36 protein-coding genes are annotated in these 42,649 nt (G+C 65.3%); 27 read left to right on the plus strand and 9 right to left on the minus strand.

Going from position 1 to position 42,649, the window contains the following annotated elements:
• The 7 genes from VM054_06275 to VM054_06305 all read left to right on the plus strand — a co-directional run.
• Positions 1–1,296 (plus strand): tetratricopeptide repeat protein (locus VM054_06275; protein HUT98664.1); only part of this gene is annotated, 1,296 nt, incomplete at its 5' end.
• Positions 1,297–1,489: 193 nt separating this feature from the next.
• Positions 1,490–2,053: a bifunctional pyr operon transcriptional regulator/uracil phosphoribosyltransferase PyrR gene (gene pyrR, locus VM054_06280; GenBank protein ID HUT98665.1), complete on the plus strand. Its 564-nt coding sequence runs from the start codon at positions 1,490–1,492 to the stop codon at positions 2,051–2,053.
• Position 2,054: 1 nt separating this feature from the next.
• Entirely contained in the window at positions 2,055–2,975 is a 921-nt protein-coding gene (locus tag VM054_06285; protein ID HUT98666.1) for an aspartate carbamoyltransferase catalytic subunit, read from the plus strand.
• Positions 2,972–4,264 (plus strand): dihydroorotase, encoded by a 1,293-nt coding sequence (locus VM054_06290; protein HUT98667.1) that lies wholly within the window; start codon positions 2,972–2,974, stop codon positions 4,262–4,264. Before VM054_06285 ends, VM054_06290 begins: the two co-directional genes overlap by 4 nt.
• Positions 4,265–4,365: 101 nt before the next feature.
• Positions 4,366–6,600, plus strand: coding sequence for a M1 family aminopeptidase (locus VM054_06295; GenBank protein HUT98668.1), 2,235 nt, complete (start codon positions 4,366–4,368; stop codon positions 6,598–6,600).
• Between the two features lie 259 nt (positions 6,601–6,859).
• Positions 6,860–9,451, plus strand: coding sequence for a TIGR03960 family B12-binding radical SAM protein (locus VM054_06300; protein HUT98669.1), 2,592 nt, complete (start codon positions 6,860–6,862; stop codon positions 9,449–9,451).
• 46 nt (positions 9,452–9,497) lie between these two features.
• Positions 9,498–10,361 carry an aminopeptidase gene (locus VM054_06305; protein HUT98670.1) on the plus strand — a complete coding sequence of 288 codons (864 nt, stop codon included), beginning with the start codon at positions 9,498–9,500 and terminating at the stop codon, positions 10,359–10,361.
• 410 nt (positions 10,362–10,771) lie between these two features.
• Here the strand turns inward: VM054_06305 and VM054_06310 are convergent, their stop codons facing one another.
• Positions 10,772–11,722 (minus strand): hypothetical protein, encoded by a 951-nt coding sequence (locus VM054_06310; GenBank protein ID HUT98671.1) that lies wholly within the window; start codon positions 11,720–11,722, stop codon positions 10,772–10,774.
• A 302-nt stretch (positions 11,723–12,024) separates the two neighbouring features.
• Between VM054_06310 and VM054_06315 the strand changes: the two genes are divergently transcribed.
• The 4 genes from VM054_06315 (at position 12,025) to VM054_06330 (ending at position 16,737) form a co-directional block, all read left to right on the plus strand.
• Positions 12,025–12,432, plus strand: a complete 408-nt coding sequence (locus VM054_06315; GenBank protein HUT98672.1) for a C4-type zinc ribbon domain-containing protein — start codon at positions 12,025–12,027, stop codon at positions 12,430–12,432.
• Positions 12,433–12,731: 299 nt separating this feature from the next.
• Complete coding sequence (gene leuS, locus VM054_06320) at positions 12,732–15,215, plus strand: leucine--tRNA ligase (GenBank protein ID HUT98673.1); 2,484 nt, start codon at positions 12,732–12,734, stop codon at positions 15,213–15,215.
• A gap of 139 nt (positions 15,216–15,354) precedes the next feature.
• Entirely contained in the window at positions 15,355–16,128 is a 774-nt protein-coding gene (locus VM054_06325) for a hypothetical protein (protein ID HUT98674.1), read from the plus strand.
• A 93-nt stretch (positions 16,129–16,221) separates the two neighbouring features.
• Positions 16,222–16,737, plus strand: coding sequence for a flavodoxin domain-containing protein (locus VM054_06330; protein ID HUT98675.1), 516 nt, complete (start codon positions 16,222–16,224; stop codon positions 16,735–16,737).
• Between the two features lie 180 nt (positions 16,738–16,917).
• Here VM054_06330 and VM054_06335 read toward each other — a convergent pair whose 3' ends face one another.
• Both VM054_06335 and VM054_06340 read right to left on the minus strand, forming a co-directional pair.
• The gene (locus VM054_06335) at positions 16,918–17,367 is read right to left on the minus strand and encodes a transcriptional repressor (GenBank protein ID HUT98676.1); all 450 of its coding nucleotides are present in this window, start codon (positions 17,365–17,367) and stop codon (positions 16,918–16,920) included.
• A 165-nt stretch (positions 17,368–17,532) separates the two neighbouring features.
• Positions 17,533–17,802, minus strand: coding sequence for a helix-turn-helix transcriptional regulator (locus VM054_06340; protein HUT98677.1), 270 nt, complete (start codon positions 17,800–17,802; stop codon positions 17,533–17,535).
• 175 nt (positions 17,803–17,977) lie between these two features.
• Here VM054_06340 and VM054_06345 point away from each other — a divergent pair, with 175 nt between their 5' ends.
• The 4 genes from VM054_06345 to VM054_06360 are packed head-to-tail and all read left to right on the plus strand — an operon-like array spanning position 17,978 to position 22,050.
• Positions 17,978–19,510: a YifB family Mg chelatase-like AAA ATPase gene (locus VM054_06345; GenBank protein ID HUT98678.1), complete on the plus strand. Its 1,533-nt coding sequence runs from the start codon at positions 17,978–17,980 to the stop codon at positions 19,508–19,510.
• 45 nt (positions 19,511–19,555) lie between these two features.
• Positions 19,556–20,578 (plus strand): discoidin domain-containing protein, encoded by a 1,023-nt coding sequence (locus VM054_06350; GenBank protein HUT98679.1) that lies wholly within the window; start codon positions 19,556–19,558, stop codon positions 20,576–20,578.
• Between the two features lie 39 nt (positions 20,579–20,617).
• Positions 20,618–20,941, plus strand: coding sequence for a (2Fe-2S)-binding protein (locus VM054_06355; GenBank protein ID HUT98680.1), 324 nt, complete (start codon positions 20,618–20,620; stop codon positions 20,939–20,941).
• Entirely contained in the window at positions 20,938–22,050 is a 1,113-nt protein-coding gene (locus VM054_06360; protein ID HUT98681.1) for an NAD(P)/FAD-dependent oxidoreductase, read from the plus strand. Before VM054_06355 ends, VM054_06360 begins: the two co-directional genes overlap by 4 nt.
• Before the next feature lie 425 nt (positions 22,051–22,475).
• On the opposite strand, the gene VM054_06365 is transcribed toward VM054_06360, so the two are convergent.
• Positions 22,476–23,390 carry a DMT family transporter gene (locus VM054_06365; GenBank protein HUT98682.1) on the minus strand — a complete coding sequence of 305 codons (915 nt, stop codon included), beginning with the start codon at positions 23,388–23,390 and terminating at the stop codon, positions 22,476–22,478.
• A gap of 26 nt (positions 23,391–23,416) precedes the next feature.
• Here VM054_06365 and VM054_06370 point away from each other — a divergent pair, with 26 nt between their 5' ends.
• Positions 23,417–24,367 (plus strand): DMT family transporter, encoded by a 951-nt coding sequence (locus VM054_06370; protein HUT98683.1) that lies wholly within the window; start codon positions 23,417–23,419, stop codon positions 24,365–24,367.
• Here the strand turns inward: VM054_06370 and VM054_06375 are convergent.
• The 5 genes from VM054_06375 to VM054_06395 form a co-directional block, all read right to left on the minus strand.
• Positions 24,348–25,493: a saccharopine dehydrogenase C-terminal domain-containing protein gene (locus VM054_06375; GenBank protein ID HUT98684.1), complete on the minus strand. Its 1,146-nt coding sequence runs from the start codon at positions 25,491–25,493 to the stop codon at positions 24,348–24,350. The genes VM054_06370 and VM054_06375 overlap by 20 nt on opposite strands.
• A gap of 114 nt (positions 25,494–25,607) precedes the next feature.
• A complete protein-coding gene (locus tag VM054_06380; GenBank protein HUT98685.1) occupies positions 25,608–26,057 on the minus strand; it encodes a hypothetical protein in 450 nt (149 codons plus the stop codon).
• A gap of 39 nt (positions 26,058–26,096) precedes the next feature.
• On the minus strand, positions 26,097–26,882 hold the full coding sequence (locus tag VM054_06385; protein ID HUT98686.1) for an ABC transporter ATP-binding protein: 786 nt from the start codon (positions 26,880–26,882) through the stop codon (positions 26,097–26,099).
• Positions 26,883–27,007: 125 nt separating this feature from the next.
• The gene (locus VM054_06390; GenBank protein ID HUT98687.1) at positions 27,008–28,834 is read right to left on the minus strand and encodes a BamA/TamA family outer membrane protein; all 1,827 of its coding nucleotides are present in this window, start codon (positions 28,832–28,834) and stop codon (positions 27,008–27,010) included.
• 3 nt (positions 28,835–28,837) lie between these two features.
• Positions 28,838–31,357: a hypothetical protein gene (locus VM054_06395; GenBank protein HUT98688.1), complete on the minus strand. Its 2,520-nt coding sequence runs from the start codon at positions 31,355–31,357 to the stop codon at positions 28,838–28,840.
• A gap of 109 nt (positions 31,358–31,466) precedes the next feature.
• On the opposite strand from VM054_06395, the gene VM054_06400 reads away from it, so the two are divergent.
• From VM054_06400 to thiE, 11 genes are all read left to right on the plus strand, one after another.
• On the plus strand, positions 31,467–31,628 hold the full coding sequence (locus VM054_06400) for a hypothetical protein (GenBank protein ID HUT98689.1): 162 nt from the start codon (positions 31,467–31,469) through the stop codon (positions 31,626–31,628).
• A 129-nt stretch (positions 31,629–31,757) separates the two neighbouring features.
• Positions 31,758–33,713 carry a threonine--tRNA ligase gene (thrS, locus tag VM054_06405; protein ID HUT98690.1) on the plus strand — a complete coding sequence of 652 codons (1,956 nt, stop codon included), beginning with the start codon at positions 31,758–31,760 and terminating at the stop codon, positions 33,711–33,713.
• Positions 33,714–33,780: 67 nt separating this feature from the next.
• Positions 33,781–34,074: a His/Gly/Thr/Pro-type tRNA ligase C-terminal domain-containing protein gene (locus tag VM054_06410; protein HUT98691.1), complete on the plus strand. Its 294-nt coding sequence runs from the start codon at positions 33,781–33,783 to the stop codon at positions 34,072–34,074.
• Between the two features lie 159 nt (positions 34,075–34,233).
• A complete protein-coding gene (gene infC / locus VM054_06415) occupies positions 34,234–34,770 on the plus strand; it encodes a translation initiation factor IF-3 (GenBank protein ID HUT98692.1) in 537 nt (178 codons plus the stop codon).
• 78 nt (positions 34,771–34,848) lie between these two features.
• Positions 34,849–35,046 (plus strand): 50S ribosomal protein L35, encoded by a 198-nt coding sequence (gene rpmI / locus VM054_06420; GenBank protein HUT98693.1) that lies wholly within the window; start codon positions 34,849–34,851, stop codon positions 35,044–35,046.
• 10 nt (positions 35,047–35,056) lie between these two features.
• The gene (gene rplT / locus VM054_06425; protein HUT98694.1) at positions 35,057–35,404 is read left to right on the plus strand and encodes a 50S ribosomal protein L20; all 348 of its coding nucleotides are present in this window, start codon (positions 35,057–35,059) and stop codon (positions 35,402–35,404) included.
• Between the two features lie 90 nt (positions 35,405–35,494).
• The gene (pheS, locus tag VM054_06430; protein ID HUT98695.1) at positions 35,495–36,505 is read left to right on the plus strand and encodes a phenylalanine--tRNA ligase subunit alpha; all 1,011 of its coding nucleotides are present in this window, start codon (positions 35,495–35,497) and stop codon (positions 36,503–36,505) included.
• A 10-nt stretch (positions 36,506–36,515) separates the two neighbouring features.
• On the plus strand, positions 36,516–38,888 hold the full coding sequence (gene pheT / locus VM054_06435) for a phenylalanine--tRNA ligase subunit beta (GenBank protein ID HUT98696.1): 2,373 nt from the start codon (positions 36,516–36,518) through the stop codon (positions 38,886–38,888).
• A 169-nt stretch (positions 38,889–39,057) separates the two neighbouring features.
• Entirely contained in the window at positions 39,058–39,678 is a 621-nt protein-coding gene (locus tag VM054_06440) for a cell division protein ZapB (protein HUT98697.1), read from the plus strand.
• Positions 39,665–41,698, plus strand: coding sequence for a TonB-dependent receptor plug domain-containing protein (locus tag VM054_06445; protein ID HUT98698.1), 2,034 nt, complete (start codon positions 39,665–39,667; stop codon positions 41,696–41,698). Before VM054_06440 ends, VM054_06445 begins: the two co-directional genes overlap by 14 nt.
• A gap of 14 nt (positions 41,699–41,712) precedes the next feature.
• The gene (thiE, locus tag VM054_06450) at positions 41,713–42,342 is read left to right on the plus strand and encodes a thiamine phosphate synthase (GenBank protein ID HUT98699.1); all 630 of its coding nucleotides are present in this window, start codon (positions 41,713–41,715) and stop codon (positions 42,340–42,342) included.
• The last annotated feature ends 307 nt before the right edge of the window (positions 42,343–42,649 follow it).

Here is a 42,649-nt window from a genome sequence, read left to right on the forward strand (position 1 = left end):
GAGCTGCTCTACCGCGTCGGGGAGGACGACCGGGCAGAGGAGTTTTTTGGCCGCTTCCTCACCGAGTACCACCCGGAGCTGGACGCCCAAGCGCGCCGCGTCAGCCAGGCGTCGCTCCTGGCGCGGCTGGGGGACCAGACCTTCGACGCCGGTCTCTACGACAAGGCCCGGCAGATGTACCTGCGCGCCTGCGACATGGTGGACCCGAAGAAGGAGCCGGAGCTGGCCGAACGGTGGTCCTCCAACTCCAAGGTTGCGCAGTACCACCGGGTTCTGGCCTTGGAGGGCGAGGTGCCGCAGATCCCCGCCGTTTTCCTCGACACCGTGTCGCGGGAAAAGCTGGACCGGGTGCTGGAATCCTACGCCGACCTGATCGAGAGGTATCCGGAGCACGAGGTTGCAGTGGCGGCCCTCTACCGGCGGGGGCTCATCTTCCAGCTCTGGCTGAAAGACCCCGCGGCGGCCGAGGCGGAATACGCCCGGTTGGCTGCGGATTACCCCGACGACGACCTGGCTCCCGCCGCCCTGTTCCGCGCCGGGCTGATGGCCGAGACGGCGGTCGGCTGGCCCCGGGCACGGGAATATTTTCGCGAGTTGGAGAATCGGTACGATAACAACCCCGAGGCGGAGCTCGTCCCCCTGCGCGAGGCGATTAACGCCGACGATGCCGACGGCCTGGACCGGTTCATCGCGCGCCACACCGACGACCCGGCGTTCTACATCTGGGTCGGCGAGGCCTACGCCGCCCTGGGCCTTATGGCCGAGGGCGGGGGTGACTCCGAGGGGGCCCTCGAGCTCTACACCCGGGCCGTCCAGGAGCACTCCCGGAAGGCGGTCAACCGCTACGGCAGCCCCGTCATCGCCCACGCCTACTACGTTTATGGGGAGAACGGTTTTCACGATTACATGGGCGTGACCGTGGGCGGCGACCTGACCGAGGTCAGGGCGCAGTTGGAGCGTAAAACGGCGCTGATGGACCGGGCCGCCCGCGGCTTCTCGGGCGCGGCGTCCTTCGGTGAGCCGGCCCTGGTGGCCGAGGCCCAGCTCAAGGCCGCCCGGGTTTTCGAGGAATTCGGAGAAATGCTCCAGGACGTCGTCATCACCGGCGGCGCGTCCGACGAGGAGATAAAACAGGCCTACTTCGCCATCAACGACCGGACCTACTTCTACCTCGTCGCGGCGCGGGAGGCCTATAAAACCGCCCTCGCCAGCGCCAGCCTGGAGCCCGAGAGTGAAACCTTCCGCCTCGCGGGCGAGGGTTACCGGCGGCTGGTGGAGATAACCGGCGAGGAATGACGGCGGGGTGCCGACGGCCGCGAAGAGGGCTGGTGAGGTCCCTAACCGCGGACTGAACCGACACGAGAGCGCCGACGGCCGCGAAGAGGGCTGGTGATTCCTTAACCGCAGACTGAACCGACACGAGAGCGCCGACGGCCGCGAGGGGGCAGCGAGGTATTATCCGCGTACCGACTCGCCACGAAGGGTGTACATGGCCGAGAAGAGCCAGGAACTGATTCAGACCGCGGTCGTCGCCGACGGCGCCCGGTTGGAAAAACTCCTCGACGACCTGGTGGAGCGGGTGGCGCGGGAGTTCGCTAAAGAGCCGGACCTCGCCGTGGTAGGGGTGCGCGCCGGCGGCGAGAGGATCGCCCACCTCCTGGCCGAAAGGCTCACCGAGCTGAAGGGGGCACCGGTCCCCCTCGGGTTCGTGGACATCACACTCTACCGGGACGACATCCACCGGTTGGGCTACCTGCCAGAGGTCGGCGCCACGGAGATTGACTTCCCCCTCGACGACGTTGTGGTGCTCCTGGCCGACGACGTCCTCTACACGGGCCGGACCGTCCGGGCCGCCATTGACGAGCTCATAGACTTCGGCCGTCCCAAGGCGATACGCCTCGTCGTCGTCGCCGAGCGGCCGGGGAGGGAGCTTCCCCTCCAGCCGGACTACGTGGGCCTCCGCGTGACGCCCGCCCCGGGAGAGCTGGTCCTGGTGCGGCTGGACGACCCCGAGCCGGGCGTATTCCTCTACCGGCGCAGACGGGTGACGTAAAATGCTCAAGAGCAAAGACCTGTTGGGTATCCGCGAGCTCGATGTCGGCGAGATCGAGCTGATTCTCGACCAGACGGCCAAGCTGGAGGAGGTCTCCACCCGGGCGGTGAAGAAGCTGCCCGCCCTGCGGGGCAAGATAGTCGCTAACCTCTTCTACACCCCCTCCACCCGGACGCGCATATCCTTCGAGAGGGCCTGCAAAGCCCTTTCCGCCGATTTGATCAACATCGGCCAGCTCCCCAGCGCCCTGGGCGAGACCTTGACCGACACCGCCCTGACCCTCCAGGCCATGGGGGTGGACATCATCGTGGTGCGGCACCATCTGGCCGGTGCGCCGGTGCAGCTCGCGCGCAACGTCGAGGCCAGCGTCATCAACGCCGGCGACGGGGCCCACGAGCACCCGACCCAGGCCCTGGTGGACGCCTACACCATCCGCCGGGCCCGGGGGCGGATCGAGGGGCTGAAGGTCGCCCTGCTGGGTGACATCCGCCACGCCTCGGCCATCAAGAGCGACCTTTTTTGCCTGGTCAAGCTGGGGGCCCAGGTCGCCGTGGGCGCCCCCAGCACCATGATTCCCGAGGGGCTCTCCGAGTTCGGCTGCCAGGTCTTCCACACCGTCGAGGAGGCGGTGGACGCGGCCGACGTCATCATCACCACCCGCGTCAGCCTGGACTACGGAAACGACAAGCTCCTGCCCAGCCTCCGGGAGTACTCCCGCTTCTACAGCCTGAACACCGAGCGGCTCGCGCTGGCCAAGCCCGACGTGATGATCCTGCACTCCGGGGCCATCAACCGCGGGGTGGAGGTCACCGCCACCGTGGCCGAGCGTGCCCGTCCCCACCTCCAGCGGCAGATAGCCGCCGGGGTCACCGTCCGCATGGCGGTGCTCTACCTCCTTGCGATGGGGAAGGGGGTGGCGTGAAGGCGCTGCTCTTGAAAGGCGGGCGGGTTCTGGACCCGGCCAACGACCTGGACTCACCTGCCGACATCTTGATCGAGAAGGGCCTCGTCGCCCTGGTGGGGCGGGACGTCGCCGCCGAGGGCGCGGAGGTCCTCGACTGCTCGGGTCTTCTGGTTACGCCGGGGCTCCTGGATACCAAGGTCCACTTGAACGAGCCCGGCCGCGAGGACCGGGAGACCATCGCCACCGGCACCCGGGCCGCCGCCCTGGGGGGCTACACCGCCGTCGCCTGCCGCAGCACGCGGGAAATGGTGATGGACAACCAGACGGTGGTGCAGTTCATCCGCCGTCGGGCCGCCCGGGACGGCGTGGTGCGGGTCTTTCCCATCGGCGCGGTGACCAAGGGCATGGCGGGGAAGGAACTGGCCGAGCTGGGCGAGCTGGCCGTCGCCGGAGCCCTGGCCGTTTCCGACGATGACCACCCCGTGGCCGACGCCGCCGTCATGCGCCGCGCGCTCATCTACGCGCGGATGTTCGAGCTCCCCGTTCTCAGCTTCCCCCTGGACCCGGAACTCGCCGCCGACGGGGTGATGCACGAGGGGCGGACGAGCACCGAGCTCGGTCTGCCCGGCGTCCCCTCGGTGGCCGAGGAGGTGATCGCCGCCCGCGAGGTCATCTTAGCCGATTCCCTGGGATGCCCCGTCCACCTGAGCCCCGTATCCAGCGCCGACACCGTGGACATCATCCGGTACGCCCGCGAGCGCGGCGTTCCCCTGAGCGCCGAGGTGACGCCCCACAACCTGCTCCTGACCGGCGCCGCCTGCGAGGGATACGACACGAACGCCAAGGTCTCCCCTCCCCTGAGAACCGACGCCGACCGGAGGGTCCTGGTTGGCGCGGTGGCGGACGGGACCATTTCCGTCATCGCCAGCGACCACTCACCCTGCACCGTGGCCGAGAAGCAGACCGAGTTCGCCCGGGCCGCCGACGGCATCGCCGGCCTCGAGACGGCCTTCGCCGCCCTCTACACCGGATTGGTCCTCACCGGCGAGCTCCCCCTGGAACGCCTCGTCCGGGCCATGACCACCGCGCCGGCCAAGGTCCTGGGGCTCGCCCTCGGCTCCCTGACCCCGGGCTACCCCGCCGACGTGACCGTCTGGGATCTGGCGCGTGAGTGGACGGTGGACGTGGAGGCTTTCGCCAGCAAGGGGCGCAACAACCCCTTCCACGGAGCGCGGCTGAAAGGCAGACCCGCGGCGGTCCTAGTGGGCGGTCGCTTCGTCGTACGGGAAGGTAAACTGGTCGGTTGACGGTCGGGCATCCCCCCGCCCCACCCCATCCCTTGCGGCGGGGCGTTTTTTATGCGAACATGGGTATGTAGAAGTGCGGCAGTTAAAAATCGGAGTTCACGATGCGCATTTTCCTGATGGTCTTCGTTCTCTCGGCCTTCGGGGTTTCGGCCCACGTTCCACCGACGCTGGACCCCTATTTCGATGCCGCGGCCCTGGAGGCGGCGGCCAAGGCCACCGCCGCGGCGAAGGCCGTCCAGCGCGGCGAACCGGAACGGGCGGGCGCGGATTTCGACCAGGAAAACCTGGACCTGAGCCTGACCCTGAAGTATTTCGGCGACATCGAGCCCGTGTGGTGCACCCTGGACGGCACCGCCGCCTGGACCCTGAAATCCACCGAAAACGGCCTCCACTTCGTCGAGATGGAGCTGGCCGAGGAGCTCACCGTCGGTGCAGTCCTCCGCGACCAGTTGTACCTCGATTTTGAGCGCTCCGGGGACATCCTCACCATAACCCTCGACCGGACCTTCGACATCGGGGATAGGTTCACGATCGTCATCGAGTACTCCGGCATCCCCCCCTACGGCATGTACGCCGACACGGCCAACGGCGGCATCATCCACACCTTCACCGAGCCCTACGACTCGAGCGGCTGGTTCCCCTGCTACGACTCACCCGACGACCGGTTCTCCTGCAACCAGAGCTACACCGTCCGCGACGACTGGCTGGTGGCCTCCAACGGCGAGCTGATGTCCACCGTGGATAACGGCGACGGCACGAAGACCTTCAACTGGGAGGCCGACTTCGACATGCCGACCTACCTGGTGGCCATGGCCGCCAGCGACTACTACTTCTTCTACGATACCTTCGACATCGGTCAGGGTCCCCAGCACGTGGACAACTGGGTCTATTGGGAACACGCACCCGAGGCCGAGGAGGACCTCTCCATCGCCCCGGAGATGGTCGAGTTCAACTCGGGGCTTTTCACCGACTACAAGTACCCCCGCTTCGGTCACATGATAACCGAGATCGGCGGGGCAATGGAGCACACCACCACGACCACCTACTCCTCCGGTTTCATCATCGGCGACCATACCTGGGATTGGGTGGTCGTCCACGAGCTGGGGCACCAGTGGTTCGGCGACTGGATCACCTGCGAAACCTGGGCGAACATCTGGCTCAACGAGGGGTTCGCCAGCTACGTGGAGGCGTTCTGGGCCGAGCACATCGGTGGAGCGGAGGGGCTTCGCAACTACATGGCGGGGTTCAAGGTCCAGTACTTCAACGAGGATTCCTATTACCGCTACCCGGTCTACGACCCCGACTTCCTCTTCGGCACCACCGTCTACAAGAAGGGGGCGTGGGTGCTGCACATGCTCCGGCACCGGGGCGACGACAATACTTTTCTGAACATGCTCCGGGAGTACGTCTCCGACGACGACTCGGGCACCGTCACCACCGAGGAGCTCATCGCCGTGGCCGAGGACTACTACGGCGGTCCCGGCTCCCTGGATACTTTCTTCGACCAGTGGGTCTACAAGGCCGGTTACCCCGAGTACGACGTTGTCGTCTGGAGCGAACAGACCCCGAACGGCTGGATGTGCCATATCCGGCTCTCCCAGATGCAGGACTCCTCCGACGGAATAACCCCCGAAGTCTTCGTCACCCCGGTGGACCTCCAGCTCGTCACCGTGGATGGCACGGTGGACGTGGTTTTCGACGATGACCAGCGGGTGGACGAACAGGCCTTCTCCGTGCCCGCCGCCATCTCACGGGTCGTCTTCGACCCGAACGGCTGGCTCCTGTACAAGCTCGGGAACTCCGACGCGCCGGTGGTCGAGCTCACCGCCGTTCCCGACGGGGACGGGGTGCTCGTCACCTGGTCCGTCGAGGGCGACGTGCTGGGTATCGAGCTCTACCGCGATGACGGTCTCGGCGAGGTGAAGCTGCACTCGAACGAGCTCGAACCCCGGGGACGGTTCCTCGACCGGCCCGCCTCCCCCGGCAGCTACCGCTACCGCATGGAGACCCTTTCCTCCGACGGTTCCAGGCAGAGCTACCTCTCGTCCTGGGTGGACTGGCGGGAGAGCGCCGCCCCCCTGGCCCTGTCCGCGCCCTGGCCCTGCCCGGCGACGGGAGGGTTCAGCGTGGCCTTTAGTTTGCCCCGGACCGCTCAAGTGGCTCTGAATCTTTACGATCTCGCCGGCCGTCGGGTGGCCGTTGCGGCCGGGGGCGAGTACACCGCGGGGCGCCACGAGGTCGCTTTCGATTCGACCGGGCTGCCGAGCGGCGTGTACCTCTTGAAGTTGGATACCGACTGCGGCGTCCGGACGAGCCGGATCGTCATCGCCCGCTAGGCCGCCGGACAAGTTCCCTGGTTCAGACGTTTAGAGCCGGTGGAAGGCGCATGCGAACCGGGCGGGCTGCTCGAAGAGCACGTCGGGGGACGGTCGGGTGGGCCGTTCCCGCCGGTCCCACGTAACCCCGTCCGCGGCACCCTTCGCCGGTGACGGTCCGCCGATTCGCCCAACCGAGGCGATTCCGGTCAGTCAGGAAACGACGATCCCGTGAGACAAGGGCGTGGGTCCATCCCCCGCCCTTTCCAGAAAGGCGCCCTTGCTCAAGGACGAGGATTTTTCCCGGATGCTCCTGTCGGTGGAGCGGCCGGCACGCTACGTCGGCGGCGAGTGGGGCGCCTACCGCAAGAACCCCGCCGGCCTCGTCAACGTTTGCTGGTGCTTTCCCGACACCTACGAGATCGGGATGAGCAATCTGGCGGGGCGGATAATCTACGACCGGCTCAACCGGAATCCCGACGCCGCCTGCGACCGCTGTTTCCTGCCCTGGACGGACATGCAGGAGGCCCTCGTCCGCCGCGGCCTCCCTCTCTTCTCCCTGGAGCAGAGACGACCCCTCCACGCCTTCGACGTCGTGGCCGTGACCCTCGGCTACGAGCTATCCTACACGAATTTTCTGAAAATGCTGGAGCTGGGGGGGATACCCCTCACCGCCGCAGAGCGCGGGGACGGCCCGCCGCTGGTGATCGTCGGCGGCCCCTGCACGACCAACCCCGAGCCGCTGGCGGACTTCGTGGACGCCGGCTTCGTGGGGGAGACGGAGGATTTCCTCCCCGAGCTGGTTCGGGCGGTGGCGGGTGCCCGAGGCGATGCCGGTTTCGACAAGCGTGCCGCCCTCGAGGAACTCGGCCGCTGCGCCGGGGTTTACCTGCCGAACCGGATTCGCATCGGCACCGAGGACGCCACCGGTCAGCTCGTTCCCGACCCGGGCTCCGCGGCGGTGGATCGGCGACTGGCCGGCCTCGATCCCCACATCGAAAGCCCCCTGGTCCCCGGGACCGACATCGTCCACGACCGGGTCACCCTGGAGGTGATGCGCGGCTGCACGGGCGGCTGCCGCTTCTGCCAGGCGGGGATGATCTACCGTCCCGTCCGCTCCCTGGAGGCCGACGAGGTCTTCGACGAGCTGGTGCGCCAGCTCCGGCTCACCGGCTACGACGAGGCCAACGTGTCCAGCCTCTCGTCAACGGACTGGCGGGGGCTCGCCCGTCTGGTGGAGCGGGTGCTGACCGAGTTCGGACACCGCGGGCCCTCGATCAGCTTCCCCAGCCTGCGGGTGGGCGAGGCGGTCATCCGGCTCGAGTGGCTCCTGTCGGGCCGGAGGCTGGGCTCGTTGACCATCGCCCCCGAGGCCGGGAGCGAGCGACTCCGGGAGGTCATCAACAAGCCCCATTTCACCAACGACGAGGTGGTGCAACTGGCCCGGCGGATATTCGAGACGGGCTTCACCACGCTCAAGCTCTACTTCATGTTCGGGCTGCCCACGGAGACCGGGGAGGACCTGGCGGCCCTAATCGCCCTGTCGCGGCGCTGCGCGGAGGTTTCCGGCAAAAAGCAGATGGTCAACGTCGCCCTCTCCCCCTTCATCCCGAAGCCGCACACCCCCTTCCAGTGGGCCGCCCAAACGTCCCTCGCGGAGCTGGAGGAGAAGCTGGCCCGCCTGCAGGGCGACCTGCGGCACCGGAAGATAAATATCAAATGGAACAGCCCACGGATGGCCCTGGTCGAGGCCGCCCTGACCCGGGGCGACCGGCGGGTGAGCCGGGCGATTCTGGAGGCGCACAGGCGCGGGGCGGTTTTCGACGCCTGGGACGAATTCTTCGACCTCGGACGCTGGCGTGAGTCCTTCGCCGCGGCCGGTCTGAGCCTGGAGGAGTACGCCAACCGGGAGCTCCCCCTCGACGCCCGCCTGCCCTGGGATTGCGTGAACAACCTGGTCCATAAAACCTACCTCCTGGAGGAGCGCGCCCGGGCGATGGAGGGAAAAATTTCCCTGGACTGCCGCCGGTCCGGGTGCAACGTGTGCGGGGTGGAGCCCGAGCTGTGCGAGCCCGGCACCCTCGGCGCGCTGGAGGGGGAGCTCGAGCGCCTGATGCTCTACCCGCCGGAGCCCAACCTCCCCGAGCCGCCCCTCAAGGTCCGGGTGAGGTTCGAGTTCGAGAAAATCTGGCCCGCCTCGCTCCTGGGACACCTGGAATTGAAGAACCTCCTGGCGCGGTCCATCCGCCGGGCCGGGTACACCCTGCGGATGTCCTCGGGGTTCAACCCCCAGCCGCGGCTGGTCGTGGCCCTGCCCCTCCCCCTGGGCGTGGAGAGCAGGGCCGAGGTGGCCGAGGTGGAGCTGGCCACCTGGTTCTCCGAAAAGGTGTTCGTCGAGAGCCTGAACCGCAGCCTGCCGCCGGGGGTTTCGGTCAAGCGGGCGGTGGAGTTGCGCCCCGGGGCGCCGAAGCTCTCCGAGTGCGTCCGTGTGGCCGAGTACCTGGCCGGCTTCAAGAGGCCCCCGGAGGGTTTCTCCGAAAAAATAGCGCAGGTTCTGACCCAGAAAAAGCTCCTCGTCACCCGGGTCAAGGACGGCGAATCGAAGGAGTTCGAGGTCAGGGCTTCGCTACTCGATTTGCAGATCCGCGGGGGACTTTTAAAATTTTCCCTCTGGTTCGAGCCCTCCGTACCCTCCCTACGCGTGGACGAGCTCTGGTCGGTGCTCGGTATCCCACCGGACCGACAACCGGAGACGGTCCGGACGGGGATGCGGGGGGTGGACCACCGGGGCGCCTTCCACGATCTATTCTCCGACCCCATGGTGCTGCCCTGGTGGGAGGGGGGAGGGGTCAGGCCCAAATCGAAGGGATAGACTACTGCGAACCCTCTGACGTTGAACCCCAGCCCGAGAGGAGCCGATGATAACCGCCGAGCTGAAGAAGGCCGCCGAAATCGCCGTCCTCAGGTGTATGGGCGTGAAGGCGGGCGAGTCGGTGCTGATCGTGGTGGACACACCCCAGCGCGACTTCGGTCCCCTCTTCTCCTCCCCCTGCCTCGCGGCGGGGGCCGAGCCGCTCATTCTGGAGATGACGCCCCGGGGGAGCCACGGCGAGGAGCCGCCGGAGGCCGTGGCCCGGGCGATGCTGGGGGCCGACGTGATTCTCATGCCCACCAGCAAAAGTCTCAGCCACACCGCAGCGCGGCTGGCCGCCACCCGAGCGGGGGCGAGAATCGCCAGCCTGCCCACCATAACTCCCGAGGTTATGGGCCGCACCCTCGTCGCGGATTATGACGAGATAGAGCGGCGCAACGAGCGTCTGCTCGGCGTACTCGGCGGGAAGAGCCGGGTCAGGCTCGGCACCCCCGCCGGGACGGACCTCACTTTCTCCATCGAGGGGCGGACCTTTCACGCCGACGGCGGCATCAATCACCGGCCGGGAGATTTCGCCAACCTGCCCGCGGGTGAGGTTTACGTGGCGCCCGTGGAAGGCACAGCGGTGGGCCTTCTGGTCGTGGACGGCTCCATGGCCGGCGTGGGACTCCTGACCGACCACATCGAGCTGGTGGTGACCGACGGGTCGGTGGTTGAAATCCGGGGGGGGCGAGGAGGCCGAGGAACTGGAGAGGCTCATCACGCCCTACGGGTGGGACGCCCGCAACGTGGCCGAGCTGGGAATCGGTACCAACGAGACGGCGACGGTTTCCGGGAATGTCCTGGAGGACGAGAAGGTTTTGGGCACCTGCCACGTGGCCCTCGGCGACAACTCGACCTTCGGGGGTAGGGTGAGCGTGGCGAGCCACCTGGACGGAATCGTCCGCGGACCCACCCTGGAGGTGGACGGCGAAGTGATTCTGGACGGAGGGGAGCCGGTGGGCTGGTAGTGCTCGGGCCCGCGGAGGGTGGCCGATGTGGCGAGGGCTGCCCTATTCCCCCTTCCCACTCTGAGGGAGTCTGCGAGGCACGGGCCGGGGAGGGGGGCGGCGGGGATGGGTATCTGCGACCGAAGGTAATCCCCGCCCTTTTCGGCGGCCCGTGGAAGGGCCGCCATACACCTTTTACATTCAGCATCTCTTCTTTTAAAAGTGTGCTGACAGATCGTTAGCGGTCGTCTCAACATCGTGCTGGTCCGAATTGAAGTGGTGATCCCTAAAAAAAACGGCGGACCGCGGTCCGCCGTGTTACGTGAGAAGTCTAGAACTGCGCCTTAATGGACCCCCAGCTCGTTTCGGTGACGCTATCTTCTTCAATCCACTGACCACCGAGGACGAGGGTGGTCGGGCTGTCGGGGTAGCCGGGCGGATTGGAGAAAATCTTCGTGTAGTACTCTTCGTCGTAGTCAACGATTTTGTTGAAGTTGTGGGGGTTGATCACCATTCCCAGCAGTTCGTACGTGGCGTACCACCAGGCTGGGTTGTTGATGTTCTTGGCGATGGGATGCGAGGGGTCCTCGGCGGGGAGAAGGAATTCGAAGACGCTGAACCGCTTGATCCAGATGGTGTTTTTCGGGAGGAACGCGAGCTGCATGCCGGAGGGATCGGGCACATCGTTCCAGGTCCCCGCGAGGATCAGCTTGCCGCCGAGGCCGACGTAGGTCGAGTACTCGCTGCGGGTGTGGAGCCGGTTTTCTACCCACTCATCGCCGATCATGACGATGTCGTAGAGGGGTTGCCCGGCGTCCACCAGCGGGTCGTTGCCGGTGATGTGGACCAGATCGAAGGTGCAGCCCACGCCGGAGAGGTTGTCCTCCAGATACTGCATAAAATCAATGTCCCAGGGCGGGAAGGGGGGATACCCTTCCTGGAGCCCGTTGGGTATACCGAACTCGCCCATGCAGCCAATGGTCCCCGAGGTAACGCTCTGGGCATCGGGGTCGAGGAGGTAGGTCATGCAGTTGTACACCAGCCGCAGCGCCTGGTCGTTGGCGTAGAAATCATACCCCCACAGATCCGTGTGGGAGTACTGGGCCGCGGCGAGGAACATGCGGGCCCCGCAGAAGATAACCTCGGGGACGTAGACCCAACCCGCCGGACGGGACTCGGATTGGGCGGCCAGGGGGTTTTGTGTGTCGGAGAAAACGCTGATGTTGGCTAACGCCGGAGAGAAGGTCAGTACGACCAGTAATGTTAACAGCATCCTTCGCATTTCAAGCCCCCGTAGCACTTGTGACCTCATCTCGGTAAACGCCGAGGGGTCGTTCGATTTCCGGTGGGTTGGTTTGTTTTCGAAGTAATTATAGCCCGAATTTCGAGTGTGTTCAGACGGCGGGTGCGTATTTATAAAATTGATGCGCTCGCCGGGCGTTTCAAAATTAGCGTATATACTACCCACCACGTTTAAAAATACCCTAAAAAACCGTTATCGTCAAGAGTGGATTTTACTGTGCCGCTTGCTTTTTTTCCGCGCCGACCTTAGAATCAAACCGCTCTTAAGGGTAAGGGGGTGTCTTGAGAGAGCAGCTGCGTCTGGTGGCTAAGCTGCAAGAAATGGATCACCTGCTACACCGCCTGGGCCACGCCCTGGAGGATCTACGCAACGAGGGTCTGTCCGACGACGAGATCCGCGCGATCAGCATGGAGCTGGAACAGATCGCCACGGGCAAGGACGAAATGAAGGACAAGATCAAACGCGATCTTCTTGTCCACTACCAGCGCTTCTACCAGCGTCACAACCTGAACGCCGTGTCCAAGATGCTGGGCGGAGTGTGCCAATCCTGCCACGTCACCGTTCCCAGCGGTAGAGCCCTGTTGGTGCGTCGTGGAGAAACCCTCGAGTTCTGCGAGAACTGCGGCGCCATCCTCATCTACGAGGAGGAGAAGCAGGCCCCGCCCGCGGGTCGGGGCGGATCGGCTTGACAAACGCCGGACCGTGACCTATATTTTACCGGGGCATAACTCGCTTCGCTTCGTTTCACCGGCCGTTTGCCGGAGGTTTTCGGGAGTTACCGATGATGATGGAGAACCGTTTCCAGATGTACCGCGAGCGTCGTCACGGAGCGCACCATTCGTCTTCGGTGAGCCCGCTTACTCTCGCCTTGGAAAGGCGGCAAGGGTAGCGGGATAACGTTCTACACGAGACCCGCGCCACTGGACGCGGGTTTTTTACTACCGCTGTAGATTACTGCTTCGCCGTCGCAGACTTGAGGAGTTTTTCTATGACCGAGCCGTACAGGCCCAAAGACGTGGAAGCTAAGTGGCTGGACCGTTGGGACACGGGTTTCTGCCGCTTCGCGCGCCCCGATCGCCCCCTCATCGGCCAAAGGCCCAAATACTACGTCCTGGACATGTTCCCCTACCCCTCGGGGACGCTCCACATGGGCCACGCCCGTAACTACTCCATCGGGGACGTCATCGCCCGTTACCGCCACCGCCGTGGGTACGAGGTGCTGCACCCCATGGGCTGGGACGCCTTCGGGCTGCCCGCGGAGAACGCCGCCATCAAACACGGCACCGACCCCGACGAGTGGACGCGGGCGAACATCGCCTCCTTCAAGCAGGCCATGCGGCGGATCGGCATCCCCTACAACTGGGACCGCGAGGTGGACACCTCGAAGCCGGACTACTACCGCTGGACCCAGTGGCTGTTCCTGAAATTGTTCGAGATGGGGCTGGTGGAGCGCAAGGAGAGCTCCGCCAACTGGTGCCCGAGCTGCCGGACGGTGCTGGCCAACGAGCAGGTCGTGGGCGGCCGCTGCGAGCGGTGTAAGGACGAGGTGACGCAGAAGGTCCTGGAACAGTGGTTCTTCAAAATCACCGACTACGCCCAGGAGCTCCTGGACGATCTGGACATCCTGGAGGACTGGCCCGCCGAGGTGAGGACCATGCAGCGGAACTGGATCGGCCGCTCCGAGGGGGTCGAGTTCGACCTGCGCGTCGAAGGCTTCGGCGAGCCCTTCGGAGTTTTCACCACCCGGGTGGACACCGTTTACGGGATGACCTACGTGGTGCTGGCCCCTGAGCACCCGCTGGTGCGGCGCCTGGTCGCGGGGACGGAGCGGGAGGCCGAGGTCGGCGCCTTCGTGGACCGGGTTTTGAACCAGGACCGCTTCCTGCGCGCCGCCGACGAGACGGAAAAAGAAGGTGTCTTCACCGGGCGCCACGCGGTCAATCCCGTCAACGGGAAACGGGTGCCCGTCTGGGTGGCCAACTACGTCCTGTTGGAGTACGGCACCGGCATCGTCATGGCCGTGCCGGCCCACGACACCCGCGACTTCGCCTTCGCCAGGAAGTACGGCCTGGAAATTCTGCCGGTCGTCATGCCCCCCGGGGAGATCCTGACGGCCGACACGATGACGGACGCCTATGTCCTGCCTGGGATTTTGGCCGACTCGGGCCCCTTCGACGGCCGGACGTCCGCCGAGGCGGTGGACGGCATCGCCGACATGATGGAGGCCGGGGGCTACGGCCGCCGGCGGGTGAACTACCGCCTGCGCGACTGGTGCATCTCGCGCCAGCGTTACTGGGGCACGCCCATCCCCCTTATCCACTGCGAGAAGTGCGGCGTGGTTCCCGTGCCCTACGACGACCTGCCGGTGCTCCTGCCCCGCATCGTGAACTTCCGGCCCAAGGGCCACCCGCCGCTGGCCGAGGCGGAGGACTGGGTCCGCGTGAAGTGCCCGAAGTGCGGCGGCCCGGGGCGGCGCGAGGTCGAGACAATGGACACCTTCGTGGACAGCTCCTGGTACTTCCTGCGCTACGCCAGCCAACCGACGGACCGGCCCTTCGACAAAAAAACCGTGGACCGCTGGCTGCCCGTGGACACCTACATCGGCGGCATCACGCACGCCATCATGCACCTGATGTACGCCCGTTTCTTCGCCAAGGCGCTGCGCGACGCGGGGTTGCTATCCTTCTCCGAGCCGTTCACCCGCCTCTTTACCCAGGGCATGGTGACCCTGGGCGGAAAGGCCATGAGCAAGAGCCGGGGCAACACGGTGGGCATCGAGGACATCACCGGGCGCTACGGCGCCGACACGGGGCGGATGTTCACCCTCTTCGCCACGCCGCCCGACAAGGAGATGGAGTGGACCGAGGAGGGAGTGGAGGGGGTGTACCGCTTCCTGGGCCGCGTCTGGCGGCTCTTCGACGGCCGGTGGCGGTTGACGAGCTTCGATTACGCCCCCGCGTCGCTCTCCGGGGCGCTCCGTGAGTTGCACCGCAAACGCCACGCCACGGTGAAGAAGTTCACCGAGGACATCGAGCGCATCCACTTCAACACGGCCATCGCGGCGGCCATGGAGCTGGTCAACGACATATACGCCCTGGAAACAGCTGGGGGCATCCCCGACGGGGCGCACACGGTGGTCGCCGCCTGCCTGCGCGACCTAGTGGACGTCCTGGCACCCATCGCCCCCTTCATCTGCGAGGAACTGAACGGGCGCTTCGGCGAAAAAGAGTCGGTCCACGACCGCCCCTGGCCCGAGTGGGATTCCAGCGCCCTGGAGGTGGAGTCGGTGATGCTGGCGGTGCAGATAAACGGAAAAATCCGCGGGCAGATAACAGTCTCCGCAGAGGCCGGTGATGACGAGATTCGCAATGCCGTCTTCGGGATGGAAAACATTGCACGCTACACCGACGGCAAAGTTCTCAAGAAATTCATCGTCGTACCCGGGCGGCTGGTGTCCATCGTGGTCCAGTGAGCCGAGACCCCGACTCCTGGAGGCGGCACGCCGTTTGAGCAGACCATTGCCCGACAATTTTCCAGCGGCCTCCGTGGGCAACCGACGCACCGCTGTTCTCGTCAATCGGAAAACCGCAGCTCTCCGCATGGAGGAGCCGATGAACGAAGGGGAGAGACGCTTCTGGTGGGGACGGACGGCCCTGGTGGTCGTCGTCTACCTGACCAGTTGGGGGCTGCTGCAGTGGCTGGGTCGGGCGCTGGAGGGATGGGCCGAAGCCCTGAGCCTGGCCCTGTTCATGATGCTCTACGTCGCGGCGTCGGGTATCCTCCTGCCCCTGAACGTTGGAAGCAAAGCGGGCCTGCGACTCCGCGAACCCAGCCGGGGTTGGAGACCGTGGGTCGGCGCTCTGCTGCTGATAGTCGCCCTGGGCGCGGGTTTGCTGGGTTCCGGCGTGCTGACGGAACTGCTCGCAACTCCCCCGGGCTGGACGGTAATCCTGAAATACATGTTGCTGTTCCTGCCGATGAGCCTGGCCGTGGCCCTGGTCAGCTTCTGGTTGGTGCCTTTAACGGTACTTAAAAGGTTCGGGTCGGGTCTCGGGGGGACACTGACCGCAGTCGCCGCCGGTGGGGTGGTAAGCTTCCTCGGCTTCTGGGTGGACGGCCTGTTCGGTGACCCGGCGACGGCCCTGATCATGGGCTTTTTGGGTTTACTCTTAACGGCCGCCGTGGTTTTTCTACGTTCCATCTGGCTGGTCTACCCGGTCTTCGCCCTGCTGATGCTGACCAATACTCTGGTCGAGGGGAAATACCACGGTGTGAGTTGGTGGGCTCTGGGCGTAGGGTTTGCGGTGGCGTTGGCGGCGCTCATCGTCGGTTTGCGGGGCGGGCGGAAGGGATTAGAGGCGCGGCGGGTTGAACCAACCGGGTGAACCGCGAGGGGCGTGGTGAATATCATGGTCGTCGCATGATATTCGCGCGGAGTTCGGACGGTTCGCTGATCAGCGCGAGCTTAAGGAGGACTGATGAAGGTTCTGGTCGGCTACGCCAGTGGCTACGGCTCGACTAAGTCCTACGCCGAGGTAATCGTCGAGGAGCTGAGTCGGGCCGGGCACGAGACCGACGTTTTTCCGGCCCAGAAGGTCAGAGACCTCGCGTTCTACGATTTCGTCGTCATCGGGGGGAGCATCCGGGCGGGGACGTGGCTCGGACCGGCCGTAAGACTGACCAAGAGGGCGGTGAAGGCGGGAAAGAGACACGCCGTCTTCTTCTGTTGCCTGGCCGCCCAGACCGAGGAGGGGAAGCAGAAGGTTTTCGGGGAGTATTTCGATAAAGTCAAGGAGAAGGTTCCCGGCCTCGCCCCCCTCGCAATCGGCGCCTTCCCCGGTGTGGCGAACTATGCGGAGTACCGCTTCCCCGTCAAGGGGATCATGACCGGGATAGCCAAAAAGGAGGGGGTTGATATCTCGGTGAACCAGGATTACCGGGAGCTGGAGACGGCCCGGGACTGGGCCCGGGAACTGGTCCAGAAGATGGGATAGGTGGACGGTCGCCCCTGCGGGTGAGATTTGCGGGGTATGAACGTAGGGGCGGGTGTCCACACCCGCCCGTTTGAGCCCGTGCATCGAAAGAAACGGAGTTGTCTAACCTCGCCAAGATCCCACATCGCGTAACTGGAAAAAAGGCGCCCGGAGCGCCTTTTTCAATGCCTCAGGAATCCGCTAGTGCCTGCTTCCGTTGCGGCAATGCGAGCAGTAGCCGATTATCTCCAGGGAGTGGGAGACGTTCTCGAAGTCGTTCTCCATGCAAATCCTGTCCTGCAGCTTTTCCATTTCGGAGCTGCGAATTTCGATGACCCGCCCGCAGGAGCGGCAGATCAGGTGGTCGTGATGCTCGGCGCCAATCTCGTAGTGCCGGTGTCCCTCACCGAGGCTGGAGCAGGTCAAGAGGCCGGTCTCCACCAGGAGGTCCAGGGTTCGGTACACGGTGGCCCGACTGACGTACAGAGGTCCCCTTGACAGTTCCCGGGCTATCTCCTCGGCGCTCGGGTGACCCTGGTGCTCCCAGGCGGTTTTGAGAATGGCGAGGCGCTCGACGGTGCAGCGGAGACCGCGCAGGGCGAGGTACTTCCTCAAGGAGTGCTCGGCCTCTTCGTAGGTGGGGATGGCCATGGCGGACCTCCCAAATGAGAATACATCTCACCCACCATTCTAGCGGCTTGTTGCGAATTAATCAAGCCTGACCGGGCTTTTTTTCATCTGGGTTGCGTTCGGTCCGCGGGGCCGTTCTGCCGAACACCAGATTCGTGTCCGCGTCGCGGTGCTGCACTTTCCGTCCTACCGGCTCAGGCCCGCCAAAGTCGAGGAGATGTGCCGGTCCGTTCTGTCTTTTTGCGCCAGCATATCCTCACAGAGCTTGACGATGTCCATCTCCAATCCCTGGGCCAGCCGTAAGATGTTCACCAGGGTGATGTTGCGCTCGCCGCGCTCGATGCTGCCGATGTAGGTCCGGTGCAGGCCGGCCCTTTTCGCCAACTGCTCCTGGGAGAGGCCGAGCCTCTGACGGTGACGGCGGACGGTCACGCCCAAAGCCAGTTTGTGGTTCACATGGCCTCCTCGGTTTAGTTATCCGTATGTCTGCGGTCAACGTCATGACATAATTAACGTTACCGAGGGCCGCTGACATAAACTGTCATCCGTGTCAGAGTTTTTACGTTGCCTTGCCCCGAGCCCAGGGCTCTGGTAAAATTGCTCCAATTCGTTATTTGCGGGGTTTAATCCGATGCTGGCCAAAGTCTTCTCGGCGGCGGTGCGAGGTGTCGAGGGCTACCTGGTGGAGGTGGAGGCCGACGTATCGCCGGGCCTTTCCACCTTCTTCACCGTTGGGCTGCCCGACGTGGCGGTGAAAGAATCCAAGGACCGCGTCCGGGCGGCGGTGCGCAATTCCGGCTACGACTTCGCCCCGGGCTCCTACACCGTCAACCTCGCCCCCGCCGACACGAAGAAGGAAGGCCCGTCCTTCGATCTGCCCATCGCCCTGGCCGTTTTGATCGCCACCCGGCAGATGGTGGCCGTCCGTCGCGACCGGATTGCCGTGGTCGGCGAGCTTTCCCTGGACGGCACACTGCGCGGGGTGCACGGCATCCTCCCCATCGCGGTGGCGCTGCGGGATGAGGGGTTCAAGGCGCTCATCGTGCCGAAGGATAACGCCAAGGAGGCCGCCCTGGTGGACGGTCTCGACATTTTCTCCCTGGAAACCCTGGCCCAGGCGGCGGAGCTCCTCGAGGGCCGTTTGACCCCCGAGCCCTTCAAGGTGGACCTGCAGGAGGAGTTCACCCAGGCCGCCCACTACGCCCTGGACCTGCAGGACGTGAAGGGGCAGGAGCACGCCAAGCGCGCCCTGGAGGTCGCCGCGGCCGGCGGGCACAACCTGTTGATGATGGGCCCCCCCGGCGCCGGGAAGACCATGCTCGCCCGCAGGCTGCCCACCATCCTGCCGAAAATGTCCCTGGACGAGGCCCTTGAGACGACCAAGGTCCATTCCGTGGCGGGGATGCTGCCGCCGAACCAGGCCCTGGTCGCCACGCGCCCCTTCCGCTCGCCCCACCACACCATCTCGTCGGCGGGGCTCATCGGCGGGGGGAGCTACCCCCGGCCGGGCGAGGTGTCCCTGGCCCACCACGGGGTCCTCTTCCTCGACGAGCTGCCCGAGTTCGAGCGCCACGTCCTCGAGGTGCTGCGCCAGCCCCTGGAGGACCGCCGGGTGACCATCGCCCGGGCCCAGATCAGCCTCACCTTCCCCGCCAGCTTCACCCTGGTCGCCTCGATGAACCCCTGTCCCTGCGGCTACTACGGCGACCCGAACCACAGTTGCACCTGTTCCCCGGCTTCCATTCGGCGCTACCGCTCGAAAATCTCCGGCCCCCTCCTGGACCGTATTGACATCCACCTCGAGGTCCCGGCGGTGCCCTACCGGGAGCTTTCCGCCGAGCGCAGCGGTGAACCGAGCGCCCAGGTTTGCGAGCGGGTCAACGCCGCCCGGGAGCGCCAGCAGAAACGCTACGCCGGCACCGGCATCCACTCCAACGCCGGGCTCACCAGCAAGATGATACGCACCTTCTGCCAGCCCGAGCCGGAGGCGCAGCAGCTCCTGCATCAGGCGGTGGACCGGCTGGGGTTCTCCGCGCGGGCCTACGACCGGGTGCTCAAGCTGGCCCGGACCATCGCCGACCTGGAGGGCGCGGACGCGATAACGGCGGCCCACGTCTCCGAGGGCATCGCCTACCGGAGCCTGGACCGCAAGTTCAAGGTCTAGATTTCCGCCGGTCGCAGGTGAAGGGGGGATATTTTGGGAAAATCGGTGGCTCTCATCTGCTGCCTGCTCGGCGCGGCGGCTATGGCCGGGACCGGGCCGACCGACGCGGGTTGGGTCGAGGCAGAAGGGTTGGTGAGTCTGACGCTGCCGGGTCCCGACGGCCTGGAGTATCTGGTGGAGCCGCTAGAATCGCGGCCGGTGTGGGGAGAGTCTGACGACACGGAGCCGCTGCATCGGGTGGTCACCCTGCGCCTTTCCGTCGGCGATGGAACGGAGACGGTGGTCGAGGTGGACCTTTCGCGGGGCTGTGTGCTGACGCTGGACCGCGTCGCACCCGACGGCTGCCTCTACCTGCTCCTGGGCGGCAACTCCCGCTACGACCTCCTGAGCTGGCGGCCCGGAAACGACGCCGAGCTCCTGCTGGAGGGCGGCGATTTCATCGCCCGCACCGCCGACGAGCGGCTCATCCTCACCCGCGACCTGCCATGCGACGCCGAAGCCTATGGATTCGGCTGGGGTTTCGCCATGCCGATGCGCAGCGACTGCTCACCGCCCGGTGGAATCAGCCAGAGTCTCTACCAGCAGTACCTGCTCTTGGATATCGAGCTGGAGAAGATTCTCGAACCCCTGTGGCTCGTCAGCGCCAGCAGCTACCTGGCCGACGACCCCGCCGACTGCTCACCCGCTCGCGCCATTGACGGCGACATCGGCACCGCCTGGGTCGAGGGTGTGGAGGGCGACGGCGTCGGGGAGTCGCTCACACTCGAACTGGGGATTCCAACGGAGGTGTGGAGCGTGGCCCTCCTGCCGGGGTACTGCGCCTCGCCGGAGCTCTGGCGCGCCAACGGCCGGCCGCGGGAGGTGCGGCTGGTGCTCTCCGACGGCACTTGCCTTGAGTGGGAGCTGGAGGATGACCCCTACCCCAAGGTTATCTATTTGGGTCTTCCTTTTGCCGAGACGCACATGGTGAGTTGGCTGCGGCTGACTATTTTGAGCGTTTATCCCGGAGAGAGGTGGGCTGACACCGCCGTCAGCGAGCTGACGATCAACTTCATGGAAGGCTATTAGAGATACGGTGATACTTTTTAATCCCCAAGGACGATGCCGATGAGAATCACCAACCACCCCATTCTGCAGTTCAAGCTGGGCCGGCGGGTGCGGTTCACCCTGGACGGCGAGGAAATTTGGGGCTACGAGGGCGAGCCCATCTCCGCCGCGCTCCACGACTCCGGCGTCCGCATCCTGCGCTACTCGATAAAGGAAAAGCGACCCCGGGGCTTCTTCTGCGCCATCGGCAACTGCTCGAGCTGCCTGATGGTGGTGGACGGCGTGCCCAACACCCGCGTCTGCGTCACCCCCCTGCGAGAGGGCATGGCCGTCCGGCGCCAGCACGACAAGGGACACCTCCTGGTGGAAGGGGGTGCCCGGTGAGCGCCTTTTCCATGGAGCCCGTCCATCGTCCGCAACCGGTGGACCTGCTGATCGTCGGCGGCGGCCCCGCAGGGCTCTGCGCGGCGGTCGAGGCGGCCCCGTTCGACCTGAAAATCCTCGTCGTGGACGACGGGCCCGCACCAGGCGGCCAGCTCGTCAAGCAGACACACAAATTCTTCGGCAGCAAGCTCCAGCTCGCCGGGACCCGCGGCCTGCGCATCGGCGAGATGCTCTACCAGGAGCTCGCCGAGTACCCCAACGTCGTGCTCTGGAACGACTCGCGCGTCCTGGGCATCTACCCCGACGGCGTGGTGACCGTGGACCGGGCGGGGACGTACCACAAGTTCGAGCCCGGAAAAACCGTCATCGCCACCGGAGCGGCGGAGAAGTTCCTCGCCTTCCCAGGCAACGACCTGCCCGGGGTTTACGGCGCCGGCGCCGTGCAGACCCTGATGAACGTCCACGGCGTCCTCCCCGCGGAGCGCCTGCTCATGGTCGGGGCGGGCAACATCGGCCTGATAGTCAGCTACCAGCTCATCCAGGCGGGGTGCGAGGTGGCGGCGGTGGTCGAGGGGCTGCCCACCTACGGCGGCTACCAGGTCCACGCCAGCAAGCTTCGTCGCGCCGGGGTGCCGATTCTGGTCAACCACACGATAAAGCGGGCGATGGGGGAGGACCGGGTCACCGGCGCGGAGATAGTCAAACACAAGGATTGGGTGCCGATTCCCGGCACGGAGCGGGAAATCGCCTGCGACGCAATCTGCCTGGCCGTGGGGCTCTCGCCCCAGAACACGCTGGCGCGCATGGCCGGGGCCGAGCACGCCTACGTGGGCGAGCTGGGGGGCTGGGTGCCGAAGAGGAAGAAAACCGGCGAGACGACCGTCCAGGGGCTCTACGTGGCGGGGGACTGCGCGGGGGTCGAGGAGGCCACCAGCGCCATGATCGAGGGTCGCATCGCCGGCATGGACGCGGCGCGCGGGCTGGGAAAAATGCCGCTGACTGAGTACACGGCACGGATGGTGGACCTGGAGCGCCAACTCGTCGAACTGCGCTCCGGTCCCATTTCGAAGCACATCCGCGCCGGGCTGGAGGATGTTTTATTCCTGTAAAATGCCATTCGTTGGGCGTAGGGCGGGGGCTCTGTACCCCGCCTGTTCTCGCAACCGACCTTCACCCCGTAAATTACGATGACGTATCGGCCGACCTTTAGGTCGAACCGTTCCGTAAATGTAGGGCGGGGATTTTAATCCCCGCCGCGGCGGCCCGCAGAGGGGCCGCCCTACACCGTTCCACCGCGGGTGACCGTGGACGGTCGCCCCTACGAGTCGGATACGCGGATTGCAGACGTAGGGGCGGGTGTCCACACCCGCCCGTAATATTTAAATTTAGGGCGGCATACGGAGCCGCCGCCCCGCCACATCAATCATGCACGGCCATCGGGACGGTTATATACCCGCACGCTTACCCTCACCCCGGACCGTCACCAGCAGGTCTCACCTGAGGGGACAGGTGGAAGGTTGGGGGGTTTCGCGCATCAGGCGGCGGGTTGCCTGATTACGCCCCGCTTCCGGCCGCCCAGTTGGGCGATGGTAACGCCGGTGAGGGTTATCACCCCGCCGATGACGAACCAGAGTGTAATCTGCTCCCCGACGAAAAGGGCGGCGAGAATCGTGGTGGCCACGGGCTGACCGTTGGCCATGACCGCCACCTGGCTCGCTTCCAGGCGCCCCAGGGCGTAATTCCAGCAGAAGTAGCCCACCACGACGGTCATGACGACGAGGTACGCCAGGCCGAGCCAGGCCAGCCAGCTCACCGAGGAGAGGTCGGCGGTGAGCGTCGCCGTGAGGCCGACGGGGGTGAAGAGGACCATCCCGGCGCAGACGGCCAGGGTCAGCGCCGCCAGCGTCCCGCGTCTCTCGACGAGGGGTTTCGAGAACGTCGTGTACAGCGCCCAGCTCGCCACGGCTCCCAGGACCAACAGGTCGCCGAAGAGGTGTTCGGTCTGATAATTCAAGCCTTTCTGCGTCAGGAACAGGCTCACCCCGGCGAGGGAGAGGACCACGCCGAGCCAGCGCATCCGGCCGGGCCTCTCCAGGCCGCGCAGGCCGGCGAAGATGAGCACGAAAACGGGAGTCAGGGGATACAGGAGGCTTATCTGGGCCGGGGTGGAGAGCCGCAGACCGTAGAGGAAAAGGAGCGGATCGGCCATCACCACCAGGACACCGAGGCCGATCAGCCGGGGCAGCTCCTCCTTTTTGACGCGCAGGTCCACGCCCTTCAGCCCGCAGATGACGAGGAGAATGATCGCCGCGCCGCCGAAACGCAGAAAACAGAGGCTGAGCGGCTCCAACTCCGCCACGGCGTACTTGCCCAAAATGTACGTTCCGGCGGAGATGAGCGTCTGGGCGATGAGAGCCAGGTAGGCGAGGGCTTTTCCCGGTTTAGCCATTTGGAAAAATTCACCCGTGGTTGGGGATGACCTTTTCTGGTAGCATGGCGGCCATGTCGAAGGACCGCGGTCCGGCGCTTCTGGTGATGTTCGGTGTGGTGCTGGTCTGGAGCGGGGCCTTCGCCGCGCTGAAGTTCGGCCTCTCGACCCTCTCGCCCGGCGCGGCGGTCCTGCTGCGCTTTCTCCCGGTGTGGCTCGTCTGCGGCGTGTACCTCGTCCACCGTCGGCGGGAGTTCGCGAAACTTTTAAAGGGACACCCGTGGAAAATAGCGGGTGCCGGCCTCCTGGGAGTCGCCGGTTATCACCTCTTCCTGACCTTCGGGCTCGCCGGGGTCACCTCGGCGGCGTCGTCCTTGATCGTCGCCTGCGGTTCCCTCTTCACCTATCTTTTCAGCGTGCTGGCCCGGACGGAGCGTCCGCGTCTCGTCCGGTTCGCCGGCATCGCCGTGGCCCTGGGCGGCCTCTTCGTCGTTCTGCGGTACGGGTCGGGGGCGGGATTTAAACTGGAGTACCTGTGGTACGCCCTCGTCGTCTTCGGCGCGCCGCTCGCTTGGTCCGGCTACACCGTGGTCTCCAAGAAAATTATGAACGCGGGCTGCGACATCCGGCTCCTGACCGCGGCCACTTTTTTCCTGGGCGGCCTGCCGGCGTTCTTTTTCATTGACCGGACCTTCTTCGAGGCCTTCGCCTCACCCGGGACGCTCCTTTTAATCGGCGGCTACCTCGGGCTGGTCGCCTCCCTGGCGGGGTATTTCGCGTGGAACTGGGCGCTCTCGCGTTCCGACCCGAGCCAGGTCGCGGCGTTCATCGTCCTCATCCCCGTCCTGGCCCACCTGTGGGGGTACGTCTTCCTCGGCGAACTGTTGACGTGGCTGGCGGCGGTGGGGGGCGTCCTGGTGCTGGCCGGGGTTTTAATCGTAAACGTGGCAGGCAGGAATAAACTGTCGGAGCCCGGCCTTACGGGGCGCTCTCCGTGAATGGGATGGAAATGCCCCGGCGGTCGAGCTCTTCGAGGAGCTCGGCGGCGGGGACGGCCCGCTCCGGGGGCAGGGCGCCGCGCTCCGTAATCCGGCCGTCGGCCAGCATCCGCGCCGTGACCGACACCGGAAAACCGGTGCAGCGCATCATCGCCGTGAGCCCCGTATCCTCGTCGGCGTAGTCCAAGAGGCGGCAGGAGATTGTCAGCGGTTTACCATCCCTCTCGCCGGTGAACTCGCCGTGGAGGACCACCAGGTCCCGCCCCTCACCCGCCAGGTTTTCGAAGAGTTTTTCCAGGAGACGGCGCGGCCTAACCCTCCTCCCGTCCACCTCCACCTCGTCCTCACCGTCCAGGCCCAGCTCGAAGAGCGCGCGCACCAGCCGGGCGTGCCCCGGGTAGCGCAGCGTCTTGTACTCCAGGGAGCGGACCTTTCCGGTGAAGGTTTGTGGCAGGGTGCTGGAGCCGCCCGAGGTGTGGAAGGCTTCCAACTCGCCCAGCTCGGGGTCGTGGACCGTCTCGACCTCGGTCAGGGGCGCCACGGTGACGACCTTCCCCTCACGCAGGACCCGGCAGGGCTCCCGGTACTCGTTTACCAGCCCCTCGGCGGAGAAGACCAGCTCGTAGTTCCACTCGCCGCGCTTGGTTTGCGGCAGGCCGCCCACGCGGAGGCGGACGGTATCCAGGCGGTCGGTGAGTTCCGCGGCGCGCCGCGCGAGGACGTTGACCAGACCCGGCGCGAGACCCATGTCGGGGATGATCGTCACTCCTCGCTTTTTCGCCTCGCCGTCCAGCTCTAGTTGCCGGGCGACGACGTCCGAGTTGCCTCCCATGTCCACGAAGTGGGTGCACGCGGAGATGGCCGCCAGCGACAGGCCGAGGTTCAGCCGGTAGCTCGAGGCCGAGACCAGCGCGTCGCAGCCGTCAATCCAGCGCGCGACGGCCCTCTCGTCGGTCGCGTCCAGGCGACTGGTCCGCACCCGGTCATTGTCGAGCCGTCCGGCAAGGGCGTCGAGGCGCTTCTCGTCGGCGTCGGCCAGGCGCAGCTCCTCGAGCTCGGAGCTCCGCAGAAGGTCGTGGGCCACGGCCCGACCCATGAGGCCGGCTCCTAAAAGGGCGATTCGCATGGGCTCTCCCAGGCGGCACAGCCGCTTCTGCTATGAGTTGCGTCGGAGCCGCTATTCTACCATCGGTGGCGAATTACAAAAAGGGGCCCGCGGGCCCCTCGTCGCGCATGTAAACTAGTAGTCGAACCCGCCCGCGTCGCCGTATGGCTTGTCGCCAGCCGAGCCGTTCATCTCGGCGATGGCGCGCCGTATTTCTCCCGAATCCAGCCGCATCATCTCCAGCGTCGCCTCGTAGGAATTGGGGTCCGACTCCCCTCCACCGAAATCGTCGGAACCGCCCGTCTCGACCACCACCCCGCTCACGTCCACGTACCCGACCTCGCAGAGCCGGTCGGCGGCCTGGTCGTAGATGTAGTAAATCCCCATGTTCGGCTCGTAGGCCCAGACCGCGTCCGCGTTCGGGTCGTAGATGAAGAAGACCCGGTGGGCATCGTCCCAGGAGATGTAGAGCCCCAGCGCGGCGTCCCAATACCAGTTGGTCGTGTCAACCCCGGCCAGGGCGCCCGAGAACCCCAGGGCTAGAATCAGTGCGCCGCAAAGCGCCACGAAGAAGGCCCGGCTCATCGTCCACCTCTGCGTCTGTCGGCGGTTTTCGGTGTTCGTTCACAGTAGTATCTGCGGTTTCCCATCCACGGGGTGCCGGACGACGGTCAGCTCCGCGCCGTACACCTCGCGCAGGAGTTTTGGCCGGACCACCTCTTCCGGCCTCCCCTCGGCGATGATCCCCCCGCCGGAGAGAATCGCCATCCGGTCGGCGTACCGGGCAGCCAGGTTCAGGTCGTGGGTCACCATGAGGATCCCCCGGCCCTCGGCGGTGAGCTCCTTCAAGAGTTTTAAGAGATAGGCCAGCGACGATGGGTCCAGGTGGTTAGTCGGCTCGTCGAGGAGCATGAGCCGGGCGCCCTGGGCCAGGGCCTGGGCCAGAAAGACCCTCTGACGCTCCCCGCCCGAGAGCTCGCCGGCCGACCGCTCGGCCAACCGCCCGATGTCGCAGCGGCGCAGCGCGTCGTCGGCGGCGGACTCATCACCGGGAGAGTAAGTCCCGAAGCCCGTGAGGTTACCGTACCGCCCCAGAAGGACCACCTGACGGACCGTGTACCCCGGCGCATTCGGGAGTTCCTGGGGCAGCCAGGCCACGGTCCTCGCCCTCTCGACCGCGCTCAGGGAATTCAAGCGGCGGCCGGCCAGGGTCACTTCCCCGGCCTGCGCCGGTAAATAACCGGTGGCGACCGCCAGAAGGGTGGACTTGCCGGAGCCGTTGGGGCCGACCAGCGCCGCGAATTCGCCCGCGCCCACCGAGAGGTTCACCCCGCAAAGAACGGGTTGCGAGGCCGAGTACCCGGCAATGACCCCGCTGAGGCGAAGAAGGTTTTTGTCATCGTTGGTCATCGTCGTCCGGAGTGTTTCGGAAATTCATTTGAACCGAGGCGTGATTCGTTGCGTTCAACCGCAGGGGGCTGGTGTCCACACCCACCCGCGCACCGGGCTGCCGCGGGTACGCGACGCCGCATACTTTAGAAAATGTGCCCGATGGCCAGGTGGAGCTCCCAGTTGTCGGAGGTGTCCTTATAATCCTGCGGCGCGAGAGGCGAGATGATGCTGTTATTCCCCGGAGCCACGACGAAGCCCACGTCCAGCCGGACGGGGCCGATGGGGGTGACGTAGCGCACCCCGGCGCCGACCCCCACGGCGAGGTCGGCCGGGTCCATATCGGAAATTTTCCACCACACCATTCCCGTGTCCGCGAAGAAGCCGAGGGAGAAAGCGCTGTCCGGGATGTCCACCCGCAGCTCCGCGTTGCCCACCAGTGAGGCGACGCCGCCCAGGCTCACGCCCCGGGCGTTGCGGGGGCCCAGGCTGCGTTCGGGGAACCCACGGACGGAGTAGGCGCCACCGGCGTAGAACCGCTCGTAAACGGGCAGCGTCCGCGTGTCGTGGTGGAGGGCGGCCAGGCCGATGTAGCCGCGCAGGGCGAGGCTGACATGGTCGCCGAGGGGGATGTGGCCGGACAGGTCCGCGGTGAGCTTGTAGAAGTCGTTGTCGCCGCCCAGGGGGCCGCCGGCGTACTCGCCGTAGGGGAGGAGGTACACGCCGGAGCGGGGGTTGAAGGGGTTGTCGCGGGTGTCTATCCCGACGCGGGCGAAGAGGGCGCTGGTGTTCGAGTAGCCCTCCTCCTGGGGCAGGTCCGGGATGTCGTACTCCCAGAGGTTGACCCGTTCGAAGCGCAGCCCCAGGGCGCCGGTGAGCCAGTCGTAGAAACGCTGCTCCAGGGACAGGTCGCCGCCGAAGGAGTCCGCGCTGAAGCCGGTCCTCTGCTCGCGCCCGAAGTACACCCGCATCCTCCCCGAAAGCCCCCGCACCGACATGAGCCACGGCTCGCGGTAGACGGCCTGGTACAGCTCCTCCTCGAATTTACTGGTCTTGAAGGCGTAAACGAAGTCGGCCCCCACCTCCAGGTGCTGGAGGTTGCCCCAGAGGTTGTCGTCGCCCCAGGACACCTTGAAGCGCAGCCCGGACCCCGTGCTCTCCGAGTAGGTGTACCCGAGCTCGAAACCGACCCAGTTAGTCTTGTCGGGCTCCAATTCGAAGAGGATGCGGACCTCTGGTGACCGTTCGCTCTCGCCGACGATGGCGTAGCCGACGTTGGTAAAAATGCCGGTCGAATAGATGTTACGCTGGCTGGCGAAGACTTCCGAGGCCTTGAAGTATTCCCCCTCGCGGATGACTATCTCGCGCCGGATGACCCGCTCGATGATCGGCTCGTAGCCCTCGATGTCCACCCCGACCACCCTCACACGGGGCCCTTCGTCCACGGTCACCGTCAACCGGGCCCGGCGCTCCCCCCGCTCCTGCTCGACCTCGATGTTCGCGTAGAGGTAGCCGTGCTCGGCGAAGAGGCGTATCAGGTTCAGGCGGACGGCGTCGGAGTAGGTCAGGGTCCACACGTCGCCCGGCTCGAACCCAATCGCGGCCGAGATTTCCGCCTCGTCCACCAGCCCGGCGTGGAGGACGTCCACCGACTCAACCAACGTGGGCGGCCCCTCGTCTATGTCAACGTAGACCACGGTTCCGCCGCGCAGGCCGTACCGGCGGACGATTTGGGTTTCGATGTGGATTCCGGTGAAACCGTTTTCGCGGTACAGGTCCAGCAGGCTCTGCCGTCCGCGTTCCACCCGGCGCTCCGAGACGTACTGCTCCTCGCGCACGCCGAAAACCATTCCGAGGGTCTCCTGGGAGAGGTAGGCGTTCCCCCGGAAGGCGACCCGTACTATCTCGTCGTCCTCCGCCGCCCGGACGAGGGCGCTCGCGGCCAATAAGATAAGTGCTGCGCGTCGGAGCATTTTCTAAAACCCGATGCGGGCGTCGAAGTCCCAACGAAAGGCCCAGGGCGGACCGCCCGGCTCGGCCTCGTCTGTATAGGGCGCGCTCACCCAGAGCGGGAAGTTGAACTCCACGTAGATTGCGTCGCCCACGCGGAAACGGAGCATCGGACCGAAGGACGACCGCCAGAGCGTCTGTTCATCGAAGAGTGTCCGCAGTCCGTCGGCCACGGCCCCGCGGTCGAAGAAAACGCCGAATTCTATCCCGAGGATGACCGGCGTGTAGAGCTCGGCGCCCACGACGGCCATGTCGTCCGTGAAGAGGTCCAGGTCGTTGTAGCCCCGAATTTCGCCCGTATGGGGCAGCCGGATGAGGTCGTACTCGAAGGAGACGTCGTCCTCGGTGAGCTCGAACCGGCGCTGGTCCGGCGCGCGACCCTCGATGTGCCCGAACGCGCCCCGGAAGGCCGTCCACAGACAGGGGGCCATGCGCAGGTCCTCCTGCGCCCGGAGATAAAAGCGGCCGTAATCGAAGGGAGGATGTTCGGGGTTCAGGCGGGGCAGGGGGTCCAGGGCGTACTCGACGCCGAGGTGAAGCTGCGGCCCGCCCAGGGCGCCGCGGTCGTTCAGATTGAAAGAGGCGTAGACGGAGAGCTGTCGCCCGTCCTCGCCCTTTAAACGCAAGGCCCGGTCGCCGTGGTCCCAGCTACGCAGGCGGCAGTAATTCACCCCCAGGATGAACTCGAGCTCGGGAACGTGGGACAGGCGCGGCCGAATCGGTATGGTGAACTGCAGCGAGCCGCCCTGCTCGTCCTTGCGGGAGTAACCCGCCGTTCCGAGGCGCAATCCCGGGTACCAGTCGTCCAGGCGCGTGGTGAACTGGGCCAAGAGGTTCCAGTCACCATGCTCGAGGTTGCAGGTGGCGGAGAGGAGCAGGTCGTCGTCCCCCCAGATTTCCATGGGCAGGAGGTGGACCCCCTCGCGACCCCAGAGCGCGGCCCCCAGCCGCCAGGTGTCGTCGTAATCGGGCCAGGGGAAGGGCACGAGGAAGAGGGTCCAGGCCTCGGGATCCAGGGCGTCGGGCAGGATGCGAAATTCGAAGGCCGGCTCCTCGATCTCCCGCGGGGTGAGGGTGGTTTCAAATGAGCCGGTCGGCGCTTCGAGGCCGAGCTTCCCCGCCAGCTCCACGGCCGGGGCGTGACCGGCGACTTCGGCGAGGGATTCCAGAAGGAGGTCCTGTGTCGCCCGCCCCGTTTCGGCTTTTTCGAGGTAAGCCGCGACCGCCTCGCGCAGGACTCCGGTGTCCCAGCGTCGGGACCAGCGGATGAGTGCCTGCGCGGTCTTCTGCCGGACGGCGGCGTCGTAGGTCTCCGGCTGGTCGAAGGCGTCCGCCGCGGCTGATGGAGAACGGTCGCGCCCCGATTGCTTCAAATCCTCGATAAACGTGCGCGACAGCCACTCCTGCTCGACGCCGAGCACCGCCGCGGGCAACAGGTCCCGCCCCTCGCCGAAGACGCTCGTCAACGCCTCGCGGGCCGCCCAGTGGGCCAGGCCGTCCACCAGGAAGGGGTCGTCGTAGCCGTCCACCTCCCGACCGGTCCGGAACCACCGTCCGGCCATCTGCCGGGCGTAGGCCAGCTCGGGGAGGCGCACGAGTGGGTAGCTCGGTACGTCGCCAAGAAGGACCAGGCCGTCGTAGAACTCGTCGCCGGATAGGGGTACGTCGGCCGCGACGACGACGAGTCCCCCCTCGGGGGGACCGAACCAGTCGGAAAAACGGTCGAAAACCTCACGGGCGAAGTGGAGGTGCGCCTCCCCGCTCTCGTCCTCAGCCGTATCCGCCAGCTCCACGGCCAGGCCGCCCCAGACCTCCTCGATGACCGCGCCCCCTTTGACGAGAACGATGTCCGCCCCTCGGCAGCCCTTCCTCTCTATCGAATAAACGCCGTCCTCGTCAATGACGGCCGGACCGAGCAGAACCCACCCCGGACCGACGGCAAGGCTGACCGCGTAGTCCGCCGCCCGGGCGGGGAAGACGCCCCAGGGCAGCTCCCGCGCGTCCAGGTATTTACCGTCCCCGTCCACGGGCCAGGGCTGGGGGTGCCAGCCGGAGAGGACGACGAGATTATCCGCCGCGCCCCAGAGGTGGCGGAAGGTGGGGACGTGCGTGGTAAAGTCGAGGGAGACTTCCAGCGGGCCATCCGGCACGGGGCCGACGGTCAGCCGGACGCCCTCGACGCGGAAATCGTCCGCTTCCTCTCCATTGATGGAGAGCCGCGTGACATCCATCCACCCGTCGAAGGAATAGGCGCCGCGGTTATTGTCGGAAAAAAGGCCCATTTCCTCCACCGGGCCGGTGAAGGACGGGTCGCGGTCGCGGTCGGCGGGAAGGTAGAGCAAAAGTTCGTCCCCGACCGCCTCTTCGAGGGCCATCGTCAGCGTGCCGTTTATCGAATCGCCCTCGATCGCGGCGTCAATCACGACCGTCGGCCCCGCGGCGGCGCCGGAAGCGAAAAAAAGCGCGATGGGGACGGCGAGCCGCACTGAAAACTCCCAAAACCTTGACAGATGCGCCAAAATCGCCTATATTCTACCACACTTGCTTGCGGAAGGCGTCCGCAGGAGGTTCGAGGTGGCCTGGGGATTCCTGGGAGTGGCGGTTCTTGGCCTGGCCCTGCTGGTCGGCGGTTTCTGGCGCGCTCAAGTTACCGAGCGTCGCTGGGTGCGCGTCGTCGGCCCGCCCGTTGCCGTGTTGGGCCTGATCGTCTTCTTCCTGGGTGTCCTCGTAACCACCGTGCCGGGCTTCTTCGGCTAGGTGGGCCGGCTGGGAGGTTAGTTTGGTTGGGGCCTGAGGGTATCTCGACTGTGAAACAAGCTTCCGATTGAACCGGCCCGCCGCGAAACTTCCTCTCGTCGCGGTTTTTTTAAGGCTTAAGGAGTTGACGTGCCTTCTGACAAAAACGCAGTCCGCCTCCGTTTTCCCGACGGCTCGGTCAAGGGCTACCCCGAGGGCGTCCGTCCACTGGACATCGCCCTGGAGATTAGCCCGGGCCTTGCCCGCGCGGCGGTGGGCTCTCTCATTGGTGATTTACTCTGGGACCTGAACCGTCCGCTCCCCGCCGGGGAGCACGACTTCCGGCTGGTGACCTTTGACGACCCCGAGGGCCGGGAATTTTACCGGCACACGGCGGCGCACGTCCTGGCCACGGCGGTGCAGGCGCTCTACCCGGAGGCCCGCTTCGGCATCGGCCCCGCCATCGAAAACGGCTTCTACTACGATTTTCTGGTGGAAAAGCCTTTCACCGATGACGACCTGGCCGCCATCGAGGACAAGATGCGGGAGATCATCAAGGCCGACCTGCCCCTCGTGCGTCGGGTCGTCTCCCGGGAAGAGGCGCGGGCCGAGATGGAGCGCCGGGGCGAGTTGCTGAAAGTCGAGCTCATAGACGAACTGCCCCCCGAGGCAGAGGTGACCTTCTATTCAGACGGTGACTTCGTGGACCTGTGCAAGGGGCCGCACCTGCCCTCCACGGGGCGGCTCGGCGTGGTCAAGCTCCTGTCGGTGGCCGGCGCGTACTGGCGCGGCGACGAGCGGAGACCCATGCTCTCGCGCATCTACGGCGCGGCCTTTCCGAAAAAGAAGCAGCTCGACGAGTTCCTGGAGGGCATCGAGGAAGCCAAGCGGCGCGACCACCGCAAGCTGGGCGCCGAGATGGAACTATTCTCCATCGCCGAAAACTACGGCCCGGGGTTGATCCTCTACCACCCCGCCGGGGCGACGCTGCACTACGAGATAGAAAAGCTGGCGCACGAGATGCACCGCGAGCGCGGCTACGATCTGGTCCACACGCCCCACGTCTTCCGTACCGAACTTTGGAAAATGTCGGGTCACTACGACCACTACAAGGACAACATGTTCTTCGCCCGACTGGGAAGCGGCGAGGCGGAATACGCCGTCAAGCCGATGAACTGCCCGGGGCACGTGCTCATCTACTCCCACGGCCTGCACTCCTACCGGGAGCTGCCCGTCCGCTATTACGAGTTCGGTCACGTGTACCGCAACGAGATGTCGGGCGTGCTGCACGGCCTGATGCGCGTGCGGGGCTTCACCATTGACGACGCCCACATCTTCTGCACGCCGGAGCAGCTCGAGGACGAAATCGTCGGGGTCATCCGTTTCGCCCAGGACTTCATGGGCGTCTTCGGCCTGCCGATGAGCTACGCCCTGGCGACGAGGCCGCCGGACGCCATGGGGTCCGCGGAAATTTGGGACCAGGCCACGGTCGCCCTGGAGCACGCCCTGGCACGGCTCGGGGTGCCCTACGTCGTGGATTCGGGCGGCGGCGCCTTCTACGGCCCGAAGATAGACATCAACGTCACCGACGCCCTGGGCCGCAAGTGGCAGACGACGACCTGCCAGGTGGACTTCAACTTCCCCGAGCGGTTCGATCTGGACTACGTGGGGGAGGACGGCGCCCGGCACCGGGTGGTCATGGTGCACCGGGCGGTCCTGGGGAGCTTCGAGCGGTTCATCGGCGTGCTCATCGAGCACTTCGCGGGGAATTTCCCGCTCTGGCTCGCCCCGGAACAAGTTCGAGTATTGCCGATTACCTCGGACGTAAACGACTACGCCCACGAGGTGTTGGACAAATTCACCAGAGCGGGGTTTAGGGCGAAGATAGATGACAGCAACCAAAAGCTGAGCATTAAGATAGCTAAAGCAACTGAAGCCAGGGTAAACTACATGGCTATCTGTGGTCGTGTGGAAAAACAGGAAAAAGGCGTTTCATTGCGGAGACACGACGGAAAAAACACGCGCTCTAGCGTGGAGGTCGCCATCGAGTTCCTCCAGCGTGAAATTGACGCCTACCGAAGCGGAGGATGGGCTGTTACTGCGTAATCCTCGAAATTTCGGCCGAAGGCCGGCTTGCCCTCCCTAGAAGGGAGGGATGGGAGGGTTGAAGCGCGTGCTGCCGGTGGCGGAGGAGTTTCTCGAATACGCGGAAAAAGTGGCGAACGAGTTCAGGGAAAAGGGGTTGCGCGTCCGCGTGGACGCGAAGGATTCGAAGCTCGGGGCGAAGATCGCCGTGGCGGAGACGGCCAAGGTCAAGTACATCGTCGTCGTCGGGAAGGCCGAGGCGGAGGCCGGGGACATAAACCTGCGGCCGCACGGCAAAAAGGCGTTCAACATGAGCCTTTCCGAGGCGGTAGACGAGCTGGTGAAGGAAAACGACGGGCGTCTGCTGGCCGGTCGGTGGTGACCGACCGGCGTCCGGAGCGGACGCACGGCCGCACTGTGCATTTTTACCCGAGGGGATCGGGCTCGACCCCGGTCGGGCGGCCGGTTTATTTCATTTGACTTGCCGCGTGTATTCATGCTATAAAAGCGCGGCTCCGCTTGAGGTTGCCGGAGGTGTTCCATAGCTAAAGACCAATCTCGCGTCAATGAGCGGATACGCGTCCGCGAAGTGCGGGTGGTGGATGAGGAGGGCACACAGGTCGGCGTAATGCGCACCCTGGACGCCCTCGACCTGGCCCGGAGCAAGGGGCTGGACTTGGTGGAGGTGGCCCCCAACGGCCGACCGCCTGTCTGCCGGATAATGAACTATGGGAAGTACCTCTACCAGCAGTCGAAGCGGGAACACGCGGCACGGAAGAAACAGCGGAACTTTTCGGTCAAAGAGATAAAGCTGAGGCCCAAGACCGGCGAGCACGACTTCACCTTCAAGCTCCGCCACATCGAGGAATTCCTGGCGAAGCTCAACAAGGTGAAGGTCACCATCCTCTTCCGCGGTCGTGAGCGGACGCACCCCGAGATAGGGGAGAGGATTCTCGCCCGGATAGCGGAATATTTCGGCGAGCGGGTGGTGGTCGAGCAACCGGCCCGGTTCGAGGGTCGCAATATGACGATGGTCCTGCTCCCCGGAGAAATGTTCAAAGAAGCGGCCAAGACCTAACCGACGAGGTTTCAACTCCGAGAGTCGTACCCGTTCAGCCACTCATCATGCCAAGTCCTAATCTGCGAGGTTTCAACGTTGCCGAAGATGAAAACGATAAAGGGCGCGGCCAAGCGTTTCAAGCCCACGGCCACGGGCAAGCTCAAACGCCACAAGGCGCTCTTCAACCACATCCTGACCAAGAAATCCGCCAACCGCAAACGGCGTCTGAGCCAGAGCACCCTGGTGACCACCCGGGGGGACGTCAAGCGGATCAAACGGATGCTCGGTATATAGAGGTGCCGGTATGCCCCGAGTGAAAAACAACGTCGCCTCCCGCCGCCGTCGGAAGAAGGTCCTGGCGCAGGCCAAGGGCTATCAGCACGGCCGGAGCCGGCTGATTACCACCGCACAGGACGCCGTCCGGAGGGCGCTGCAGTACGCCTACCGTGACCGCCGGAAGAAGAAGGGGCATTTCCGCCGCCTGTGGATAGCCCGCATCAACGCCGGCGTCCGGGAGCACGGCATGAGTTACTCGCGATTTATCAACGGTCTGGCCAAGGCGGACGTCCACCTCGACCGGAAAATCTTGGCAGACCTGGCCGCCACCGATCCGAAGGCGCTGGAGCATCTGGTCAAGGTAGCCAAGGGTTAAGATATCGTCGGTGGACGCCCGGCTGTGGCCTGAAAAGCACGGCCCGGGCCCGCGGTTGCCGTGGGCCCGTTTTTTCAACCGGACGTGTATGTGCTGAAGAATCTGGAATACATCGAGGTGGACGCGAAGCGGCGGATTGCGGCCGCTTCGGACCCCAAGAGCATCGAGGACCTGCGCGTCGAGTTCCTCGGCCGCAAGGGTAAGCTCACCGAGCTCCTGCGCCGCCTGGGCAATCTCAGCCCCGAGGAGAGGCCCCGGGCCGGGGCCCGGGCCAACGAGGTGAAGACCGCCATCCAGCAGGCCCTGACCGCCCGCACCGCCGAGCTCGCCGCCGGGGAGAAACGGGAGCCCCTTCTCGACTACACCCTCCCCGGGCGGAAGGTGGAGGTTTACCGGCGACACCCCGTGAACCAGGTCATCGAGGAACTTGTCTTCATCTTCTGCGACCTGGGGTTCAGCGTGGCCGAGGGACCGCTCATCGAGACGGAGCATTACAACTTCGACGCCTTGAACACCCCGCCGGACCACCCGGCGCGCGACGAGAAGGACACCCTCTTCCTGCGCGACTTCCCGCTGCTGCTACGGACCGAGACCAGCCCGGTCCAGGTGCGAACGCTGGAGAGAACGAGGCCGCCCGTGCGCATCATCGCTCCGGGGCGCTGCTACCGCAACGACACCGCCGACGCCCGCCACCACCCCGTCTTCCACCAGATAGAGGGTCTGTGGGTGGACGAGGGCGTTTCCTTCGCGCACCTGAAGGGAATCCTGCTGGAGTTCGCAAAAAGCCTGTTCGGCCCCGGGGCGCAGGTGCGCTTCCGGCCTCACTTCTTCCCCTTCACCGAGCCCTCGGCGGAGATAGAGGCCACCTGCCCCGCGTGCGCCGGCAACGGCTGCAAGACCTGCTCCGGCACGGGCTGGATCGAGCTGGGCGGGGCGGGGATGGTGGACCCCGCGGTGATCGCGCCCCTGGGGATAGACCCGGAAATTTACACCGGCTTCGCCTTCGGCATCGGCCCCGAGAGAATAGCCATGGTGCGCTACGGCGTCAGCGACATCCGGCTGTTCTACGAGAACGACCTGCGCTTCCTGCGGCAGTTTTAAAGGTTTTCCCGTGAAGCTGAACACCGAGTGGCTCACCGACTACGTCGAGCTGGACGCGCCGCCCGAGAAAATCGCCCGGGCGCTGACCGAGTCCTGCGCCGTGGCCGAGGCGGTCTACGACCCCTACGCCCACCTGGGTAAAGTGGTCGTCGCCCGCCTGGTCTCCGCCGAACCGCTGGCCGGGTCGGACAAGCTCTACCGCTGCGACGTTGATTACGGGGAGGGGACGGCGACCGTAATTGCCGGTGCGCCGAACACGAAAGCCTGCGTCGGCAAACTGACGGCCTACGTCCCGCCGGATACCGTCCTCCCCTTCGGGACCGTGACCGAGCGGGAGCTCTTCGGCGTGACGAGCGCCGGGATGCTGGCCAGCGGCCTCGAACTGGGTCTTTCCGCCGACCACACCGGCCTTCTCGTTTTGGAAAAAGGTAAGGTCGGTCAGCCTTTAGTGGACCTCTTCGACGTCCCGGCGACCGCGATTATTGACCTGGAAACGACGCCGAACCGGCCGGACACCCTGAGCCACCTGGGCCTGGCGCGGCAGCTCGCGGCCGTTATAGGCGGCAGATTTCTCTTCCCCGAACCGGAAATAAAACCCGCGGTCGTAGACGACGGTTCGCTGGTCCGCATCGAATGCCCCGAGCTGTGCCGCCGGTACGTGGGACTCGTCGTTCGCGGGGTGAAGGTCGGCCCCAGCCCCGACTGGCTGACCCGCCGGCTCATCTCCATCGGCCACCGGCCCATCTCCAACATCGTGGATGTGACGAACTACGTCCTGCACGGTCTGGGCCAGCCGTTGCACACCTTCGATTTGACGAAGCTCGCCGGGGGGCGGATCATCGTCCGCCGCGCAAGCCATGGGGAGGTTATCGTCTCCCTGGACGGCGACGAATGTCGCCTCACGCCGGAGATGATGGTCATCGCCGACGCCGAGCGCCCGGTGGCCGTGGCCGGTGTGATGGGCGGCCTGGAATCGGGCGTCGTCGCGGAGACGACGGACATTTTAATCGAGAGCGCGTGGTTCGAGCCGTCGAGCGTCCGCGCCACGAGCCGGGAGCTGGGGCTGGAATCGTCATCGTCCCACCTCTTCGGGCGGGGGGCCGACCCGAATCTGGCGCCCGTCGCCGCCCGCTTCGCCGCCGAATTGATAGCTGAAATCGCCGGGGGGACGGTGGACGGATTGCTCCACGACTGCCACCCCGTTCCGTACAAACCGCCGGAGGTCCTGCTGCGCTGGGGCCGCGTGGGCAAACTCCTCGGCTTCGACGTCACACCGGAGGAGGGGAGGCGGATTCTCACCGCCCTGGGCTGCGCCCCGGTCACCGAGGATGAGTCCGGCGCGACCTGGACCATCCCGAGCCACCGGCCCGACCTCTCCCGGGAGGTGGACCTGATAGAGGAACTGGCCCAGGTGGCGGGCTACGACAACGTGCCGGTGGAGCTTCCGCGCCTGACCGCGGCCCACCTGAACCGGCCCGACCCGCTGATGCCGATGCACACGGCCCTGGCCGCCGCCGGCTGCCAGGAGGTCCTTACCACCGACTTCGTATCACTGGAAGAGGCGGAGGGGCTCGGATTTTCCGAGAAGGACCTCGTGGCCGTGAAGAACCCCCTGGACAAGGGGCACCCCTACCTGCGCCCCTCGGGCTTCATCGGCCTGTTGAACGCGGCCCGGCACAACGCCTCCCGCGGCGCCGAGGATTTGCGCTTCTACGAAATAGCCACCGCCTTCACCGTTTCCGGGAAAGCCCCCGTCGAAGTGAAGCGTCTCTGCGTTCTTCTGGTCGGTGAGCGGCCCGCCGACGGCTGGCTCACCCGGGCGCGAAACCTCGACTTCTACGACCTGAAGGGCGTGTGCACGGCTCTCCTGGATGCCGTGAAAATCGGCCCCACGGAGCTCGTCCCGCGAGAGGCGACGGAGGGGACTCCCCTCGAACTGGCGGTCGGTCTGGATGGGACGACCGTGGGCCGACTCCTGCGTTTCGGTGAAAAACTGCTCGCCGCCTATGACCTGGAGGAACGGGCCGCCTGGGGCCTGGAACTGGACCTCGAACCGCTGCTGCGCCGCGCGGGGGACGTGAAAATCGAGCCGCTACCCCTCTACCCACCCGGAACCCGGGATCTGGCGCTCGTCTTTGACGAGGGCGTCCGGCACGCCGATATAGTGGAGGTCATTCGCTCCGCGGGCGGCGGGCTTTTGGAGGACGTCCGCCTCTTCGACGTCTACGTGGGCAGGCAGGTGGGCGCCGGTAAACGCTCCCTGGCCTACTCCCTCATCTACCGCGCCCCGGACCGCACGCTGACCGACGAGGAGATTGACGCGGCGCACGAGAGAATCGTAAAAACACTCCGGGAGCGCTTCAGCGCGGAGCTACGGTCTTAGCGGCAACCGTTGGCGGGGTCGTTATGGCCGCCGAAGCCCGTAAACGACCCCTCGATTCAGCACGGAGAATTAAAAAAAGCGACAGTCCCGGTTCCCGCCCTTGCGCGGCGCCCCGGCTTTCGTTTAAGATGGGGAAAATATCCACGCTCCGACTCCAGTGGAGGTGTTCGTGGAAGAGCTCCTGACGAAACTCGAAAACAAGGTCAAACAGGCACTGGAGCGGATAGAAGAGCTCGAGTCGCAGAATACTCGGCTCAAGGAGGATAACGACTCCCTGGTCGAGACCAACCTGCGCCTGCAGGAGGAGTTGGGGGAAAAGGAGGAGGAAGTCGGCGTAATAGCCGAGCTCCGCACCCGCCTGGAGGCCGCCGAGGCAAAGCAGGAGCTCGCCCGCCGGCGTATCGAGGCCATCATCGCCGAACTGGACGAAATTCTGGCACAGAGCGCTGAGGCCCACGGGGAGCCGGTCGAAGTCGAAGCGAATCCTTCCGACGAAATGGAGAGACCCGTCCCGCCGGGCATCGCGTTCCCCGTGGAGGTCGAAGAGCCGCTGTATGCCGGTGAAGAGGAACTTGGCGAGATGTCCGAGGACACCTTCCCGCTCCTGGATTTCGAGGAAGGTGGAAAAACACCCCCGGACGAATCCGGACCCCTCCCGGAGGAAAACGACGATTTCCCAGACATCGAGGAGGAGTCGGATTCCAAGCCGCTCGGCATGGACAGCCCGACAACCGAGGAAGACAACCCGGAGAAGGACGACGACAAGGACCCCTTCGGTGGCTCCTTTTGACAGACCCTCCTTCCGGTTAGCCCTGGTCTGGCTTCTCGTGCTGACCGCCTCGGCAGTCTCCCAGGACACCGGGTCCATTCCCGAATCACCCACCCGTGAGCCCACCGCCGAGGAGATGGAACGAGAACGTCTCCTCGAAACCGCTTCCCGAGAGGCCTACCTGGATTCGGATTCCGATTCGCTCCTCGTCGCCACCGGCGCCGAGCGGCGAGCCGAGTCCACCCCCTTCGCCGTCACCGTCGTCACCGGCGCCCGCCTGCGAGAACTGGCCTATACCACCCTGGCCGACGCCGTCGTGGGACTGGCCGGTATGTACCCAGACTGGCGCTACCGCATGGGCCAGTACGCCGGGGTGGGCATACGCTGCTCGCCGACCCAACGGGTTCAGATTCTCATGGACGGGATGCCGCTCGACCACGGCCTGACCTGGTTCGAGGCCCTGTCCACCGTACCGCTCGACGTTGTCCGGCGGGTGGAAATTCTTCGGGGACCCGGGGGTGGGTTGTACTCCGCCGGTCTGGGCGGGGTGATCAACATCGTAACACGCAATCCCCAGAGGCTGACCCTGGCCCTGGCCGAGGTCGCCGGCGGCAGCGGTTCCTTCAGCAACCAGCGGTACTGGGGCAGCTTCTCCAATACCGCCTGGATCGTGCAGTACAAGGTCGGGGGCTACAAGTGGAGCCACATCGGCGGGATGGACGAACTCGAGCGCGACGGGGGCTCGCTGGACGTCGAGGTACGCTTCGATTTGGACCGCCCCGAGCCTGGTGAATACGTGAACGGCGCACAGATCGGCCTCTACGCGAACACATTCTACTCCCGAGCCGGGGACCGCTGGTCGCTGAATGTACCCATGTGGCGGGACGACTTCAACCTCTACCACTACGGAGCTTACGCCCGGGCGCCCCTCGGCGCTTGGGGCGACTGGCGCCTGGACCTCCGCTACGCGGAGACGGAGCGATCCCGATACCCCCTGGGCTGGGACTACCGTTTCCAGCGCCAGGACCTGCGCGAATTGGAAGCGTCGTACTACACGGAGAAGACGGTGGACGCCGTCACCCGGCTGGACGCGCTGCCCTGGGAGGGCGGCCGCCTCGGGCTGGTCCTGGACGGTTTCTGGGAAGAGGCGGAGGGGCTCGACCGCGTGGGCCTCTACGACGCCGGGGCCGCGGTGGACCTGGAGCAGGGACTCTTCGGCGGGACGACGCAGCTCGCGGGAGGTGCGCGACTGGACTACTACGCCCTCTACGGTTGGACGCCCACCTTCCGTTGCGGCATCCTCCAGGGCCTGCCCCACAACCGGGGGACCGATTCGCTCTTCTTGAACTTCGCCGACGGCTTCCGGACGCCCACGGAGGACGAGCTGGACCGGGCCGGCGAGCTGGAACCCGAACGGGGCTGGGAGTTAGAAAGCGGGGTAAGGCTTAACCGCCTGGCCCCACTCACATGCGAGCTGACAGCTTTCTACCGCGAGATTACCGATGCCATCCTGCCCGGCGACACGGTTTGTAACCAGCCGGGAATCACCGCGGCCTACGGAGGCGAAGTCGAGCTGGCCCTGGGCCCCTTCTCCGAGCCGTACATACACGGGACACGGACGAGGAGCGAGCCTTTGGCCTTCGTCTGGGACTTTCCCATAAACCTGCGCGCAGACGGCTCCCTCGTCTGGGAAAAGGGGCCGGAACAGGTAACGGAGCCATACTTCATGGTTCGGGGTACCCTGGGATACGTGGACGATTTTTTTCAGAACGACCTCGTCGTCACGGGCGAGGCCGTGCTCACCTATTTCAACCGACGACCCGATCTGGGCTACCCCGGGGAACCCTCCGTAGAACCGGAAACCGATGATACCCTTGAACAGCTCACCCTGGACCTCTTCCTCCGTGCGCGTGTGATTGATTTCGACGTTTCCTTCCGCCTGAACAACCTTATCGGGGCGGCGAAGAGCTACTCCACGGCCGGTCGGCTGACCGAGCCCATCGGCTTTTCCCTCACCCTGAGCTGGGTCTTATACGACTGACCCCGGGGGCATAATTGGCCAAACTTTACCTGATAAGCGACGCCGAGCTCGATCCGGAAGGGATGCTCGCCCTTTACGACGCCGCGATGCTCGAAGGGACGGGCGCGTTCCAGCTCCGGGTCAAGGACCAGGACGACGCGGCTTTCTTACGTCTGGCGGAGGAGTTCGTCGAGCGGTGCCGGAAGGCCGGCGTGCCATTCATCGTCAATGACCGACCCGACGTCGCCCTGCTGGTCGGCGCCGCCGGGGTGCACCTGGGCCAACGCGACCTGCCCGTGGGGCGGGTTCGAAGGCTGGTCGGTCACGGGATGCTCGTCGGCAGGACGGTACGCAACCCGACACAAGCCGGCTCCGCGGTGCAGGCCGGGGCGAGCTACGTCGCCCTGGGACCCTGTTTCGCCACACCGATAAAACCGGACCAGAGGCCGGTTGGCATCAGAATACTCCGTCAGACGGTGCAGACGACCGATGCGCCGGTCTGCGCCATCGGGGGGATAACGCCGGTCAACCTCAGAGAGGTTCTGGACGCGGGGCCGGCTTACGTGGCAATAGTGTCGGCGATTTCACGCTCGGACACCCCGTTACAGGTGAAGAATTTCCTCCTGGAAACGATGAAGCGGGACGAGAAACGTCAACAGAGATAAAACGATCGCCTCAGACGGCCGTAGAGCGACGATCTGGTTTTCAATAGGGGTTGGACACCCCGAAAACACCTGAAAAGTAGTCCCGAAAAGCCGGACCTTTTATTTAAGGAATCACATTTCCTAACCGGACCACGCCAATCGGAAGAAGGCTTTAACAAACGGCATCACAAGGTTTATGACCCTGCCACAAAAGAACAGGAGGAATGTGGCAAAGAGGAAGGACACGCCTGTCGAGTTTATATCAACCTCTTGAATGACCCGCCCTTTTCGGCGGCCCGTGGAAGGGCCGCCATACACCTTTTACATT

The organism is bacterium, assembly GCA_035528375.1.
GTDB lineage: Bacteria > RBG-13-66-14 > RBG-13-66-14 > RBG-13-66-14 > RBG-13-66-14 > RBG-13-66-14.

Excerpts from the sequence above, each read along its gene's own strand:
- VM054_06365 (HUT98682.1), bottom strand. The coding sequence starts at position 23,390 with ATGGCTAAACCGGGAAAAGCCCTCGCCTACCTGGCTCTCATCGCCCAG.
- VM054_06335 (HUT98676.1), bottom strand. The coding sequence starts at position 17,367 with ATGGCCATCCCCACCTACGAAGAGGCCGAGCACTCCTTGAGGAAGTAC.
- VM054_06285 (HUT98666.1), top strand. The coding sequence starts at position 2,055 with ATGCTCAAGAGCAAAGACCTGTTGGGTATCCGCGAGCTCGATGTCGGC.
- VM054_06330 (HUT98675.1), top strand. The coding sequence starts at position 16,222 with ATGAAGGTTCTGGTCGGCTACGCCAGTGGCTACGGCTCGACTAAGTCC.
- VM054_06380 (HUT98685.1), bottom strand. The coding sequence starts at position 26,057 with ATGAGCCGGGCCTTCTTCGTGGCGCTTTGCGGCGCACTGATTCTAGCC.
- VM054_06370 (HUT98683.1), top strand. The coding sequence starts at position 23,417 with ATGACCTTTTCTGGTAGCATGGCGGCCATGTCGAAGGACCGCGGTCCG.
- leuS (HUT98673.1), top strand. The coding sequence starts at position 12,732 with ATGACCGAGCCGTACAGGCCCAAAGACGTGGAAGCTAAGTGGCTGGAC.
- VM054_06385 (HUT98686.1), bottom strand. The coding sequence starts at position 26,882 with ATGACCAACGATGACAAAAACCTTCTTCGCCTCAGCGGGGTCATTGCC.
- VM054_06295 (HUT98668.1), top strand. The coding sequence starts at position 4,366 with ATGCGCATTTTCCTGATGGTCTTCGTTCTCTCGGCCTTCGGGGTTTCG.
- VM054_06325 (HUT98674.1), top strand. The coding sequence starts at position 15,355 with ATGAACGAAGGGGAGAGACGCTTCTGGTGGGGACGGACGGCCCTGGTG.
- VM054_06355 (HUT98680.1), top strand. The coding sequence starts at position 20,618 with ATGAGAATCACCAACCACCCCATTCTGCAGTTCAAGCTGGGCCGGCGG.
- VM054_06390 (HUT98687.1), bottom strand. The coding sequence starts at position 28,834 with ATGCTCCGACGCGCAGCACTTATCTTATTGGCCGCGAGCGCCCTCGTC.
- VM054_06375 (HUT98684.1), bottom strand. The coding sequence starts at position 25,493 with ATGCGAATCGCCCTTTTAGGAGCCGGCCTCATGGGTCGGGCCGTGGCC.
- VM054_06305 (HUT98670.1), top strand. The coding sequence starts at position 9,498 with ATGATAACCGCCGAGCTGAAGAAGGCCGCCGAAATCGCCGTCCTCAGG.
- VM054_06345 (HUT98678.1), top strand. The coding sequence starts at position 17,978 with ATGCTGGCCAAAGTCTTCTCGGCGGCGGTGCGAGGTGTCGAGGGCTAC.
- rplT (HUT98694.1), top strand. The coding sequence starts at position 35,057 with ATGCCCCGAGTGAAAAACAACGTCGCCTCCCGCCGCCGTCGGAAGAAG.
- VM054_06310 (HUT98671.1), bottom strand. The coding sequence starts at position 11,722 with ATGCGAAGGATGCTGTTAACATTACTGGTCGTACTGACCTTCTCTCCG.
- pyrR (HUT98665.1), top strand. The coding sequence starts at position 1,490 with ATGGCCGAGAAGAGCCAGGAACTGATTCAGACCGCGGTCGTCGCCGAC.